Annotated in this window: 43 protein-coding genes and 1 pseudogene (1 of these 44 cut by a window edge); 9 read left to right on the forward strand and 35 right to left on the reverse strand. The window is 72.0% G+C overall.

Annotated features, from left to right (window positions below; translation table 11 throughout):
- Together DFH01_RS20510 and DFH01_RS20515 are read left to right on the forward strand one after the other, a co-directional pair.
- Nucleotides 1-224 carry the end of a dihydrolipoamide acetyltransferase family protein gene (locus DFH01_RS20510; protein WP_109872311.1) on the forward strand. Its footprint begins 883 nt before the window's first position, so the window shows 224 of its 1,107 coding nt (coding positions 884-1,107); its start codon lies beyond the left edge, outside the window; it ends in the stop codon at nucleotides 222-224.
- A gap of 25 nt (nucleotides 225-249) precedes the next feature.
- The gene (locus DFH01_RS20515) at nucleotides 250-1,356 is read left to right on the forward strand and encodes a Glu/Leu/Phe/Val family dehydrogenase (RefSeq protein WP_109872312.1); all 1,107 of its coding nucleotides are present in this window, start codon (nucleotides 250-252) and stop codon (nucleotides 1,354-1,356) included.
- A gap of 26 nt (nucleotides 1,357-1,382) precedes the next feature.
- On the opposite strand, the gene DFH01_RS20520 is transcribed toward DFH01_RS20515, so the two are convergent.
- Genes DFH01_RS20520 through DFH01_RS20540 form a run of 5 tightly spaced genes read right to left on the reverse strand, consistent with a single transcriptional unit; the run spans nucleotide 1,383 to nucleotide 7,946 of the window.
- Entirely contained in the window at nucleotides 1,383-2,225 is an 843-nt protein-coding gene (locus DFH01_RS20520; RefSeq protein ID WP_109872313.1) for a hypothetical protein, read from the reverse strand.
- On the reverse strand, nucleotides 2,222-4,687 hold the full coding sequence (locus DFH01_RS20525) for a Lon protease family protein (RefSeq protein ID WP_109872314.1): 2,466 nt from the start codon (nucleotides 4,685-4,687) through the stop codon (nucleotides 2,222-2,224). The genes DFH01_RS20520 and DFH01_RS20525 overlap by 4 nt, the downstream gene beginning before the upstream one ends.
- 2 nt (nucleotides 4,688-4,689) lie before the next feature.
- A complete protein-coding gene (locus DFH01_RS20530) occupies nucleotides 4,690-6,315 on the reverse strand; it encodes a bifunctional aspartate transaminase/aspartate 4-decarboxylase (RefSeq protein WP_109872315.1) in 1,626 nt (541 codons plus the stop codon).
- A gap of 12 nt (nucleotides 6,316-6,327) precedes the next feature.
- Nucleotides 6,328-7,047 (reverse strand): BON domain-containing protein, encoded by a 720-nt coding sequence (locus tag DFH01_RS20535; RefSeq protein WP_109872316.1) that lies wholly within the window; start codon nucleotides 7,045-7,047, stop codon nucleotides 6,328-6,330.
- Nucleotides 7,044-7,946, reverse strand: a complete 903-nt coding sequence (locus tag DFH01_RS20540; RefSeq protein WP_199231306.1) for a helix-hairpin-helix domain-containing protein — start codon at nucleotides 7,944-7,946, stop codon at nucleotides 7,044-7,046. The genes DFH01_RS20535 and DFH01_RS20540 overlap by 4 nt, the downstream gene beginning before the upstream one ends.
- Before the next feature lie 222 nt (nucleotides 7,947-8,168).
- On the opposite strand from DFH01_RS20540, the gene DFH01_RS20545 reads away from it, so the two are divergent.
- Nucleotides 8,169-9,272, forward strand: coding sequence for a CapA family protein (locus DFH01_RS20545; RefSeq protein ID WP_109872318.1), 1,104 nt, complete (start codon nucleotides 8,169-8,171; stop codon nucleotides 9,270-9,272).
- Nucleotides 9,273-9,310: 38 nt separating this feature from the next.
- Here the strand turns inward: DFH01_RS20545 and DFH01_RS20550 are convergent, their stop codons facing one another.
- The 16 genes from DFH01_RS20550 to DFH01_RS20625 all read right to left on the reverse strand — a co-directional run bounded on the left by DFH01_RS20550 (nucleotide 9,311) and on the right by DFH01_RS20625 (nucleotide 28,019).
- Nucleotides 9,311-9,574 carry a hypothetical protein gene (locus DFH01_RS20550; RefSeq protein WP_109872319.1) on the reverse strand — a complete coding sequence of 88 codons (264 nt, stop codon included), beginning with the start codon at nucleotides 9,572-9,574 and terminating at the stop codon, nucleotides 9,311-9,313.
- Between the two features lie 23 nt (nucleotides 9,575-9,597).
- A complete protein-coding gene (locus DFH01_RS20555) occupies nucleotides 9,598-10,158 on the reverse strand; it encodes an HPF/RaiA family ribosome-associated protein (protein ID WP_109872320.1) in 561 nt (186 codons plus the stop codon).
- Between the two features lie 146 nt (nucleotides 10,159-10,304).
- Nucleotides 10,305-12,188, reverse strand: a complete 1,884-nt coding sequence (ftsH, locus tag DFH01_RS20560; RefSeq protein WP_408609210.1) for an ATP-dependent zinc metalloprotease FtsH — start codon at nucleotides 12,186-12,188, stop codon at nucleotides 10,305-10,307.
- 27 nt (nucleotides 12,189-12,215) lie between these two features.
- Nucleotides 12,216-12,461, reverse strand: coding sequence for an acyl carrier protein (locus tag DFH01_RS20565; RefSeq protein ID WP_109872321.1), 246 nt, complete (start codon nucleotides 12,459-12,461; stop codon nucleotides 12,216-12,218).
- Nucleotides 12,458-13,612: a dihydrolipoamide acetyltransferase family protein gene (locus tag DFH01_RS20570; protein WP_109872322.1), complete on the reverse strand. Its 1,155-nt coding sequence runs from the start codon at nucleotides 13,610-13,612 to the stop codon at nucleotides 12,458-12,460. Before DFH01_RS20570 ends, DFH01_RS20565 begins: the two co-directional genes overlap by 4 nt.
- Nucleotides 13,609-14,604 carry an alpha-ketoacid dehydrogenase subunit beta gene (locus DFH01_RS20575; RefSeq protein ID WP_109872323.1) on the reverse strand — a complete coding sequence of 332 codons (996 nt, stop codon included), beginning with the start codon at nucleotides 14,602-14,604 and terminating at the stop codon, nucleotides 13,609-13,611. Before DFH01_RS20575 ends, DFH01_RS20570 begins: the two co-directional genes overlap by 4 nt.
- Nucleotides 14,601-15,587 carry a pyruvate dehydrogenase (acetyl-transferring) E1 component subunit alpha gene (pdhA, locus tag DFH01_RS20580; protein WP_109872324.1) on the reverse strand — a complete coding sequence of 329 codons (987 nt, stop codon included), beginning with the start codon at nucleotides 15,585-15,587 and terminating at the stop codon, nucleotides 14,601-14,603. Before pdhA ends, DFH01_RS20575 begins: the two co-directional genes overlap by 4 nt.
- Nucleotides 15,584-17,395, reverse strand: coding sequence for an acetate--CoA ligase (acsA, locus tag DFH01_RS20585; RefSeq protein WP_109872325.1), 1,812 nt, complete (start codon nucleotides 17,393-17,395; stop codon nucleotides 15,584-15,586). Before acsA ends, pdhA begins: the two co-directional genes overlap by 4 nt.
- 39 nt (nucleotides 17,396-17,434) lie before the next feature.
- Nucleotides 17,435-17,968 carry a flavin reductase family protein gene (locus DFH01_RS20590; RefSeq protein WP_109872424.1) on the reverse strand — a complete coding sequence of 178 codons (534 nt, stop codon included), beginning with the start codon at nucleotides 17,966-17,968 and terminating at the stop codon, nucleotides 17,435-17,437.
- 7 nt (nucleotides 17,969-17,975) lie between these two features.
- Nucleotides 17,976-19,316: a GTPase gene (locus tag DFH01_RS20595; protein ID WP_109872326.1), complete on the reverse strand. Its 1,341-nt coding sequence runs from the start codon at nucleotides 19,314-19,316 to the stop codon at nucleotides 17,976-17,978.
- Nucleotides 19,313-20,935, reverse strand: coding sequence for a chaperonin GroEL (gene groL / locus DFH01_RS20600; protein ID WP_109872425.1), 1,623 nt, complete (start codon nucleotides 20,933-20,935; stop codon nucleotides 19,313-19,315). The genes DFH01_RS20595 and groL overlap by 4 nt, the downstream gene beginning before the upstream one ends.
- Nucleotides 20,936-21,138: 203 nt before the next feature.
- Complete coding sequence (locus DFH01_RS20605) at nucleotides 21,139-23,511, reverse strand: recombinase (RefSeq protein ID WP_233256202.1); 2,373 nt, start codon at nucleotides 23,509-23,511, stop codon at nucleotides 21,139-21,141.
- Nucleotides 23,508-26,066 (reverse strand): magnesium-translocating P-type ATPase, encoded by a 2,559-nt coding sequence (gene mgtA, locus DFH01_RS20610; RefSeq protein WP_109872427.1) that lies wholly within the window; start codon nucleotides 26,064-26,066, stop codon nucleotides 23,508-23,510. Before mgtA ends, DFH01_RS20605 begins: the two co-directional genes overlap by 4 nt.
- A 25-nt stretch (nucleotides 26,067-26,091) precedes the next feature.
- The gene (locus DFH01_RS20615) at nucleotides 26,092-26,514 is read right to left on the reverse strand and encodes a CBS domain-containing protein (protein WP_109872327.1); all 423 of its coding nucleotides are present in this window, start codon (nucleotides 26,512-26,514) and stop codon (nucleotides 26,092-26,094) included.
- 166 nt (nucleotides 26,515-26,680) lie between these two features.
- Nucleotides 26,681-27,358, reverse strand: a complete 678-nt coding sequence (locus DFH01_RS20620) for a phosphoribosyltransferase (protein ID WP_109872328.1) — start codon at nucleotides 27,356-27,358, stop codon at nucleotides 26,681-26,683.
- On the reverse strand, nucleotides 27,345-28,019 hold the full coding sequence (locus DFH01_RS20625; protein ID WP_199231308.1) for a dienelactone hydrolase family protein: 675 nt from the start codon (nucleotides 28,017-28,019) through the stop codon (nucleotides 27,345-27,347). Before DFH01_RS20625 ends, DFH01_RS20620 begins: the two co-directional genes overlap by 14 nt.
- Before the next feature lie 142 nt (nucleotides 28,020-28,161).
- Between DFH01_RS20625 and DFH01_RS20630 the strand changes: the two genes are divergently transcribed.
- Nucleotides 28,162-29,211, forward strand: coding sequence for a hypothetical protein (locus tag DFH01_RS20630; protein WP_109872329.1), 1,050 nt, complete (start codon nucleotides 28,162-28,164; stop codon nucleotides 29,209-29,211).
- Here DFH01_RS20630 and DFH01_RS20635 read toward each other — a convergent pair.
- Nucleotides 29,186-30,154 (reverse strand): ribose-phosphate diphosphokinase, encoded by a 969-nt coding sequence (locus DFH01_RS20635; protein WP_109872330.1) that lies wholly within the window; start codon nucleotides 30,152-30,154, stop codon nucleotides 29,186-29,188. The genes DFH01_RS20630 and DFH01_RS20635 overlap by 26 nt on opposite strands.
- A 100-nt stretch (nucleotides 30,155-30,254) precedes the next feature.
- Between DFH01_RS20635 and DFH01_RS20640 the strand changes: the two genes are divergently transcribed.
- Nucleotides 30,255-31,619: a nicotinate phosphoribosyltransferase gene (locus tag DFH01_RS20640; RefSeq protein WP_109872331.1), complete on the forward strand. Its 1,365-nt coding sequence runs from the start codon at nucleotides 30,255-30,257 to the stop codon at nucleotides 31,617-31,619.
- Between the two features lie 7 nt (nucleotides 31,620-31,626).
- Here DFH01_RS20640 and DFH01_RS20645 read toward each other — a convergent pair whose 3' ends face one another.
- The 8 genes from DFH01_RS20645 to DFH01_RS20675 all read right to left on the reverse strand — a co-directional run bounded on the left by DFH01_RS20645 (nucleotide 31,627) and on the right by DFH01_RS20675 (nucleotide 37,549).
- Nucleotides 31,627-32,211, reverse strand: coding sequence for an isochorismatase family protein (locus tag DFH01_RS20645; RefSeq protein WP_109872332.1), 585 nt, complete (start codon nucleotides 32,209-32,211; stop codon nucleotides 31,627-31,629).
- A complete protein-coding gene (locus tag DFH01_RS20650) occupies nucleotides 32,208-32,915 on the reverse strand; it encodes a CBS domain-containing protein (RefSeq protein ID WP_158287841.1) in 708 nt (235 codons plus the stop codon). The genes DFH01_RS20645 and DFH01_RS20650 overlap by 4 nt, the downstream gene beginning before the upstream one ends.
- A gap of 99 nt (nucleotides 32,916-33,014) precedes the next feature.
- Nucleotides 33,015-34,340: a ferredoxin reductase family protein gene (locus DFH01_RS20655; RefSeq protein WP_109872334.1), complete on the reverse strand. Its 1,326-nt coding sequence runs from the start codon at nucleotides 34,338-34,340 to the stop codon at nucleotides 33,015-33,017.
- 8 nt (nucleotides 34,341-34,348) lie between these two features.
- Nucleotides 34,349-35,431 carry a sodium-dependent transporter gene (locus tag DFH01_RS20660; protein ID WP_109872335.1) on the reverse strand — a complete coding sequence of 361 codons (1,083 nt, stop codon included), beginning with the start codon at nucleotides 35,429-35,431 and terminating at the stop codon, nucleotides 34,349-34,351.
- Between the two features lie 197 nt (nucleotides 35,432-35,628).
- Complete coding sequence (locus DFH01_RS28300; protein ID WP_158287842.1) at nucleotides 35,629-35,769, reverse strand: hypothetical protein; 141 nt, start codon at nucleotides 35,767-35,769, stop codon at nucleotides 35,629-35,631.
- Nucleotides 35,770-35,968: 199 nt separating this feature from the next.
- Complete coding sequence (locus DFH01_RS20665) at nucleotides 35,969-36,496, reverse strand: hypothetical protein (protein ID WP_109872336.1); 528 nt, start codon at nucleotides 36,494-36,496, stop codon at nucleotides 35,969-35,971.
- Entirely contained in the window at nucleotides 36,478-36,789 is a 312-nt protein-coding gene (locus DFH01_RS20670) for a hypothetical protein (protein WP_199231309.1), read from the reverse strand. The genes DFH01_RS20665 and DFH01_RS20670 overlap by 19 nt, the downstream gene beginning before the upstream one ends.
- A 268-nt stretch (nucleotides 36,790-37,057) precedes the next feature.
- Nucleotides 37,058-37,549, reverse strand: coding sequence for a hypothetical protein (locus DFH01_RS20675; protein ID WP_109872337.1), 492 nt, complete (start codon nucleotides 37,547-37,549; stop codon nucleotides 37,058-37,060).
- Between the two features lie 533 nt (nucleotides 37,550-38,082).
- Here DFH01_RS20675 and maiA point away from each other — a divergent pair.
- Entirely contained in the window at nucleotides 38,083-38,715 is a 633-nt protein-coding gene (gene maiA / locus DFH01_RS20680; protein ID WP_109872338.1) for a maleylacetoacetate isomerase, read from the forward strand.
- A gap of 3 nt (nucleotides 38,716-38,718) precedes the next feature.
- On the opposite strand, the gene DFH01_RS20685 is transcribed toward maiA, so the two are convergent.
- Nucleotides 38,719-39,726, reverse strand: coding sequence for a Bug family tripartite tricarboxylate transporter substrate binding protein (locus tag DFH01_RS20685; RefSeq protein WP_109872339.1), 1,008 nt, complete (start codon nucleotides 39,724-39,726; stop codon nucleotides 38,719-38,721).
- 162 nt (nucleotides 39,727-39,888) lie between these two features.
- Between DFH01_RS20685 and DFH01_RS20690 the strand changes: the two genes are divergently transcribed.
- The 3 genes from DFH01_RS20690 to DFH01_RS20700 are packed head-to-tail and all read left to right on the forward strand — an operon-like array spanning nucleotide 39,889 to nucleotide 42,781.
- Entirely contained in the window at nucleotides 39,889-40,767 is an 879-nt protein-coding gene (locus tag DFH01_RS20690; RefSeq protein WP_233256203.1) for an HTD2 family dehydratase, read from the forward strand.
- On the forward strand, nucleotides 40,764-41,978 hold the full coding sequence (locus DFH01_RS20695; RefSeq protein WP_109872341.1) for a CaiB/BaiF CoA transferase family protein: 1,215 nt from the start codon (nucleotides 40,764-40,766) through the stop codon (nucleotides 41,976-41,978). Before DFH01_RS20690 ends, DFH01_RS20695 begins: the two co-directional genes overlap by 4 nt.
- Nucleotides 41,975-42,781: an IclR family transcriptional regulator gene (locus tag DFH01_RS20700; RefSeq protein WP_109872342.1), complete on the forward strand. Its 807-nt coding sequence runs from the start codon at nucleotides 41,975-41,977 to the stop codon at nucleotides 42,779-42,781. Before DFH01_RS20695 ends, DFH01_RS20700 begins: the two co-directional genes overlap by 4 nt.
- A gap of 45 nt (nucleotides 42,782-42,826) precedes the next feature.
- On the opposite strand, the gene DFH01_RS20705 is transcribed toward DFH01_RS20700, so the two are convergent.
- The 4 genes and pseudogenes from DFH01_RS20705 to DFH01_RS20715 form a co-directional block, all read right to left on the reverse strand.
- Nucleotides 42,827-43,378 carry a DUF6456 domain-containing protein gene (locus tag DFH01_RS20705; protein WP_109872343.1) on the reverse strand — a complete coding sequence of 184 codons (552 nt, stop codon included), beginning with the start codon at nucleotides 43,376-43,378 and terminating at the stop codon, nucleotides 42,827-42,829.
- Nucleotides 43,368-43,526 carry a hypothetical protein gene (locus DFH01_RS20710; RefSeq protein ID WP_233256204.1) on the reverse strand — a complete coding sequence of 53 codons (159 nt, stop codon included), beginning with the start codon at nucleotides 43,524-43,526 and terminating at the stop codon, nucleotides 43,368-43,370. Before DFH01_RS20710 ends, DFH01_RS20705 begins: the two co-directional genes overlap by 11 nt.
- An 87-nt stretch (nucleotides 43,527-43,613) precedes the next feature.
- On the reverse strand, nucleotides 43,614-44,090 hold the full coding sequence (locus tag DFH01_RS27890) for a hypothetical protein (RefSeq protein WP_146217107.1): 477 nt from the start codon (nucleotides 44,088-44,090) through the stop codon (nucleotides 43,614-43,616).
- A gap of 52 nt (nucleotides 44,091-44,142) precedes the next feature.
- Nucleotides 44,143-45,301, reverse strand: a pseudogene (locus DFH01_RS20715) (IS3 family transposase).
- Nucleotides 45,302-45,695: the final 394 nt, after the last annotated feature.

Consider the following 45,695-nt stretch of genomic DNA (forward strand, 5'->3'; position numbering starts at 1 on the left):
TCGGGTTGCTCGGCGGGCGCTATGCCGTGCTCAGCATCCTGCCGCCGCAGGTCGCGATCCTCGGCGCGGGGCGCATCGCGCCGCGGCCGGCCGTGCATGGGGGACAACTCGCGATCCGCCGCCTGCTGCCGCTGTCCCTCACCTTCGACCATCGCGCCGTCACGGGGGCGGAAGCGGCGCGCTTCCTAGAAGCCGTCATCGCGGACCTGGCGACGGCGAGTTGACACGACGCAGGAAGGGCGCGCCGGCATGACCGATCCGTTCAGCTTCGCCGACGATCTGGGGCCGGAGGCGGTGGTCCATGTCCACCACCCCGCGCTCGGCCTGCGCGCCGTGGTGGCGGTGGACAATACCGCCTGCGGTCCCGCGATCGGCGGGGTCCGCATGGCCGCCGATGCCGACGCGCAGGAGGCCTTCCGGCTCGCGCGCGCGATGACGCTGAAGAACGCCGCCGCCGGCCTGCCGCATGGCGGGGGCAAGGCGGTGATCATCGCCGATCCGTGGCAGCCAAGGGCGGCGAAGGAGGCGCTGGTGCGCGCCTTCGCGCGCGCGATCCGCTCGCTCGACGCCTACATCCCCGGTCCGGACATGGGCACCGACGAGACCTGCATGGCCTGGCTGCGCGACGAGATCGGCCGTGCCGTCGGGCTGCCGCGCGTGCTGGGCGGCATTCCGCTGGACGAGATCGGCGCGACCGGGCTTGGCCTCGCCACCGCCGTCGAGGTGGCGGCCGAGCGCATCGGGCTCACCTTGCGCGGCGCGCGGGTCGCCGTGCAGGGCTTCGGCGCGGTCGGGCGGAATGCCGCGCGCGAACTGGTCGCGCGCGGCGCCGTGCTCGTCGCGGCGAGCGACAGCACCGGCACCGTGGCCGATCCCGCGGGCCTCGACGTCGCCGCGCTGTGCCGCCTGAAGCTTGCCGGTGGCGCGCTGCGCGACCACGACCGGGGGCGGAAGGGGCCGCCCGACGATCTGCTGGCCGTGCCCTGCGACATCTGGATTCCCGCGGCGCGGCCCGATGTGGTGCGGGCGGACAATGTCGGCATGCTCGACGCGCGCCTGGTGGCGCAGGGCGCCAACATCCCCTTCACGCCGCAGGCCGAGGCGGCGCTGCAGGCGCGCGGCGTCCTCGTGCTGCCCGACTTCATCGCCAATGCCGGCGGCGTCATCTGTGCGGCGGTCGAATACGCCGGCGGCAGCGAGACGGAGGCGCTGGCCCGCATCGTCGAGCGGATCCGGCGCAACACGGCGGCGGTGCTGGACGAGGCGGCGTCGGGTCGGACCGCGCCGCGTGCCGCCGCCGTCGCGCTGGCCGAGCGGCGCATCCGCCAGGCCATGGCGCTGCGGCGCTTCCGGTAGCGTGCCCGGCCGCGTGACGGGCGGTCCTAATCGAACAGCAGCGGCACGCCGCGCGCCTCGGAGAGCTTCGCCGCACCCTGCCACGCCGCACCGCGTACGAAGCGGCGATCGAGCATCAGCAGCCGCTCGCCCACGTCGTCGAGCGCGCGCAGGAGTGCCTCGACGCTGGGCTCGCCGAGCCTCCGCACGGAAAGCCGCTGCTCCGCGCCGCCGGCGGAGCGGCCCGCCTCGCCCAGCGATCCGTCGGCCGCCTCCGCATCCTGCACCAGCGCGACGAGTGTCTCGCCGGTTGCCGCGGCAAGCGACGCCGCCGCGCGCGCCCGCTGCTCGGTGCCGGTGCCCAGCACCGCCGCGACCGGGCCGCGCCGCCGCGCCAGCCTCGAGGGCAGCAGCAGCGTGGTCGCCGGCGATTCGATCGCGGCGCGCCAGGCGGCGGCGAAGCTGCCGCAGGCCCGCGCCGAGGCCTCGCGCGGGACGGCGAGCACCACGACATCCGCGCCGCCGGAGATCCCTGCCACATAGCCTGCCGGGTCCGCGCGCACTGTGTGGAACTCGCTCGGCACCTCGAAGCGGGAGGCCTGCTGGCGGAGCAGCGCCCGCAGCCTGTCGGCAGCGCTGCGGAATTCCGCGTCGAGCTGCGCCGGGTCGAGCGCCGACCAGGCTTGCGACGGCAGCCGCAGCTCGCGCGCGAAGGGCAGCGCCGCCAGGCGCTGCACCGCCTCGTCCTCGACATAGATGCCGAGGAGGTCGCGGTGCAGCAGGTGCGCAAGCTCGGCCGCCGTCGCGATCGCCTCCTGGTCGTGGGCGATGTGGCAGAGATCGAGCAGCAGCCGCGCCCGCCCCGCCGTGCCCTCGGGTGCGGTGGTCATGGATATGCCTCGCGGCGCTCGCCGTCTCCGCCGAGCATGGCGCGGCGCTGCTCGGCGAAGGCGCCGAGGCGACGCTCGACCAGGGCGTTGATGCCGCCTTCGGGGAAGGCGCCATCCGGCCCGCGGACCCCGGCCTCCCGCCCGAGCAGCAGCGACGTGGCCTCGTCGATGCCGCGCACGGCGTGGACGGCGAAGCGCCCGGCTTCGCAGGCGGCCACCACTTCGCGATCGAGCATGAGGTGCTGGACGTTCGACTCCGGAACCAGCACGCCCTGCGTGCCGGTCAGGCCGCGCGCGGCGCAGAGCTCGAAGAAGCCCTCGATCTTGTCGTTGACGCCGCCGATGGCCTGGATGTCGCCATGCTGGTTGACCGATCCGGTGATCGCCAGGTCCTGCCGCACCGGCAGCTCCGCGAGCGCGGAGAGCAGCGCGACAAGCTCGGCGGCGGAGGCGCTGTCGCCCTCCACGCCGCCATAGGACTGCTCGAACACCAGGCTGGCATGCAGCGCGATGGGGGCCTGCAGCGCATAGCGGCCGGCGATGAAGCCCGCGAGGATCAGCACGCCCTTGGAGTGCATCGGGCCGCCGAGCTCGACCTCGCGCTCGATGTCGATGATGCGTCCGCTGCCCGGCCGCACGCGCGCGGTGATGCGGCTCGGGCGCCCGAATCCCTGGCTGCCGAGCGCAACCACGCTGAGGCCGTTCACCTGGCCGATGCGGCTGCCGGATGTGTCGATCAGGGCGATGCCGCGACGCATCGCTTCCTGGGAGAGTTCGCGCAGCCGGCTGCCGCGGTGCCGCTGGGCCGCGATGGCCTGCTCGATGTCGTCGCGCGAGACGAGATCGCGACCGGCGCGCTTCGCCAGATGCGCCCCTTCGACCACCAGGTCGCGCAGCGCCTCATGCAGCAGCGTGAGCCGGGCCGAATCCTCGGCCAGCCGCGAAGCCTGCTCGACGACGCGCAGGACGGCGCCCTGCGCCAGCGGCGGCACTTCCTCCCGGCGGGCCAGCGTGGCGACCAGCCGCGCGAGCAGCGCCTCGTTCTCTGGCGTGCGCTCGATCGCGTCGTCGAAATCGGCCAGCACCTTGAAGTGGCGCTCCAGTTCCGGATCGAAGGCGGCGAGCAGGTGATAGAGCAGCCGGTCGCCCACCAGCACCACCTTGCAGTCCAGCGGGATCGGCTCCGGCTCCAGCGAGACGGTGGTGGTGAGCCCCACGAAGCGGGCGACGTCCTCGATCACGATGCGCTCCTGCGCCAGCGCGCGCTTCAGCGCGGCCCAGCTGAACGGCTCGGTCAGCAGCGCGCGGGCGTCGATCACCAGCGTGCCGCCATTCGCGCGATGCAGCGAACCCGCCCGCACCATGCGGAAATTGGTGACCAGCGCGCCCTGCACGGGCAGGTGCTCGATGCGCCCCAGCAGGTTGCTGAGCGTCGGATGCAGCTCCTCGACGACGGGCGCGCGCTCCCCGCTTCCCTCCGGCTGGGTGACCAGTACGTTGACGTCGTAGCGATCGAAGGGCGAGCCCATCCTGAGGCCGGCCGGCAGCGGCTCGGCTTTGTCGTTCTCGCCATCGAGAAACAGCGCGAAATTCTCCAGCAGGTCGGCCCGCACCGCATCGAAATGCGCGACGACGCGCGGCAGGTCGGCGAAGGGCGCGGAGGCCTCGGAGACGGCTTGGTCGATCACCACCATCGCGGTCTCGCGCTGCAGGGCGCGGATCGCGTCGCGCCGCTCCTTCTCGATGCGCGGCACCGCGCGCAGCGTCGTCTCCAGCTCCTTCTCGATTTGCTCGACCACGCCCCGCACCGCCTGCTGGCGCTCGGCGGGCCAGGCGTTGAAATCCTCCGGCGGCACCACCTTGCCGTCCTTCAGCGGCGCCACTGCGAACCCCATGGGCGTGCGGATGATCGCGACGCCAAGCTCCGACGCCTTCTCGCCGAGGCTCTCGAAGGCGCGCTCCGCCTCCCCGTGGAACCTCGCTTCGACGGCGCTGCGGCGGCGCTGGAACTCCTCGCTCTCGAGCGTCGCGGGCAGCGCGGCGCGAAGGTCGTCGATCATCTCCGCCGCCGCGGCATCGAGCGCCGGCGCGCGGCCTGACGGAAGCGCGATCGCCATCGGCTGGTGCGGCGCGGCGAAGTTGTAGACATAGACCCAGTCGCTCGGCGGGGTCCGGTGGCTCGCGGCCTCGTCCAGCAGTGGCCGGATCGCCTCGGCGATGCGGGCGCCGGTCTGGCCGATGGCGAAGATGTTGAAGCCGCGCGCGGCGATTCCGGTGCCGAAGCGGATCGCGGCGTCGGCGCGCTCCTGTGCTTCCATCCCGCGCAGCGGCTCGAGGTCGGCGCTGGTCGCGAAGCTCAGCCGGGAAAGGTTGGCCTGCCGATAGAGCGCGCCGGCGGGCAGCCCTGGCGGCAACTGCGAGAGGGACGATCGCACCGCCCCGTCATCCGTTCCGGACGCCATGCCTATGCTCGCTCCCCGTTGCTTGCCGCGCCTTTTGCGGGGCCGGCCGCCGCGGCACGGGCATACTCCTCCGCTATGGCGCGGATGGCGCGGCCGATCTCGTCATAGGCGGCGTCCGGCAGGTTCGCGAAGGACACGCGCGCGGACCACCCCGGCGCGTGGAAGCCGCCGCCATTCAGCAGCACGATGCCGTGACGTTCCGCCAGGCGAAACACCAGATCGAGCGGATGCACGTTGCGCGCCACCCAGGCGGCGACCTCCTCGCCGAGATGCGTGCGCAGCCAATATCCGAGATCGATCAGACCATAGTAGTGGTCGAACAGCGGGTTCGGCTGCCCGTCGATGCCGAGTGCGTGCAGCAGCGCGTCGGAGCGCCGGCGCAGGATCGCCCGGCAGGCCTCGCGATAGTCGCCCGTCTCATCCATCAGCTCGGACAGGGCGAAGAGCGTCATCATCGCCTGCTGCGGCGGCGACAGGCCCGCCGTGTGGTTCAGCCCGACATCGCGGCTGTCCGCCGCCATGCGGTCGAGGAGGGCAAGCCGCCTGGGTTCGGGTGAGAGCGCCGCGTAGCGCGCATCCTGCGCCTCGGCCGCCGCATCCGGCCGCGCCGCGAGCATCGCGTCGAGGATGTTGTCCTCCTGCAGGGCCACCACGCCGAGGCGCCAGCCGGTGCAACCGAAATACTTGGAGAAGGAGTAGAGCCCGATGGTGTTGCGCGGGGCCTCCGCCAGCAGCGAGCGGAAGCCCTCGACGAAGGTGGCGTAGACGTCGTCCGTCACCACCAGCAGGTCGGGCCGAGGCCCGCGCAAAATCGCGACGATCCGCTCCAGCACGCGCGGCTCGAGCGCAACCGAGGTCGGATTGCCCGGATTGACCAGGAAGAACGCCTTGATGCGCGGATCCTCGAGCTTCGCGAGTTCCGCATCGGAGAACTGGAAGCGATCCTCCGCGCGCGCCTGCACATGCGTCACGCGAAGGCCGTACTCCGCCAGCCGCGTCAGCTCGATATAGGGCGTGAAGAGGGGGCAGCCGAGGGCGATGGCGTCGCCCGGCACCAGGATGCGGTTGGCGCGCAGCGACCGCAGCAGGTAGCAGATGCCCGCCGTCGCGCCCTCGGTCGCGAACAGCCGGAAGCGGCCCGGCAGCGTCGCCCCGCCGCAGACGACCTGCCGCAGATATGCCTCCACGATGGTCTCGGCATGGGGCAGCATGCGGACGGGCATCGGGTAGTGGCTGCCGGCGACCGCATCGGCGAGCTCGTGCACGAAGGCGTCGGCGCGGAAGCCGAACCGCGCGACGGCCAGCGCGATCGCGGCCTGCAGGAAGCCCGCGCCCGGCGCTTCCGCATGCTGCGCCAGCCATGCATCGCAGCGCGCGGCGATGCCGTCCGGCTGCGGCAGCCCGCCGAGGCCGGGCGGCTGGTCCATGCTGCGCCGGCTTTCCGCCATGGTGAACTGGCCGAGCAGGAAGAAGGCGTCGCGCGGCGCGGTGGCGAGCCAGTTCGGGTTGCCGCGCCCGGCATCGAGGAACAGCCGCGCGCCCTTCCGGTCGGTCGCGAGCCGGATCAACTCGTCCTTGATCTCGAACGGGCTCATCCGTTCATAGGCGGAGAGGGTCCTGGCCTGCATCGCCGGCCTCCCTCAGGGTTGCACGTCGAGCCGGTTCAGCACGGCATCCACGCCGAAGACATACCAGGCATCGGCCTCCGCCAGGTGGCGTTCCTGCTCGCTCGGCACCGAGCCGAGCAGCGTCACCTCGCCCGCCCGCGTGCCGACCTCGATGGCCGCGCTGGCGACCAGCGGATCCTTCTCCAGCACCTGGCGCACGGTGTCGGTGATGGCGCCGTCATCGTCCGTCTCGGGCGGGCTGACGCCGAGGCCGTTGACGACGTCGCGGCTGCCCGGCACCCACCAGGCGAGCACGCCGGCGAAGCGCTTGCGGCCGTGCCCCGCGACCTCGCCGTCCAGGGTCACCACGCCGTCCTGCACGCGGACCTCGATACGCCCGGTCGCGCCGTCCGTGTCACGGATCGTCTCCAGACGGTCGCCGTTCCACGCTGCGATCGCGCAATCCGCCAGCACCGGCTCGCCAAGCAGCGCATCGCACAGATGCGTGCGGATGGCGCCATCGCCCATCGGCACCGCCGGGCGCACATGCAGCCGGTCCACGATGTCGGCGCCCGAGGCGCGCGCGGCCGCGCGCAGGGCCAGCTTCTTGCCCGTGACGTGGTCCACCTCGCCCTCGACCAGCAGGTCGCGGCCGAGGAAGGCGAGATGGATCGGGCCGCCGGTCGGGCGGATGCGCGGCTCCGAGTCGATCGCGGCGCGGATGCGGGCCAGCCTGTCCGTGTCGCTGCTCATGATGCCTCCCTCCCTTGCCCGTAGGGCGCCATGGATTCGCATTCGGCCTCGCGTCCGCGCACGGTGCGCTGGCCGCGCAGCGCGCCATGTGTCTCCGTCACCACAGTGCGGCGACCCTCGGGCCGGCCCTCGCGGTGGAAGTAGATGACTATCCAGTCCTCCACCTTGCCGAGCCGATGCGCGAGGGCGGTGTTGGAGCGCAGCGCGGTGAGGTGCCAGTCGCCGCGGCGCGTGTGCAGCACCGGCAGCGAGGCCTCGCCGGACGGATTGAATCGCTTCGGCGCGATCTGCGGCAGTTCATCGCGTGCCGCGCGCTCGCGGTACTCGCGGTCGATGTCGAGCAGCAGGTCGACCGGCGGCTCCTGCGTCGTGTCCAGGACGACGGCCGGACGCAGCCGGCCGAGCATGCCGGCAAGCGCGCCGCGCACCATCGCCGCGCGACGCTCGCCGAAGCCGCGCAGCCCGGCAAGACGGCCGTCATGCGCCGCGGTTTCAAGCGCCTCCAGCGTCTCGATGTGCAGATCCTCATGGATGCGGTGCGCAAGCCGCGCGCCGATGCCGGGCACCAGGCGGAACAGATGCTCCGGGTCGGCGCTGCCGCGCAGGCGGTCGAGATAGGCCCAGCGGCCCGTGGTCAGCATCTCCGCGATCGCGGCGGCGATCGAGGGGCCGACGCCGGGAATGGCCTCCAGCGCCGGCCGGCCACCGGCCTCGGCGAGTGCGGGAAGATCCTCGCGCAGCGCCATCACCGCCTCCGCCGCGCGGCGATAGGCGTTGGCGCGGAAGGGACCGTCGCCCTGGGCGGCGAGGATGTCCGCCGCCTCGCGCAGGCGCTCGGCGACCTGGCGGTTCTGCATCGTCGCGGTGCGCCCCGTTCGAGCTTCCTTGCTGCCAGGCATGGAGACCGCACTGCCTCAGGAGATCCGATGCATGCTAGGCTGGCGGCGCGGCCGGGTTCTTGCGCTGGCGCAATTCGCGCGGCCCCACGGCGCAGCGCATGGACCCTTCATGCCATGCGGCGTGTCGCGGAAGCGCGCGTCACGCGATCGTGCTCGAAGGATGGCGAGGGAGGGGTGGCCGCCATCATGGACGATGCTGTGCCTGCGGGAGGAACGACGCGGATGCACAGCGTGGCGTTGACCGGCGACGTGATGCTCGGGCGCGGCATCGACCAGATCCTGCCGCATCCGGGCGACCCGGCGATCCATGAGTGCCACGCGCGCTCCGCGCTGACCTATCTCGCTTTGGCGGAGCGGCGGAACGGCCCGATCCGGCGCCCCGCCGGGTTCGCCTATGTCTGGGGCGACGCGCTGCCGGCCCTCCGCAGCGCCGCGATCCGCATCGTGAACCTCGAGACCAGCGTGACCACCAGCGACAGCCCCGAGGCGAAGGGCATCCACTACCGCATGCACCCCGACAACATCGGCTGCCTGCGGGCGGCCGGAATCGAGTGCTGCGTCCTGGCCAACAACCATGTGCTGGACTGGGGCCGCGGGGGGCTGCTGCAGACGCTGGGCACGCTGGCGCAGGCCGGCATCGCCACCGCCGGCGCCGGCCGGAACGCCGCGCAGGCGGAACAGCCGGCGGTGATGCCGCTCAGTGCTGGCGGGCGCCTCCTCGTCCTGGCCGCCGGGACGACGAGCAGTGGCATCCCCGCGGGCTGGGCCGCGACGGCGACGCAGCCGGGCGTGCATCTGCTGCAGGAGCCGCTCTCCGCCGCCGTCCCGCGCCTGGCGACGCTGCTGCGCGCGGCGAAGCGGTCCGGCGACATCGCGGTCGCCTCGATCCACTGGGGGCCGAATTGGGGCTACGACATTCCGCGCGAACTCCGTGACGCCGCGCATGCGCTGATCGACGAAGCCGGGTTCGACGTCGTGCATGGCCATTCCTCGCATCACCCGCTCGGGATCGAGGTGCACCGCAATCGGCTGATCCTCTACGGCGCCGGCGATTTCATCAACGACTACGAGGGGATCGAGGGCTACGAGGAATTCCGCGGCGATCTCACGCTGCTCTACCTGCCCCGGCTCTCCGCCGCGACGGGCGAGCTGCTCGGGCTGACGCTGGTGCCGTTCCGCATCGGCCGGTTCCGGCTGAACCGCGCCTCCGCCGCGGATGCGGGATGGCTGCGCGACACGCTCGACCGCGAGAGCCTCCGCTTCGGGACGCGGATCGGCATGGCCGCCGACGGCACGCTCGACGCCGCCTGGCGCGGCGCCGCGTGACGCGCCGTCTTCCCTCTCGTCGACGCTCTACGCGGCGTTCAGTCCCTCTCGGGTTTGAGCTCTGCCGCCTCCAGGATCGCCATCACCGCGGTGACCGTTGCCTCCGCGCCGCGCCGCGCCGCCCGGCCGACGGCGTCATCCTCCTGCAGGCGCGTGAAGGCCTCCAGCACGTCCGCCGCACTCGCCCCGGTTCGCTGGATGTCGATGAGCAGCACCTCGTCCAAAGGACCCAGGATGCCGATGATCTCGTCGCGGCTGGCAGGCCCGGCTCCGGCGTTGCCCTCGCGCCGTTGTTCGTCCATCGCGCTTCTCCCTCGCTGTCGCTTCAGGGGTTCCGGCCGGCCGGATGCACGACGCTGGCCTGCGGGCCCTTCTCGCCCTCGGTGACGGACAGGCGGACCGGGTCGCCGACATGCAGGCGGTCGAAAGCGTGGCCGGCGACGCTGTTGCGGTGGAAATAGACCTCCTGCCCATCCGCGGTCTCGATGAAGCCGAAATCCTCGCCGGCGACGAAGCGGGCCACGCGACCATGCGCCAGCACCGGCGGGTTCGGGCTCGTCCGGTGGTCCTGCCGGCGCACATGGTCTTCCAGCTGCCGCACCACCGCATCGAAGGCGTCGCGCACCGCCACATAGGGATCCTCATGGGCGTGGTCATGCGGGCTCTCGCGGGTGACGACGATGTCGCCGCGCGGCACGAAGACCTCCAAGCGGGCACGGAAGAGCCGCCCCTGGCGCTGGTGGCGGTGGGGCGCCTCGACCGTGACGTGGCAGCGCAGGATGTCGCGCTCGAAGCGATCGAGGCGCGCCGCCTTCTCGCGGATGCGGTCCTCCAGCGCCGGCGATGCCTCGATGCCCTTGAAGGTGATCTGCAGCGGAACGGCCATGTCTCGCTCCCTATGCCGCCGGCGCTGCGCCGCGCGACGCCCGGCGTGCCCGACACCGAGGAAAGCCTAGTCGCCCGGGCGCGGATTGCCTTGACCGACGTCAAGCCGGACGGCCGCTATCGTCGACAACCGGGCGCCCATGCACTTCAACGACGCGTGATCCCAGGCGGCGCGGTGTCGCCGCGCAGGGCGGGAAGATCCTCGGCCGTCACCGTCTCGCGCAGCAGAAGCTGGCCCACGCCTTCCTCCAGTTCCGCGCGCCGTGCGGCAACGATCGCCTCGGCACGGCGGGCCGCCTCATCCACCACGTCGCGCACCGCAAGGTCGATCTCGCGCGTGGTCTCCTCGCTGACCTCGGCGCGCATCGGCGGCAGCGCGACCTCGCCGAGGAAGGCGTGGCGCGGCGGCGCATAGGCGCGGCTGCCCAGCGCACCGCCCGCCATGCCGTGGCGCGTCACCATCTCCTGCGCGACCTCCGTCGCGCGCTGCAGGTCGTCCGCGGCGCCGGTGGAAACGTCGCCATCGAACACCAGCGCCTCCGCCGCACGCCCGCCCATCAGCACGGTGATCCGGTTCTCCAGGTCGCTGCGGGCCAGCAGGAAGCGGTCCCCGGTCGGCCGCTGCATGGTGTAGCCGAGCGCGCCGACGCCGCGCGGGATGATGGAGACCTTCAGCACCGGGTCCACGCCCGGCAGCGCGGCGGCCACCAGCGCGTGGCCCATCTCGTGCACCGCCACGCGGTGCCGCTCGGCCGGGCTCAGCACGCGGCTGCGCTGCTCGATCCCGGTGAGCACGCGCTCGACGGCCGCCAGCAGGTCCTGCTGCGCCACCGCCTCCGCCCCTCGGCGCGTGGCGGCCAGCGCGGCCTCGTTGAGCATGTTGGCGAGATCGGCGCCGGTCGCGCCGGGGGTGACGCTCGCGACCATGTCGAGATCGGCCCCCGGTACCAGGCGGATGCGCCGCGCATGCACCTCGAGGATCTGCAGGCGCCCCCGCCGGTCCGGGCGGTCCACCAGCATCTGGCGGTCGAAGCGGCCGGCCCGCAGCAGGGCGGGGTCCAGGATCTCCGGCCGGTTCGTCGCCGCCAGCAGGATCACGCCGGCGCTCGGGTCGAAGCCGTCGAGCTCGGCGAGAAGCTGGTTCAGGGTCTGCTCCTTCTCGTCGTAGCCGCCGCCCATCAGGCCGCCAGCGGCGCGGCTGCGCCCAAGCGCGTCCAGCTCGTCGATGAAGATGATGCAGGGCGCGGCCTTCCGGGCTTCCGCAAACAGGTCGCGCACCCGCGCGGCGCCGACGCCCACGAACATCTCCACGAATTCCGAGCCGGAGATGGAGAAGAAGGGCACGCTCGCCTCACCGGCGACGGCGCGCGCCAGCAGCGTCTTGCCCGTGCCCGGTGGGCCGACCAGCAGCACGCCTTTCGGTGCGCGGCCGCCGAGCCTGCCATATCCCTTCGGATCCTTTAGGAACGAGACGATCTCCTGCAGCTCGGCCTTCGCCTCGTCCACGCCGGCCACGTCGGCGAAGGTGACCTTCGTGTCGGATTCCACATAGGCCCTGGCGCGCGAGCGCCCGACGGACATGAGGCCGCCGAGGCCGTGCCGGTCGACGATGGACCGGCTCATGAGCATCCAGAAGACGTAGAGCAGCAGGAACGGCCAGACCCAGGAGAGCAGGGCGGCCAGTGGCCCCGCCGGCGGCTCCCCGCGGACGACCGTGACGCCGCGGCTGCGCAGCTGGTCGGCTAGCGCGGGGTCCACGCGCACCGTCGCCACTGCCCGCCTGCCGTCTGGCAGCGGCTCGGTAAGCCTCGCGCGCAACAGGTCATTCGCTACGGTGACCTCCGCGACCCTTCCCTCTGCGAGCAGGCGCTCGAACTCCGACCACGGCATCGGCGCGCCTTGCTGGCTGCCCGCCCAGAAGGCCTGGAGCACCACCGCCGCGACGACCGCGCCGATCAGGTACCACATCGCGGTCGGCGGCTTGCGGGCCTCCCGTGCCGGTTCGCGGCGGTTGCGCTGCGGCGTGTTCACCTGGGCAGTCCCTTCGCGTGCTCCGCTTCAGTGCGCCTCAGCCTGGAAATAGGTCGCCAGGCCGTCCAGCGTCAGCAGCTTCGGATAGTCCGCCTCCGGGATCGGATGGCCGGTCCGCTCATGCAGCGCGGCGACGAAGTTGAGGATGTCCATCGAATCGAGGTCGAGCGCCTCGCGCAGGTCGGCATCGCCCGGCACCGTCGAGAGATCGGCTTCCGGCGCGATGCCGCCGAGAATGTCGGCGACCAGTGCCAGTGTCTCGTCCCGCGTCACGGCTCCTCCGGCTTCTGCAGCAGCGCCTCGATCCGCGCCAGCAGCAGCCCGCCGCGATGGCCGTCCGAGGCGCGGTGGTCGCCAGCAAGCGTCAGCGTCGCGACGCGGCGCGGCACGACGGCGCCGGCGACCACCCAGGGCCGCTCCACGATGCGGCCGAAGCCGAGGATCGTGACCTGCGGCGGATGGATGATCGGCAGCACGCTCTCCGCCCCACGGTCGCCGAGGCTGGTCACGGTGATCGTCGCATCGGTCAACTCGGAGCCGCGCAGCCCGCCGCCGCGCGCCCGCGCAACCAGGTCGCGCATCGCCACCATTAGCGCGTCGAGTGAGAGGCGGTCCGCATCCCGGATCGCCGGCGCGACGAGCCCGCCGCCGCGCAGCGCCACCGCCCAGCCGACATGCACGCCCTCGGCGGCGCGAAAGGCGTCATTCTCCCAGAAGCCGTTCAGCTCGGGCGTCTCTGCCACGGCACGGGCAGCCGCGTGCAGCATCATCGCCGCGGGCAGCAGGCGCTCGGGCGGTGCGCGCCCGGCATTCAGCCGCGCCAGCCGTTCCAGCCCGGGCGTGAGGTCCACGGTCTGGCTGAGATAGTAGTGCGGGATCTCGCGCTTGGATCGGCCCATCGCCGCAGCGATCGCCTTGCGCATCCCGACCGGGTCGAAGCCGCTACTACGGCGCGGTGGCGCCTGCGGCAGATCGGCGAGGCAGATCGCGCCCTCCACGCCGGTGCCGCGCAGCCCTTCGAGCGGCAGGCCGAGCGCGGCGGCGCGGCGGCGCGCGGCGGGCGTCACGCGATGCCGCGAGGCAGGTGGCATGGCTATGGGAGGCGGCGGTGGCGGGACCGGCGCGGGCGCGGCGGCCCTGGGCGGCGCGGCCGGTGCGGCCGCGCTGAGCGCCGGGGGTGGCCCGCCCGCCGCGACATCCAGCCTCGCGAGCAACGCGCCGACCGGCACGCGGCTGCCCGGCGCGACGACGAGGTCGCGCAGCACGCCATCCTCGAAGATCTCGATCTCGATCGCGCCCTTCTGCGTCTCCACCACCGCGACGATATCGCCGCGATGCACGCGCTCGCCCGGCGCGACCTTCCACTCGACCAGCGTGCCGGCCTCCATGTCCGCGCCGAGGGACGGCATGCGGAACTCGCTCACGGGGCAGGCCTCGCCAGGCCGCGCGCCGCCTCCGCGATGCTCCCGGGCTGCGGCAGCGCGGCCTGTTCGAGATGCGCGGCATAGGGGATTGGCACCTCGCGCGAGCAGACGCGGCGGATCGGCGCGTCCAGCTCGAAGAACGCCTCCTCCATGATGCGCATCGCCACCTCGGCCGAGAGCGAGCCGGAACGCCAGCCCTCGTCCACGATCACCACGCGGCGGGTGCGCGCCACACTCTGCATGATCGTCGCGGTGTCCAGCGGGCGGAGCACGCGCAGGTCGATCACCTCCGACTCGATGCCCTCGCGCGCGAGCGCCTCGGCGGCGTCCAGCGTCTTGAACAGGCTGCCGCCATAGGTGACCAGCGTGACGTCGTGGCCCGGCCGCCGGATGCGCGCGCTTGCGATATCCACGCCCTGCACGGCGGGATCGAGCTCGCCTTCCATGTTGTAGAGCATGATGTGCTCGAAGATCAGCACCGGGTTGGGATCGGCCAACGCCGCGGCCAGCATGTGGCGCGCATCCTCGATGGTGGCCGGCGCCAGGATGCGCAGGCCCGGGATGTGCGCGAACCATCCCTCCAGGCTGTGCGAGTGCTGCGCGGCGAGCTGGCGCCCTGCGCCGGTCGCCATGCGGATCACCAGCGGCACGGCGAACTGCCCGCCCGACATGTGCGGGATGGTTGCGGCGTTGTTGAGAATCTGGTCCAGCGCGAGCAGGCTGAAGTTGCAGGTCATCACCTCGACGATCGGGCGCAGCCCCGCGATCGCCGCGCCGATGCCGGCGCCCACGAAGGCGCTTTCCGACAGCGGCGTGTCGCGGATGCGCGCCTCGCCGAGCTCCTCCAGCAATCCCTTGGTTACCGCGTAGCAGCCGCCATAGCGGCCGACATCCTCGCCCATCAGGAAGACGCGCGGATCGGCCAGGATCGCCGCGCGGATCGCCTCGCGGCAGGCCTCGCGATAGGTGATGCGGGCGGGCGCGGTGCTCATTGCGGCACCTCGTCCATCGTCACGAAGCGTTCGAGTTCCTCCACCGGCTCCAGCGTGCCAGCCTCGGCGAAGGCGACGGCCTCGGCGACCTCCTGCTCCACCTCCGCCTCCAGTCTCTCCATGTCGCCGGCATGCAGGTGGCCGGCGCGTTCCATCCAGTCGCGCAGGCGCGGGATGGGGTCCTTGGCGCGCCAGGCCTCGATCTCCTCCTTCGTGCGGTAAAGCTGCGCATCGAACATCGAATGCGCGCGGAAACGGTAGGTGCGGCATTCCAGGAAATGGGGCGTCCCGTCCGCGCGGATGCGCTCGACCGCGCGGCGCGCGGCGACCTCGACGGCCACGGGGTCCATGCCGTCCACCGCCTCGCCGCCCATTCGGTAGCCCGCCGCCTTGTGCCAGATGGAGGTCTCCGCCTCGGCGATGCCGAGCGGCGTGCCCATCGAATAGAGGTTGTTCTCGCAGACGAAGAGCACCGGCAGGCGCCAGAGCGCGGCGAGGTTCATGCTCTCGTGGAACTCGCCCTCATCGGCGGCACCTTCGCCGAAGAAGCAGGCGGTCACTGCCTGGCGCCCCTGCATCCGGTCGGCCAGCGCGAAGCCGAGCGCGAGCGGCAGCCCGGCGCCGACGATCGCGTTGCCGCCGCAGAACCGGCGCCCGTGGTCGAAGATGTGCATCGAGCCTCCGCGGCCGCGGCAGACGCCTTCCTGCATTCCGAACATCTCCGCCATGAGTGGGCCCATCGGGATGCCGCGGGCGAGCGCCTGGCCGTGCTCGCGATAGGTGCCGACGACCGCGTCCTCGGGCCCGAGCGCCTGCATGACGCCGACCGCGACCGCTTCCTGCCCGTCGTAGAGATGCAGGAAGCCGCGGATCTTCTGCGCCTGGTAGAGTTCCGCGCACTTCCCCTCGAAACGGCGGATGCGCAGCATCTCGCGCAGCAGGCGCAGGCCATGCGCGCGGTCGAGATGGACCTTCGTGCTCATCGCTCGTCGCTCTCCAGGGTGGAGATGTCGCCTTCGGGCAGGCCGAGTTCGCGCGCCTTCAGCAGCCGGCGCATGATCTTGCCGCTGCGCGTCTTCGGCAGGTTGGCGCGGAAGTCGATCTCCTTCGGCGCGACCGCGGAACCGAGGCGCTTGCGTGCATGGCCGAGCAGCTCGCGCCGCATCGCCTCGTTCGCCTCATGGCCCGGCTTGAGCGCGACAAAGGCCTTGACGATCTCGCCCGCCATCGGGTCGGGCTTACCGATCACGCCGGCCTCGGCCACCGCGGGGTGTTCCATCAGCGCGCTCTCGACCTCAAAGGGGCCGATCAGGTGGCCGGAGGATTTGATGACGTCATCGGCGCGCCCGACGAACCAGAAGTAGCCATCCTCGTCCCGCATCGCGAGGTCGCCGGTCATGTACCAATTGCCGACGAAGCATTTGCGGTAGCGCGCCTCCTCGTTGAGGTAGCCGCGCATCATCGAGGGCCAGCCCGCCTTCAACGCCAGCTCGCCCTCCTGCATCGGCGCGGTCACCTCGCTGACGCCGCCGTCCTCATCGCGCTTCAGGATGGCGGCGGTCACGCCGGGCAGCGGCCTGCCCATCGATCCGGGCTTCACATCCATCGCCGCGTAGTTCGCGATCATGATGCCGCCTGTCTCGGTCTGCCACCAATTGTCGTGGAAGGGCATGCCGAAGGCCTCGACGCCCCACAGCACTGCCTCGGGGTTCAGCGGCTCGCCGACGCTTGCCATGAAGCGCAGCGCCGAGAGGTCACGGCCGGCCAGCGCGGCCGTGCCGAGCTTCATCATCATCCGGATCGCGGTCGGCGCTGTGTACCAGACGCTGACCCGCTCGCGTTCCAGCACGTCGTACCAGCTCTGGGCGTCGAACTCCGCCTCGACCACCAGGTTGGTCACGCCGTTGGCGAGCGGGGCGATGATGCCGTAGCTGGTGCCGGTGACCCAGCCAGGATCGGCGGTGCACCAGAAGACATCGTCGGGATGCAGATCGAGCGCGTAGCGGCCGGTCATCGCATGCATCACCACCGCCTCGTGGACATGCACCGCGCCCTTCGGCCGCCCGGTGGTGCCGCTGGTGAAATGCAGCAGCGCCAGGTCCTCGGGGTCGGTGGGCGGGATGACGAAGTCCGTGCCCGCCGCCGCCATCATCGCCGTCCAGTCGCGCGTCCCAGGCACCGCGGTCGCGGCGCCGCCCTCGCCGATAAGGACCACATGCCGCAGCTGCGGCAGGCGCGGGCGCAGAGCCTCCACCTTGCGGCGATAAAGCGCCTCCGTAGTGACCAGCACCTCGGCCTCGCCGATCTCAAGCCGCATGGCGATCGGCTCCGGGCCGAAGGCGGAGAACAGCGGGCAGACCACGCAGCGCGCCTTCAGCGCGCCGAGCACGGCGAGGTAGAGCTCCGGGATGCGTCCGGCCATCACGAAGACCCGCGCGCCGGGCCGGAGGCCGAGCGATTGCAGCGCATCGGCGACGCGGTTCGACTCCGCGCGCAGGTCGCGCCAAGTGAAGTCGCGCTCGCGCCCGCGGCCGATCCAGCGCAGCGCCGTGCGGTCGGCGCGCGGGCCGGCGGCATGGCGATCCACGGCCTCATGCGCGATGTTGAGGCCGGCGCCGTTGGGCAGGCCGTCGAGCAGCGCGCGCGCCTTGTCCCAGCCGAAATCGCGGTAGGTCGCCGCGTAATCCGCGAGATTCGGCCGCATCCGCGCAGCCGCGGCCGCCTTCACGATGCGGGCATGACCGCCGAGCGGCGCTGCGGCACCGGGGGACGACGCTGCGGGTGGTTTCATAGCGCCTGCTCCCTCCCTTCGATCGCCGGCGCGCCGCGGTCAGCGTGCGCGCGAGGCCAGTCGGATGCGCTCGGCGGCGATCGCGAAGCGTCCGTAGCCCTCGTGATGCAGCGTCCGCGGTGCCCGCACGCCCGGCTCGCGCCAGGCCTGCACCACCTCGAGGACGAACATGTTGTAGCGGTCCACCCAGCGCGTGTCGGCGACGCGGCATTCCAGGTTGGCGAAGCACTCCGCCACCAGCGGTGCCGAGACATGCCTCGCCGGGCGCGGCGTGAGGCCGAAGGCCCCGAACTTGTCCTTGCCGCGGCCGGAGCAGTTGCCGATGCCGACGACCTGCCGGCCGAGATGCGCCTCCGGGATCGCGAGCACGCAGTCGCGCGCGCGGCGCAGGTTCTCGAAGCTGAGATGGCCGCCGCCGATGATGCAGCCGACCAGGGGCGGCTCGAACTCCATCATCATGTGCCAGGACATCGCCATCACATCGTGCTGGCCACGATGCGAGGTCGTCAGCAGCACGACCGGGCCCGGTTCGAGAAGCTGGTAGACACGGGAGAGGGGGAAGCTGCGCGGCATGGCGGCGTCACCTGCGTTCCGGCGCGGCGTGCCGGGCGAGGAAGGCGTCCACATGCGCTGCAAGTCCCGGTGATTCCAGCTCCTCGTAGTCGTAGCGGGCGCGGATGATGGGCAGGCCCGGCGCGATCAGGCGCGCGAGGTCGGCCGGCGTCGCGCTGACGACGACGTCGGCGCCGGAGCGCCCGATGGTCTCGCCCAGGTCGCGCAACTGCGCCGTATCGTAGCCCATCGCGGGCAGCACCGGGCCGAGATGCGGGAAGGCCGCATACACGGCGGCGATCGAAGGCGCCGCCTTGGCACGCGGATCCACGAGTTCTGCCGCGCCGGCCGCCAGCGCGGCGGCATGGCCCGCGCCCCACGGCATGCCGCCATGCGTCAGCGTCGGCCCGTCCTCCACCACCAGCACGCGCCGCCCGCGCACCGCGGCGGCGTCCTTTAGCGTGACGCGGGAGCCGGCGCGCAGCAGCGTCGCGCCAGGATTGAGCCGGCGCGCCGCCTCCAGCACCCGGCCCACATCCTCGGCCGGCGCCGCATTGGCCTTCGCGACGATGACGATGTCGGCCATGCGCAGCACCGCCTCGCCGGGGTGCCAGCCCTCGACATGGCCGGGCCGCAGCGCATCGGCCAGCACGATCAGCAGGTCCGGTCGGATGAAGGGAAAGTCGTTGTTGCCACCGTCCCAGAGGATGATGTCGGACTCCGCCTCCACCTGCGCGAGCACGCGCGCGGTGTCGACGCCGACATGCACCACGCCGCCGGCGGCGATGTGCGGCTCGTATTCCTCGCGCTCCTCCACGGTGCAGCCGGCGGCGTCCATGTCGGCAAGGCTCGCGAATCGCTGCACCACCTGGCGCGCGAGATCGCCATAGGGCATCGGATGCCGCACCACGCCGACGCGCAGGCCGCGTGCGCACAGATGTGCGGCGAGGTGGCGCGTGGTCTGCGACTTGCCGCATCCGGTGCGCACCGCACAGATCGCGACGACCGGCAGGCGGGATGGCAGCATGGTGCTTCGCGGACCGGGCAGCAGGAAATCCGCCTCGCCCGCCAGCGCGATCGCGCCCAGCCGCATCACATGCGCCTGCGGCACATCGCTGTAGGCGAAGGCGACGGCATCCACGCCCTGGCGCAGCAGCGCGGGCAGCTCCGCCTCGTCGCGGATCGGGATGCCTGCCGGGTAGAGCGGCCCGGCGAGTTCGGGCGGGTAGCGGCGCGCGGCGATGCCGGGGATCTGCGCGGCGGTGAAGGCCACGACCTCCTGCGCCGGATCGTCGCGATAGAGCAGGTTGAAGTCGTGGAAGTCCCGCCCCGCAGCCCCCAGGATGACGACGCGGCGGCGCGGCGTCACAACGGCATCTCCGCCGGTTCCGCGCGCGGCCGGGGCGGCTCGGGCAGCTCCGTCATCGTCGCCTCGGTCAGCAGCAGCACGCTGGCGACCGAGACGGCGTTCTCCAGCGCGACGCGCACCACCTTCGTCGGATCGATGATGCCCGCCTCGACCAGGTCCACATACTCCTTCCGCGCCGCGTCGAAGCCGCGGTTGCCCGTGCCCTCCATCATCCGCGACACCACCACGCCGCCATCGGCGGCCGAGTTCTCCGCGATCTGCCGCGCCGGCGCCTCCAGCGCGCGCTTCAGCAGCTGCACGCCAGTCCGCTCATCGGCCTCGCAGGCCTGTTCCTCGGCCGCCACGGCCTCCACGCAGCGCAGCAGGGCGAGGCCGCCGCCGGGAACGATACCCTCGGCCACCGCCGCCTTGGTGGCGCTGATCGCATCGTCCAGCGCCTCTTTCCGCGCCTTCATTTCGGCCTCGGCCGGCGCGCCGACCCGGATCACCGCGACGCCGCCGGCGAGCTTCGCCAGCCGCTCCTGCAGCTTCTCCTTGTCGTAGTCGCTGGTGGCCTTCTCGATCTCGTGGCGGATCTCCTTCGTGCGCGCTTCGATCGCGGCGTGCTCGCCGCCGCCGCCAATGATGGTCGTGTTCTCCTTGTCCACCACCACGCGCTTCGCGCGGCCGAGCTGCGGCAGGCGCGCTGATTCCAGCTTCAGTCCGATCTCCTCGGCGATCACCATGCCGCCGGTCAGCACCGCCATGTCCTGCAGCATCGCCTTCCGGCGGTCGCCGAAGCCCGGCGCCTTCACCGCGCAGCTCTTCAGCCCGCCGCGAAGCTGGTTGACGATCAGCGTCGCCAGCGCCTCGGCCTCCACATCCTCGGCCACCACCAGCAGCGGCCGGCCGGCCTTCACCACCTGGTCGAGCAGCGGCAACAGGTCGTTCAGGCTGCGGATCTTCTGGTCGGCGAGCAGGATGAAGGCGTCCTCCAGCTCCGCCTCCATGCGCTCCGGGTTCGTGACGAAATAGGGCGAGAGGTAGCCGCGGTCGAACTGCATGCCCTCCACGACATCGAGCGTCGTCTCGGTGGTCTTCGACTCTTCCACCGTGATCACGCCCTCGTTGCCGACCCGCTCCATGGCATCGGCGACCAGCTCGCCGATCGCCGGGTCGTTGTGGGCGGAGATGGTGGCGACCTGCGCCTTCTCGCGGCGGGATTCCACGGGGCGGGACAGGCGTTGCAGCGCCGCCACCGCCGCGCGCGTCCCGCGATCGAGGCCGCGCTTGAGGTCCACGGCGCTGGCGCCGGCGACGACGTTGCGGATGCCGTCGGCCAGGATCGCATGGGCGAGCACGGTCGCGGTGCTGGTGCCGTCGCCCACCGCGTCGCCGGTCCGCTCGGCCGCCTGGCGCAGCATCTGCGCGCCGAGATTCTCCTCCGCATCTTTCAGCTCGAATTCCTTGGCGATGGTGACGCCGTCATTGCAGACGATGGGCGTGCCCCAGCGCTTCTGGATCAGCACGGACTTCGAGCGCGGCCCGAGCGTGACCCGGACCGCATCGGCGAGCGCACCGGCGCCACGCAGGATCTTCTCCCGTGCGGCGGAGCGGAACAGCACCTGCTTGGCCGGCAATTGGGCCTCCGTTCGGCTTGCCTGGCCGGCGGCCATGCCAGGCATTCCAGACGCTATGCGAACGCCCTTCTCCGCCGCGAAGGGCCTGTGGAGCGGAGGCAGTAGAGGACAGGCCGGCGCGAAGTGGCTTGACCCAGGTCAAGCTGCGGGTCGGCCGCCATCACGGAACCGCGAGGCGACGCGGCCGCGGCATCTCGCCCCGATCAGCGCGGGCCCGGCCGCCGTTCGCAGGCGAACCCCGCCGGCTCTACGGCCTCGCTGAGACCGGGGTCGCGGATGCCGGCAAGGATCGCGCGGAAGCGGGCCTCGTCCACCTCCTCTTCCGGCAGGTATTCGTGCCCCGCCGGCCCACCGGGCACGACCGGCAGCACGGCGCAGCCGCGCACCTTCGGCTGCTCCGCGAGCAGCAGGGACCGGAACGCGTCCAGGTCGTGCAGGTCGGTGCGCAGCTTCAGCGTGTAGCTGACCTGGTTGCCGCGCTCGGCGCCGATCCAGTGCCGCTCCAGCAGGCGCAGCCAGGCGAAGTGCTCCGCCGGTGTCGCCTCCGGCGCGGTGACCAGGCGGTCGCCGATGCCGAGGCGCAGGAACAGCGGCAGCGTCGGGAAGCCCACGATGCTCATGCCGGCGAAGGTCGAGAGGCTGCGCACCGGGTATCCGCGCGCCTCGTACTCCGCCAGCAGCGGGTCGCTGTCGCCGCGCCAGCCGCCGCCGGCCTCGCGCTCGCCGCGGAACTGCACCCAGCGGAGATACTGCCGCCGTGCCGGCAGGTGCGCCCCCTCGGTCAGGCCGAAGATCTTCGCCGTGGTGCCCGCGGGCTTCACGGTCGTGACCGTCAGCGGCGCCGTGAGGCCGAGTTCCGCCGCATAGGCCGTCGCCTCCGCCTTCGCGAGGCCGGAGAGGCGCGCCACCATGCTCCAGAAGGGCGCCGCGCCCCCGCCCGCGTCGAGCAGGTCGCGGAAGCCGAGCCCGAAGCGCAGCCAGGCCCATTCGTGCAGGCCGGTGGGGCCGATGCCGATGCGGTTGGTGCGGCGGACCTCGCGCGCATAGAGCGCATCCATCATGTTCACGCGGATGAGGAAGCGTACGCCGAGGCGCACGGCATCCTCCACGCGCGCGTCCCACGCCGCCGCCGTCGCCTCGTCCGGCGCGCCGGGCGTCACCGCCGCCAGGGGCTGCGGGCAGGCAAGCAGGGGCGCGAAATCCGCGACCACGCAATAGCCGCCGGTCACATGCAGCACGACCTCGCCGCAGGGATTGGTGGTCGCCGGGAAGCGGGCGCGGGCGGCGCAGCGCGAGAGTTCGCCGAGCAGCCCGGCCGACTGCTTCGCCTGGTAGCGACGGCTGCGCAGGTCGCTGCCGTCGTCGCAGACCGGCTTGCGCCAGGCGGAGCCGGAGCGGTGGTCCTCCAGCAGGTCGCCGTTGAGGAAGCCGGGCTCGCCGGTGGCATGGGCCGAGCGCGTCGCCGCCTCGAACACGGCCAGGGCATGACGGGTCCAGGGATCGTCCAGCGTCTCGCCGGCGCGGCCGCGGCCGACGCGATGCCAGAACTCCCGGTCCACCATGAGCGAGTGGTTCGCCGTCCAGAGCCCGCCTTCCGCCGCCAGCCGCACGAAGCGCAGCGCGCCGGGGTCGCGCCAGCTCTTGGTCGCCATGCGGGCCGCGCGCCGCGCGCCGCCGCCCTGCACCTCGACCGAGAGCAGGTGGTCGGCCAGCAGCGCCTGCTCCCAGGGCTGCATGGCCTCTCCTGCCGGATCGCGCCGGCGCGCCGCCCCGATCACCTGGCGTCGCAGCCGCGCAAGGCCCCGCAGCAGCGAGAGCGGGCCCGGCGCTGGCCGGCCCTGCATGCCACGGATCGGCGTGCCGCGCGGCCGGATCGCGGACAGGTCGAGCAGCAGCGTGCGCTGGCGCTCTCGGCGGAAGGCCATCGCCTCCAGGATCTCGACCGCCTTGGCCCAACCCTCGCGGCTGTCCTCGACCGCATGGCGGATCGCATCCGGCGGGGCGAGCGCCGGATCGCGCAGCATCTCGGCATCGAGCGCGGCGCGGATCGCCTGCTCCTCGGCGGCGGCGATGCCGAAGTCGCGCGCGAACTGCCCGAGGCCGGCCGCATCGCGCGGGTAGTCCGGGTGGGACGGGGAAAGATGCAGCAGCAGCGCGGGCGCCTCCGCCCAGTCCACCGCCACCAACTCGTCGTCGTAGCTACGGCCGACGCCGCTGCCGTTCAGCAGCAGGTAGAATTTCGCGAAGGCGGTGATCGCGGTGGCGCAGTTGGTGAACACTTCCATGTTGCGCCCGGCTTGGCACGCATCGCCGTGTTGCAGATGCCGCCCCGAGGTGAGCAGCGCCCCGGTGGCGATGGCGTTGCGCAGCCGGGCGCATTCCGTCGCCGTACCGGCGCGCTCGCCGAGAAGCGAGACGTTGCCCGCCGCGACCCGGTCCGCGACGCGGCCCCAATCCTCAAGGTCCTCCGCCCGGAACACGGTGCGGCGCGCGACAGCGAGCCCCATGCCCCCCGCCGGCTCGCGAGGCGGCACGGGCGCCTCGCCGAAGCGCGCGCCGGGTTCCGGCCCGCTCACGCCCCGCCTCCTGCGGCGCGGAGCCGATGCGCCCAGAAGCGCCGCTTCGTCCACTCCGTCGCGGAGAGATAGGCGGCCACGATCGCCAGCAGGACCAGCAACTCCGGCGGCGAGGACGGCACGAAGCCGAAGGCCGCCGAGAGGCCGTCCAGATATGGCAGGAACAGCGCTGCCGAGCCGACCGCGATCGTGCTCATCAGCAGGAGCCGGCCCGGACGGCTGCTAGAGGCCGGGCGCCGCGTGCGGAGCACGAGCACGACGGCCACCTCGCTCAGCAGCGAGACCAGGAACCAGCCCGTCTGGAACGCGCCGGCGCTCGCCCCGAACAACCAGAGCAGCAGGCCGAAGGTGAGCACGTCGAAGGCCGAGCTCAGCACGCCGAACACCAGCATGAAGCGCTGCACTTCCGCCATGTCCCAGCGCTGCGGGCGCTCGCCATGCTCCGGGTCCACGTCATCCGCGGCCACGGTCATCATCGGGAGGTCGGAGAGGAAGTTGTTCAGCAGGATCTGCTTCGGCAGCAGCGGCAGGAAGGGCAGCAGCGGCGCCGCGATCGCCATGCTGAGCATGTTGCCGAAATTCGCGCTCGTCGTGATGTAGATGTATTTCAGGGTGTTGGCGAAGGTGCGCCGCCCGTCCTCCACGCCTTGCCGCAGCACGTCCAGGTCCGGGGCCAGCAGGACCACGTCGGCGCTCTCCCGCGCCACCTCCACGGCCCCGTCGACGGAGATGCCGACATCGGCCGCATGCAGCGCGGGCGCGTCGTTGATGCCGTCGCCGAGATAGCCGACCGCATGGCCCGCATGCTGCAACGCGCTCACGATGCGCTGCTTCTGCTGCGGGTCGATCTCCACGAAGAGGCTCGTGCGCGGCGCGACATGCCACAGCGCCTCGTCGCGCATCGCCGCGAGCTCCGCGCCGGTGAGCATCGCGGCGGGGTCGAGGCCGACCGCCCGCGCCAGATGGCCGGCGACATGCCGGTTGTCGCCGGTCACGACCTTCACGGCGATGCCGCGTGCGGCCAGGTCGCGGACGGCGCGCGCAGTGTCGCGCTTCGGCGGATCGAGGAAGAGCAGGAAGCCCCGGAAGACGAGGTCCGTCTCGTCGTCCCGCCCATAGCGTTCCCGCGGCGGCCCGCGGCGGTCGGCCACGGCCAGCACGCGATGGCCGGCTTCGCCCTGGGTCCTGAACAGCTCCGCCAGGGTCGCCCGCCCCGCCGAGCCCAGCGGTTCGACGCCCGCCGCGGTCGCGATCCGCGTGCAGGCGGCAAGCACCTCGGCGAAGGCTCCCTTGACGATCACCAGGTGTTCGCCGGGCCGCTCCTCCACGACGATGGTCAGGCGCCGCCGCTCGAAGTCGTAGGGGATCTCCTCGATCTTCCTCGCGGCGCCGGTTTCCACCTTCGCCGCCTCGCCCGCCGCGACCAAGGCGGCGTCGAGCGGGTTCTCGATCCCGGTCTCCAGCGCGGCGTTCAGCACGGCGAGGCGCAGCACCTCCGGCGAGGGCTCGCCATCCGGCCCCAGCGCGGCCTGCAGCACGATCCGGCCCTCGGTCAGGGTGCCGGTCTTGTCCGTGCACAGGACATCCATGCTGCCCAGGTCCTCGATCGCCTCCAGCCTCCGCACCAGGACGCCGCGCGCGGCCAGCCTGCGCGCCCCGGCCGAGAGCGTGACGCTCACGATGGCCGGCAGCAGTTCCGGCGAGAGGCCGACCGCCAGCGCCACGGCGAACAGCAGGGAGTCCGGCAGCGGCCGCCCCAGCGCCTGGTTCACCGCCACGACGAACAGCACGATCCCGACCATGACGCGCAGCAGCAGCCCGCCGAAGTGACGAACGCCGCGGGCGAACTCGGTCTCCGGCGGGCTCTCGCGCAGACTGGCGGCGATCCCGCCGAAGGCGGTCCGCCGCCCGGTCGCGGCCACCAGCATCCGCGCCGCGCCGCTGCGCACCGAGCTCCCCATGAAGACGGCATTGCTGCGCGCCGTGGGCGGCGCACCGGCCGCCACGGTCCCCGGACGCTTCTCGACCGGGAAGGATTCGCCGGTCAGGCCCGCCTCGCTGACCATGAAGTCGTGCGCCTCGAGCAGCAGGCCATCCGCCGGCACGAGATTGCCGGCGGAAAGCGCGACGACATCGCCCGGCACGAGCGCTTCGACGGGCACTTGCGCCAGCCTGCCGTCGCGGAAGACCCGCGCCTGGAGCGCCAGGCGCTGGCGCAGCGCCGCCATCGCCCGCGCGGCGCGATACTCCTGCAGGAAGCCCATGCAGGCGCTGCCCGTGACGATCGTCAGGATGATGGCGGCGTCCACCCACTCGTGCAGCACAAGCGACACCATGGCGCCGAAGACGAGCATCAGCACCAGAGGGCTCTCGACCTGGCGCAGCAGGAGACGCAGCGACGTCTCCCGCGCCTCCTCGATCCGGTTGGGGCCGTGCCGGTCCAGCCGGCTGCGCGCTTCGGCGGAAGCGAGGCCGTCGGGCGACGCCGCGAGGGCGGAGAGCAGCAGATCGGGCGATTGCGCCCAGAAGGCTTCCGGCGCCCGCGTCTCGGTCATGTCGGGCCGCGTCGCGGCCACGCACTCATCGCAGGACCTCGAAGAAGCCGCTCTCCTCGTCGAGCCGCGCATGCTCCATGGCGCGGAAGTCGTAGCGCGAGACGATGCCGACCACGTTCCCGTCGCGGCAGACCGGCAGGTGGCGGAAGCCGCAATTGTCCAGCAGGCGCAGCGCCTCCATCGCCGATTGCCCTGGCGAGAGGGTCACCGGGTCCGCCGTCATCACCTCCCGCACCTTGGTGTGGCGCGCGTCCAATCCCTCCGCGAGGCAGCGCACCGCGTCGCGGCCCGTGAAGATGCCGAGAAGGCGCCCACCCGGCTCGGTGACCAGCACGGCGCCCACCCGGCGCGCATGCATCGCGGCGCAGGCCTCCGCGACGGTCGCAGCCGGGCCCATGGAGAGGGGACGCTGATCCCGGATGACCTCGGCCATGGTCCGTTCACGCATGGCACTCCTCCTCCTGACGTTGCTGCGGCACCCTGCGGACAGCGAGGCCCGCCGCCCGCCCCCCTTAGCGGCGCAGGCGCTCCGCCGCGCTGCTCTGGATCAAGCTTGCGCCCGGTTCGTCATCGGCCTGGTCGTCCCTCGCACGCTTGTTGACTCGCCCGAGCCCTCAGGCGTTGCTCCCCATGCGTTCCCGATACGCGGCGATCGAGGCGATCACCTCCTCATCCGTCAGCTGGTGGAAGTCGCGGTAGAAGGCGCCGATGCCGAAGAATACCTCCGCCTCGACAGCGCACACCGTGTCGTCGGCCTCCCCGCGCATCGCCTTGAGCGTCTCGGGCGGCGCCACCGGCGTGGCCAGCACGAGCCGCGCCGCGCCACGCCGCCGCAGCGCGCGCAGCGCCGCCCGCGCGGAGGCGCCCGTCGCCAGGCCATCATCCACGACGACCGCCGTCCGGCCCCTGGGATCGACCGGCGCGAGACCGGTCAGGTAGCGCGCCCGCCGCCTCTCGATCTCCGCGAGTTCGCGCAGCCGCGCGGCGGCGATGAAGGCCTCGGAGGCGCCGGTGGCCGCGACGATGTCCGCGTTCAGCACGACCTCCGGCGCGTCGCCGTCGACGACGGCGCCGAGCGCCAGCTCGGGCTGGCCCGGCGCGCCGATCTTGCGGACGAGCACGAGATCCAGTGGGGCGCCCAGCGCTGCCGCCACCTCGGCGGCAACCGGCACGCCGCCGCGCGGCAGCGCGTAGACGACCGGATCACGCGGCCCGAGGGCCTTCACCCGCTCCGCCAGCAGGCGGCCTGCCTCGGCGCGGTCGGCAAAGCGGGTGAGGTCAGACCGGAACATCCTTCGCCTCCGGCGCAAGCCAGCGTTGGAACCAGGCGGAGGTCAGGTGCGAGACCCGTTCCAGCGCGCCCGGCTCCTCGAACAGATGGGTCGCGCCGGGCACCACCGCCAACTCGCTCGGGCAGGTCATCCTGCTCCGGGCCTCGGCATTGAGCGCCAGCACCTCGCGGTCCGCGCCACCGACGATCAGCAGGGTCGGCGCCACGACCCGGCCGAGGCTCGCCTCCCCGGCCAGGTCGGGCCGCCCGCCGCGCGAGACGACGGCGCCGACCGCCTCCGGCCTTGCGGCGGCCGCGACCAGCGCCGCCGCGGCGCCGGTGCTGGCGCCGAACAGGCCGAGCGGCAGGCCCGCGGTCCCCGGATGGCGGGCGGTGAACGCCATCGCCGTCCCGAGCCGCTCCGCGAGCAGCCCGATGTCGAACACCTTGCGCCGGTCCGCCGCTTCCTCCTCGGTCAGCAGGTCGAAGAGCAGCGTGGCCAGGCCGCAATCGTTGAGGGCGGCCGCGACCTGCCGGTTGCGCGGACTGAGCCGGCCGGAGCCGCTGCCATGGGCGAACAGGACGATGCCCCGGGCCCGGGGCGGGAGCTCGAAGCTGGCCTCCAGCCCAGGGGGGATGACGACGTGTTCGGTGCCTCTGCCCTTGCGATCGGTGCGGCTCATCGCGCCCTGCCTCCGCCGGCCTGCCCAGGACTGCATTCCATACTCATGCTAGGGGATAGGCGGCCTTGGCGCGTCATCGCGATCATCACGCGATGCGGAGCGACGGCCGGGCATTTCCGGATGGCAAGGCAGCCCCGCGCTCGTGAACAGCCCGCAGCCCCCAGACCCCGCCGCCGGCCTTGCGGAGAAGGTCGCCTTCCTCCGCTCCCCTGCCGCCTACCCGCACGCCTGCGCTGCGGTCGAGGCGCGGGAGACGCACATGTCCTGGGTGTTCCTGGCCGACGGTTTCGCCTGGAAGCTGAAGAAGCCGGTGCGCCATCCCTTCCTGGACTACCGCGCGCCTGAGGCGCGCCGCCATTTCTGCGGCGAGGAGGTGCGGCTGAACCGCCGTCTCGCGCCCGGCATCTATCTCGGTGTCGAGCCCTTGCTGCGGCGCGCGGACGGCACGCTCGGCATCGGCGGCGCGGGCGAGCCGGTGGACTGGCTGGTCAGGATGCGGCGCCTGCCGGTGGCGCTGCTGCTCGACGCCGCGCTGGAACAGCGAACGGCGACGCGCGCGGCCGTCACGCGAGCGGCCTTGCATGTCGCGGCCTTCTACGCCGCCGCCGCGCCCGAGCCGGTGCCGGAAGCGACGTTTCTCGGGCGGTTTCGCCGCGAACTCGCGCTGAACCGCGACATCCTGCACGACGGCGCCTACGGTCTGCCGGAGGATGCGCTCGCCGCGGTGCTCCGCACGCTGGACGCGTTCCTCACCGAGGAGGCGGAGCTGCTGCTCGGGCCGCTGCGCTCGGGCGGCGTCGTGGAGGGCCATGGCGACCTGCGTCCGGAGCATGTCTTCCTGGGCGACCCGCCCGCGGTGATCGACTGCCTGGAATTCGACCGCGCGTTGCGCTTGCTCGACCCCTTCGAGGAGATCGCCTTCCTGGCGATGGAATGCCGCCTGCTGGGCGGTGCCTGGGCCGGCGGCATAGTCCTGCGCAGCGTCGCGGCCGCACTCGGCCGGCGGCCGCCGGCGCGGCTCCTTGCCTTCTACACCGCCTTCCGCGCCTGCCTGCGTGCACGGCTCTCGCTCGCGCATCTGCAGGAACCGCGGCCGCGCGAGCCGGCGAAGTGGCAGCCGCGCGCCCGGCGCTACCTGGCTGCCGCCGCGACAGCCTGCGCCAGGCTCAGCCGCCTTCCACGAGATCCGTGACCGAGCCCCCCTCGTGCAGCCGCCGGATCGCCTCGGCGAGCAGTGGGGCGATGCCGACGACCTCCACCCGTTTCCCGAGCAGCGCCGGCGGCAGCCGGAAGGGCGGCACGCTGTCCGAGACCAGCACGCGGTCCAGGGCAGGGGAGCCGATCGCCTCCGCCGCGCGGCCGGTGAACAGCCCGTGCGCCGCGACGGCGATCACGCCCCGCGCGCCCTGCGCCAGGCACGCCTCCGCGGCACGGACCATGGTGCCGCCGCTGGCGATCAGGTCGTCGACCACGATGACGGTGGCGCCGGCGACCTCGCCGACCAGCAGGTCGCCGCTGACCACGCCGGCGCTCCGCCGCTTCTCCATGAAGGCGCTGCCGACCCCGCGGCCGATCCGCCGCTCCAGATCCTCGCGGAAGAGCTGCGCACGCTTCACGCCGCCCGGATCGGGCGATGCGACGACCAGCTTCCCATCGAGGGAAGCGAAGCGCGGGGCGAACAGGGCGCGGCCGTCCAGATGGACGGTCCGGCAGCGGAAGGCGTTCTCGAAGGCGACGATGTTGTGCACCTCGAGCGTCACGACGGCATCGGTGCCGACCGCTTCCAGCAGCTGTGCGACGTAGCGCGTCGTGATGGGATCGCGGGGCTTGGTGCGCCGGTCCTTGCGCGCATAGGCCAGGTAGGGAATCACCGCCGTCACGCGTGCGGCGCCGGCATCGCGCAGCGCGCCGAGGAAGAACAGCAGCCGGCAGAGCTTGTCGTTCGGGCTCTGCTCCGGCCCGCCATGCAGCGAATGCAGCACATAGGCATCGCCCCCGCCGACCTCGGCGAGCGGCCGCGCCTTGTGCTCCCCATCCTCGAATTCCCGCTCCTCATGTGGCGTCAGCGCGGTCCCGAGCGCGGCGGCGACGCGCTTCCCGAGATCCTGGCTGTCGCCGAGCGCGAACAGGTGCATGACGGCCTCCTCGCTGAAGGGCGCCGGGCACTCTAGCATGGCTTCTGGGCGGCGGGCCGGACCGCGTCCGGCACGGCCGCCTCCCAGGGGAGCGTACGCCATGCCGCCCGGCCCGTCCGTCGCAGCGCCGCCGCAGATCGCGCTCTTCGCCGACCTCTACGAATTGCGCATGGCCCACGCCTATCACGCGCTCGGGATGCGGGACGAGGCGGTCTTCAGCCTCTTCGTCCGGCGGCTGCCGCCAACGCGCAACTACCTGCTCGCCTGCGGCGTGGAGGATCTGCTCGACACGCTGGAGGCGCTGCGCTTCGGGCCGGACAGCCTGGACTATGTCCGCTCGCTCGGCGAGTTCCCGGAGGCGTTCCTCGACTGGCTCGCCGGGTTCCGCTTCTCCGGCACCGTCCACGCCGTGCCCGAGGGCACGCCGGTCTTCGCCGAGGAGCCGCTGCTCGAGGTCGTGGCGCCGATCGCCGAGGCACAGATGATCGAGACGCTCGCGATGAACATGGTCGGGCTGCAGACGCTGCTCGCCTCCAAGGCGTCGCGCGTCGTCGCGGCGGCGGCGGGCCGGCCGGTGGTGGATTTCGGATCGCGCCGCGCCCAGGGCATCGACGCCGCGGTCGCCGGCGCGCGGGCCTTCCACGTCGCGGGCGTCGCGGCCACGTCGAACACGCTTGCCGGGGCCCGCTACGGCATCCCGGTCGCCGGCACCATGGCCCACAGCTTCGTCCAGGCCTTCGACAGCGAGGCCGACGCCTTCCGTGCCTTCGCGCGCCTGCATCCGCAGACTATCCTGCTGGTCGACACCTACGACACGGCCGAGGGCGTCCGCCGCGTGGTGGCGCTGGCGCGGGAGCTGGGCGAAGCCTTCCGCATCCGCGGCGTGCGGCTCGATTCCGGCGACCTGCTGGCGCTGTCGCGGGAGGCACGGGCGATCCTGGATGCAGCGGGGCTGCGGCAGGTGCAGGTCTTCGCGAGCGGTGGCCTCGACGAGGAGAGGATCGCGGCGCTGCTGGAGGCCGGTGCGCCGATCGACGCCTTCGGCGTGGGCACGGAGATGAGCGTCTCGGGCGACGCGCCGGCGCTCGACCTGGCCTACAAGCTGACAAGCTACGCCGGCATCGGGCGCACGAAGCTCTCGGCCGGCAAGCGCATCCTGCCGGGCCGCAAGCAGGTGTTCCGCCGGATGGAGGACGGCCTGGCGGTGGGCGACATCATCGCGCGCGACGAGGAACACCTCGCCAGCAGGCCGCTGCTGCGACCGGCGATGCAGCAGGGACGGCGCCTCTACGCACGGCCGTCGCTCGGCGAGGCACGCGCCTGCGCCGCCGCGGAACTCGCCGCCCTGCCGGCGCGGCTGCGCGCACTGCACCCTGCCGACCCGCCCTACCCGGTGACGATCAGCACTGCCCTCGCCGCGGAGGAGCGCGCGGTGCGCGCGCGCGTCACCGCCGCCGGCCAATGAAGGCGGATCACACGATCCGCGCGCCGGCGGCTTGCATCTCGGCCAGCGCGCGGGCGCCGGCAGCCGCTTCGACCGGGCGCGTCCCGTCGCGGATCAGCCGCACCTCGAACCCCTCGCGCAGCGCTTCGAGCACCGTGGCCCGCACGCAGACATCGAGCGCGAGGCCCCCGATCCAGACGCGCCGGACGCCGCGCGCACGCAGCGCCGTGGCGAGGCCCGTCTCGTCGAAGGCCGAATACTGGTCCCGGTCGAGCCGCGTTCCCTTGGCGACATGGATCGTCCCGGCGGGCAGCCTCAGCGCATGGTGGAAGGCAGCACCCGGCGTGTCCTGCACGCAGTGCGCGGGCCAGGGACCGCCACCCTCGGCGAAGCTCGGATGCGCGCCCGGATGGTGGTCGCGCGAGGCGATGATCGGCACTCCCGCACGACTTGCCGCCTCGATCCAGGCGTTCAGGACGGGCACCACGGCATCGCCGGCCTCGATCGGCAAGGCGCCGCCGGGGCAGAAATCCGCCTGTACATCCACCAGTAGCAGCGCGTCGCCCTGGCCGAGTTCCGGCGTCGCCCCGGCCGGCAGCGGCTTGACGCTCATAGCGCGGCGCCGACGCCGTAGAGGTAGGTGGGCCGCCACGGCCGGCTGCCGTCCTCCACGGAGCGCACGCCCTCGACGCCCTCGATCAGCACCCGTACGGCGCGCTGCGCCTCGGGCGAGCTGTGGAAGCCATGCAGCCGCACGACCCCGTTCTCGACCTCTACCGTCAGGTAGTGCACGTCGGCCCAGGGCTGTCGGCGTAGTTCCTCCATGATGGATCGCCGCAGCCTTTCGTCATCGACGGCGGCGGCGCCCTGCCGCCCGGGCGTCAGCAGCGCGAGCAGCAGATCGGCGCGGGATACGATACCGCGCAGTGTCCCGTCCTCGGCAAGTACGGGCACGCTGCGCACGCCCCGTTCCTCCATGATGCGGGCGACGTGGTCCGCCGTCGCCTGCTCGGTGACGGTCGCCACATCCCGCGTCATCACGTCGCGCGCCTTCAAGCCGTGCGTCCGCGCGTAGCGGTCCGCGGCGGCGCGCTCGTCGGCGAAGAGGGAGGCGAGCCAGCCGGGCGGGGCCATGTCCCGCTCGGCGAGGCGGCGGATCAGGTCCAACTCGGCCACCATGCCGACCAGCCGGTGCGTCTCGTCCGTGACTGGCACGGCGGAGATGCCAGCCTCCGCGAGCACCCGCGCAACGGTCGCCACGGCCATGTCCGGCGGCACCGCCACCACGTCGCGCGTCATCAGGTCCTTCGCGATCATCGTCGCTCGTCCCTCTTCCATTGGAGCGGCTCGGCGGCACCGATCTGGCGCCGCCAGAATGATGTCGGAAGCTCCTCAGGCTAGCGCGCTGCGCATCCATCATCCATAGGTGAATCGTTCTTCCAGGATCCGCGTGCGCGGCACGCCGAGCGCCCGCAGCCCCCGACGCGCCTCGCGCAGCATCGGCGGCGGGCCGCACAGCACGAAGAGCCAGCCTGCCCTGGCCGCCGCTTCGCAGTGCCGCGCAATCACCGCCGCGTCCAGTAGACCCGTCTCGCCGGTCCAGCCCGGCGAGGGCTCGCCGAGGACGTGCACGACCTGGAGCCGACTGGCAGCAGAAAGGCCGTCCAGTTCTTCTCGCGCGAGGATCTGGGTGGCGACCCGGTTGCCATAAAGCAGCAGCATCGGGCGCGGCGTTGATCGCCCCGCCTCCTCGCGCAAGATCGCCAGCGCGGGCGCGACACCGACGCCTCCGCAGAGGAAGGCGAGCCCCGGCTCAGGGCGATCCTTGACCACGAGATGGCCGTGCGGACCGTCGACGAAGGCCCGAGCGCCGTGCGGCAGTGCGCCAACGCTGCGGGTGAAGTCGCCAGCTTCCTTGATGAGGAAGCGTAGCCGCCCGGCCTCGGACGGCGCCGAGGCGATGGAGAAGGGATGCTCCCGTCGCGCGAAGGGGCCGCGGTCGAGCTTCAGCCAAGCAAATTGCCCGGCTTGGAACCGAAGGCCGCCATGGCCCACCGGCTCCAGCACCACCTCCCAGGTGTGCAACGCCGCGGAACTGATGCTCGCGATGCGCCAGGGCCGGTGCGAGAGCGACAGCGGGCGGATGATATAGACCCAGACAAGGGTCAGCAGAGCGAGGCCCGCCAGCGACCAGAGAGCGCTCGCGACCGCCGGGTGCGCGGCATAGCGCCCCGCCGCCAGCGCGTGATGCAGGCCAAGCCCAACGATGAGCAGCGCGGTCAGCCCATGCATCCCGCGCCAGGTTTCATAGCAATAAGGCAGGTCGTCGCGGCGGATCGCCGTGATGATCAGCAAGGCGAGCAGGAACCAGGCCAGCATCCCGGTCACGATGGCCGCACCGCCGAGGCCGAGCCATGCCGCATGTGTCGGATCATCCGGGCGGTGGAAGGCCGGGCCATCCGGCAGTGAGTAGAAGAAGGGATGCAGCAGCAGCAGCGCAGCCAGGATCCGGCCAGCCAGTTGGTGCCAGCGCATCGTCCGGTCGATACCCGCGCTGCCGGAGACGGCGCGGAACCGGCCTGACAGCACGAAATCCAGCAACAGCGCTGCGAAGCCGATCAGCGCCAGCGCGCCGGCGAACTCGTCGCGCCAAGGCCGCGCCGGCCAGACCAGCGTCCAGCCGAGCGCCAACGGCGTCAGGGTACCGAGTGCGAGCAGGACGAGCAGAAGCGGTGCGGGCATGGCGCTCCCTACACTGGCAGGTGGCCGAGCGCCGCCACCGCCAGGATCAGCCCCGGCACACCCCACCCGAGCAGCGCCCGCAACGCGGCCACGCGCCGCGCGGGCCAGCCGAGTTCCGCAGCCACCGCCGGCGTGCCCAGCAGGCGCGCCGCGAAAATTGCTAGCAGAAAGCCGGCCATGGGGAGTGCCAAGTTGGAGGTGGCGCGGTCCAGCGCTTCCAGGATGCCGGCCTCGGCGAATCCTGGCAGGAAGCCGAGCGGCCGCACCTCGCTCCACAGGCTGAAGGCGAGCACGCTCAGCGTCGCCAGGGCTACCGTGCCGAGCGGCGTGCCCGGCCGCGCATGCGCGGCATAGGTGAGGAGCACGCCGAGCCCCACGCCGATCGAGAAGAAGCCGAGGCCGAGCGCCTCCAGCGCCGCGCGCGGCGTCACCGCCTCCAGCCGGGGAGCCAGCAGGAACTCCGCGGTGCTGGCGAACCCGCCGCTCGCCGCTCCATGCAACGCCAGCAGCAGCATGATGGCGGCCAGCACGGGCATCAGCAGGCGGCAGGCGGCCTCGATCCCGCGCTCGATGCCGCGTGCGACGATTGCGATGGTGAGGGCCATGAAGAGCGCATGCCATCCGGCCAGCGCCAGCGCGTCGCCGCTGCGCGCGGCAAACAAACGGGCCGCTCCGGCGGCGTCGAGTCCATCGAACCCGTCGCCAAACGCCTGCGCGCCATAGGCCAGCGTCAGCCCCCCGATCACCGCGTAGAAGCTTAGGATCACGAAGCCGGCGGCAAGCATCAGCGCGCCCAGCCAACGCCCGCCCTGAGCCTCACCCGCCACCGCGGCCAGCCGCTGGATGCTCGCTATCGCATCGCCGCCGCCGCGCCGCCCTATCGCGAATTCCGCCAGCATCAGCGGCAGCACGACGACCAGCAGTCCAATGCCGTAGATCAGCACGAGGGTGCCGCCGCCGTTCTCGCCGACCTCGTAGGGAAACTTCCAGATCGAGCCGAGGCCGACAGCTGAGCCGATGGTGGCGAGGATCAGCCCGGCACGACCCGACCATTGGCCGTTGCCGCGCAACTTGGGCTCTGGATCAGGCACGACGCAGCTCGGCCAGACACCCGATGACCGACGGCATGCTCGCCCGCGCGATGTCCCTGTCTAGGCTCCCGCGCAGACGCTGGCGCCGCCTGCCCGCTTGCGGCGACAGACAGTGAACGGAGCAAGCGAGTTGCGCTATTCGCATGCTAGGCCGCCTGGCTTGGCCGAGGGCATGTCACGACGCGCCTTCTCGCGGTTCAAGCAGTCGACCGCCGCGACCGCGAGCGCGGCGCCTGCACCAGGCGCTGACGGGCCTCGTCGACGGCGCCTTCCCGTGCCTTGACCCGCGCCGATCCGGCATAGTCGGCGATCAGTTGCGCGAAGGCATCCATCGTCATGTCGTCGTCGTGCTCCGCGCTACCCCAGCGGCCGTCCTGGCGTCGCGCTCGGCGGCGGCCTCGTGGAGAATTTCCTTGCTCACAATGGCGTTCTCCGGCTCCGGCACCTGCTTTTGGAAAGCAGGCTCGCAGGTGTGTCGCCGGGCCACCTTGCTCTGGATCAAGGCGAAGGCGCGAAAGCTGCGACCTGCTCTTCCGGTCAACACTGGAGGAGCGCGATGACCGGTGCGCGTCGCGCCACCATCGCCGCGGCCCGCGGCGGCTTGCCGGCGAGGGCGGCGCGCAGGGCCTGCATCGAGCCATCGAGGGCGGCGATGATGTCTGTCTCGCGGTTGGCCTCGTCGTCCCAGGCGGCGAGCAATGCCGCGGCAGCGTCGCGCAGGCTGGCGCGTGGGGCGGGCGTGGGGGCGCTCTGGGCGGCCGCCGGCGCCCGGGCGTCCTCACCCTCCGGCGCGGCCACGTCCGCGTCCGTGGGCGCCGTAGGCGGCGCGTCTGCCACCGGCGAGGCAGCGCGGCGCGCGGCGTTGCGGCGCGCGATGGCGGCCGCGCTCTGCTCGTCCTCCTCCGGCCCGTCGCCCGCGTTCGGGTCGATGCCGATGGCGCGCAGCCCGTCATCGGTGACCTTCAGCAGCATCTCGTTGCCGTCCACCGTCCACTTCGCGGTCGCATCGTCGGCGGGGCGGTGCACGCCGATCACCAGGTCCTGCTTCAGCAGCGGCTGCGCCACCTTCTGCCGCGCGCCGGCGCGCGCCGGTCGGGGCGGTGCGGGAGCGTCCCGCGTCCGGCGGCGTGTTCACCGCGGCGGAAATGCTGATCCGCGATGTCCTTCAGCTTCGCGGTGGCGTCGGCGAGACAGGCGGCCTCGCCCCAGAGGCCCCCCTCCGGGTCAGCCCCGAAGTGGTCCTCGCTGGCCTGCTGCAACTCGGCGAGCAGGGCGTCGAATTCCGCCTTCTTCGCTAGGAACGCTTTGAGGCTCCGCTGCTGCACCGCTTCGCGCTTCGTCATCGCGGTCTTCGTCATCCGCATCGCGTGACGGACCATTCGCGCTGTGCCGGGCGCGAGCCAAGCGTGATCGTCACAGCGCGGTTTGCGTTCTTCGAGAGATCCCAATCACATCATGATCTCTGCCGGGCAGGGGCTTTCCGCCGATCGGCAATCGAAGCCGCGCGCCATGCTTCCGCTCCGCGCGCGCTTCGTCTCCGCGGCATCAGCGTTGGAATGCTCGGCGATGACGGGGCAGGTCGCCGACGGCGTGGTGCGCCCGGAGCCGACGACTGGCTCGCCATCTTCAGAGAGTCACCGCCTGCCGCTCGAACCGGTCCGCCATGTCGTTCGATAGCACCGCGACATGCTCCTGCAGCAGCGTCTGCACGAGGTGCGGCTCGGCGCCGATCTGAGCGGCGATCTGGCCCGACACTCGCGCAGGCCAGTTCAGCAGCGCATCGCGCATTGCGCACGCGATCTCGTCGATGCGGGCGTCAGCCGCCGCGATGTCGATCAATCGCCCCTTGCTCCGATCGAGCGCGAGGCGCTGCGATTCCACCGGCAGCGCCAGCCGGGCGATGATCAGCCGCCCGAGGACGGTCGCCTCCATTGGCGGCGCCAGCGGTGAGCGGCCTGGCCGTGCCGTCTCGGCCATGTCGCGGCGCACCCGATCGAAGTCCCAGCTGCCATCGGGCTCGCGAGTGATGCGCCCGACCCGCTCGGCCTTCTGGACGGCGGTGTGCGAGACGCCGAGCCGGCGCGCGACCTTGCGCGCGGAGGTGGTGCGCTCCGGCATGATCCTCTCCATCGCGGCGGGACTGGCAATCGGGGCGGGCGCGATGCCAGCCCGGGGGGCGGCAACTGGCCGGGGCTGGCACCGCCGCACGCAGAACGAAAATGCAATGTATGCAATTGGTTGCGAGGCGTTCTTGACGGACTGGCATCCTGGAACCCTGAAGAGAAATCCTGACGCTAGCGCGGTCGCGCGCTTCCACCCCCGCATACAGCAGGGCCGGGAAGGACCCTGCGGCTCGCGAGCCACTCATTCGATTGTCTGGCTCAGTGGCTCGTTCGCCACCGCCGCGTCGCATCTGCTCGACGTAGTGTGGTCATACCCCCGCTGATTCGCTGGCCACTACGGGGTGAATTGGAACAGCGTGGCCGGCTGAGCTCCGCTTCGGTTGGTGCGCTTGTCGTGGTGTCGCAGTACGGGTGCGCTGCTCGACCGATGCGATCCAGGCGGCCAAAGCGCTTCGTTGCCTTCGGAGACAACACGTTCTGAACTCTCGCCGCTTGTCTGCCGCACGCAGGCATCTCACCCTCACCGGCATGGACATCGCACTCCACGATCATCCCACCTCCTCCGCAGCGTGGCGCGTTCGTATCGCGCTGGCCTTCAAGGACGTCCCCTATCGGCGCGTGGCGGTGGATCTCCGCCAGCACGCGCAGCACACCCCCGCATACCGGGCGGTGAACCCGCAGGGGCGCGTGCCGACGCTGGAGGTGGACGGCGTGGCGCTGATGCAAAGCCTTGTCATCATCGACTGGCTGGATCGGCGCTTCCCGCAGCCGCGCCTGATCCCCGAGGCCGATCTGCCACGCGCCCGCGCGCTGGCGATGGCCAATATCGTCGCCTGCGACATGCATCCGCTTTGCAAGCAGACGGTGATGGCGCAACTGACCGGCCGCTTCGGCGCCGAACCGGCGGGCCTTGCCGCCTGGCAGCATCACTGGCTCGGCGAGGGGCTTTCCGCGCTCGAGGCGCTCGCTGATCCGGAGGGACCTTTCCTGGTCGGCGATGGCCCGGGCGTCGCCGAGATCTGCGTGGTGCCGCAGTTATTCAATGCGCGGCTTTGGGGCGCGCCGCTGCACGGCTACCCGCGGCTGCTGCGCGCCGAAGCAGCCTGTGCGGCGCTGCCGGCATTCCGTGCCGCGCACCCCGATACAGTGCGCGGCGCCTGACGCTCAATCCAGTTTCAGCCCGGCCTGGCGGATGATCTCGCCCCACGCGGCCTTGGTCGCTGCGGTGGTTGCCTGGAAGGCGTCCGGGCCAGCCGGGGGCTGGCGGGCGCCGCCATTGGCCATGATGCGCGCGCGCACCTCGGGCATCTCGTAGATGCGGACCATGTCGGCATGGATGCGGGTGACGATCTCGCGCGGCGTGCCCTTCGGCGCATAGATCCCGGACCAGGTGGTGAAGCGAAACCCGGGCAGGCCCGCCTCGGCGCCGGTCGGCACCTCGGGCAGGCCGTGATGCCGCTGGTCGTCGGTCACTGCCAGCGCCAGGACATCGCCCCGGTCGATCAGGACCTTCCCGGCCTGTGCATCCAACGTCATGAAGGAGATGCGGCCCTGCAGCAGGTCGGGAAAGCCCGCCTGGTTGCCGCGATAGGCGATGGAGACCGCGTCCACGCCGGCAAGCTGCTGGTAGAGCGCCGCGACCATCCGGCCTGGCACGGTGCCGGTGCCGAAATTGTGCCGCCCGGGCTCGGCCTTCAGTCGCTCCGTCAACGCGGCAAGCGTCGGCGTGCCGAGCGCCTTGTTGGCGATCACAACGAAGGGCGAGGCGCTGAACATCGCCACCGCGTCGAAATCGGCGATGGGATCGTAGGGCAGCCGCGGGACCAGCCACGGATTCGCCGCATGCGTCATCGCGGAGGTGCCGAGCAGCGTCAGGCCGTCAGGCTTTGCGCGCGCCACCGCCTGCGCCGCCAGCACGCCATTCGCCCCGCCGCGATTGTCCACTACGACCGGCTGGCCCCAGACGCGTGCCAGCTGGTCGGCGTAGATGCGCGTCGTGATGTCCGTCGTCGCGCCCGCCGGAAGCGAGACGACGATGGTCACGCGGTCGCCCGGCCATTCCCCCTGCGCCCGCACCGAAGGCGCCGCGAGCACGGCCAGCGCGCCGCCCAGAATCGTCCGGCGCCCGACGGCCCCTTGCAGCCGCGACGTGCGGTTCGCCCTCTCCTGCATACGGACTTCCTCCCTGCGCGTTCTGATCGTGCCGACCAGATCACAGCCCGCGCATCCCCGTCACCGCCGACATCGCGCGCGATGTCGAATATCACCGGGGTGATGGGCTGTCGGACGCAGCGCCGCGCTAGGCTTGGCGCGATGCCAGGGGAGGACCGCGTCTTGGAGGATGCTGCCGCCGCGCTCGATGCGGCGATGCCCGCGCTGCAGGGCTGGATCGGCCGCGCGCGTGTGGCGGAGGAGGAGGTCGCGCTCGGCGCCGTCCGCCGCATCGCCGCGACCTTCGACCTGGATCCGGCCGCGTTCGCCGCAGGCATCGCCCTGCCAACGCACTGGTTCAACCTCTTCTTCGCGGACATCGCGCGCCAGTCGGCGCTCGGTCCGGACGGCCATCCGCGCAAGGGCGAGTTCCTGCCGCCGATCCCGCTGCCGCGGCGCATGGGCGCGGGACGGCGGGTGCGGCTGCATGGCGCGCTGCGCGTGGGCGACGCGGCAACGAAGCGCACGGAGGTCGCTGCCATCCTGCCGAAGGCGGCCCGCACCGGCCCGATCTGCATCCTGACCATGCGCAGCAGCATCGCCGCGCGCGGCGCCGTGCTGGCGGTGGAGGAGTTCGACGCGATCTACCGCGCGGCCGTCGCACCCGGTGCGGCCACCGCCGCCACCGCGCCCATCGCACCTCCCACGGAGGCCTCCTGGCAGGAGGCGCGGCTGCTCGATCCGACGCAGGTGTTCCGCTACGGCGCCATCACCTGGAACGCCCACCGCATCCACTACGACGCCGACTATGCGCGCGGGGAGGAGGGCTACCCTGCGGCGGTGATGAATGGCGGGCTCACCATGCACCTGCTGCTCGACGCCGCGCTGCGCAACGCGCGCGGGCGGCTGGTCGGCTACGAGACACGGCTGATGCGCCCGCTCTTCGTGGGCGACACTGCGCGGTTCTGCGGCAGCACCATCGCGGCGGGCCGCATGCAAGCCTGGGTGATGGACACGCATGGCGCGCAGGCCGCCGAGATGACGCTGGAGTTCGCGGCATGACGGGCGGACCGTTGGAGGGCGTGCGGGTGGTGGATCTCAGCTCCGTCGTGGTCGGGCCGATCTGCACGCGGGTCCTCGCCGACCAGGGGGCCGACGTGATCAAGGTGGAGCCGCCGGAAGGCGACCTGCTGCGCAACCTCGCGATTGGCGCGCGCAGCCCCGGCATGCCCGGCAAATTCATGCAGTTCAACCGCAACAAGCGCTCGATCTGCCTCGACCTGAAGCAGCCCGCGGCGATGGCTGCGATGCACCGCCTGCTCGACGGCGCCGACATCTTCGTCAGCAACATCCGCCCCGCCGCGCTGGCACGGCTGGGGCTCGACGCGGCGAGCCTGGCGGCGCGCAACCCGCGGCTGATCCATTGCGCCATCCTCGCCTTCGGCACCGGCGGCCGCTACGCGAACCGGCCGGCCTACGACCCGATCATCCAGAGCCTCTCGGGCATCGCCGGCACCTTCGAGCGCGCGACGGGGGAACCGCGCTTCGTGCCGATGGTGATGACCGACCACACCACCGGCCTGATCGCCGCGCAATGCATCGGCTTCGCGCTCTATCGCCGCGAACGCACCGGCCGTGGCGAGGCGATCGAGGTGCCGATGTTCGAGAACATGGCGAGCTTCGTCATGACGGAACATCTCGGCGCCGCCAGCTTCGACCCGCCGGCGGGGCCGAGCGGCGACCTGCGCCAGCTCAGCCCCTTCTACCGGCCATTGCCCACGAAGGACGGTTGGATCACCGTCTCGCCCAACACCGATGCGCAGGCCTTCGCCTTCTTCGACGCGATCGGCCGGCCGGAACTGCGCGACGATCCGCGCTTCAGCAGTGCGCAGGCCCGCACGGCGAATGCCGCCGCCTATTTCGAGGTGCGCGCGCAAGGCTTGGCGCAGCGCGGCACCATGGAATGGCTGGCGATCCTGGAAGCCGCCGACGTGCCGGTGGCGGCCTATAACCGCATCGACGACCTGGCGCAGGACCCGCACCTGCGCGATGTCGGCTTCATCGTGCCGGAGGACCACCCGACGGAAGGTCGCCTGCATCGTACCGCCAACCCGAACCGCTTCGGCGGCGGCGAGCGCGCGGATGCGCTGCCCGCCCCGCGCCTTGGCGCCCAGACGCGCGAGGTGCTGCACGAGGCCGGCTACGACGACGCCGCGATCGCCGCGCTGCTCGACGCCGGCGCGGCGCGCGAGGCATCCTTGCCGCCGGCGTGACGACGGAGGCGGCGCCGCGGGAGGGGGCAGCAGTGCCGGTGGCGGAGGCGGCGGAGCGGCGGATCAAGTCGGCGAAGCGCACGCTGGAAGTCCTGGAGTTCTTCGCCGTCACCCACCGCCCCGCGACGGTGATGGAGGTGGCCCGCGCGCTCGGCTATCCGCAATCCAGCACCTCCGTCCTGCTCGGCGGGCTCACGCGGCTCGGCTATCTCGAATTCGACGCGGCGGCACGCAGCTACCGGCCGACGCTGCGCGTGCTGCTGCTCGGCGCCTGGCAGCAGGAGGCGCTGTTCGGCGACACCCACCTGCTGCGCCTGCTGGAGGAGCTGCGGCGGCGCAGCGGCTTCGCCGTGCTGCTGGGCATGCGGCAGCAGGCGCATGTGCAGTACATCCTCACGCTCCGCTCGCCGCGCGGCATGGTGCCGCAGGAACAGCGCGCGGGCCTGCTGAAGCCGCTCTGCCGCGCGGCGGTCGGCCTGGCGCTGCTGCTCGGCCTGCCGGATGCCGACGTGGCGCGCCTGGCGCGCCGCGCGAATGCCGAGGAGCGCGACCCGTCGCTGCGTGTCTCCATCCCGGCACTGCTGGATGAACTCGCGGAGGGCCGCGCTCGCGGCTGGGTGGAGAGCAGCGGACGCGTGGTGCCCGGCGCGAGCGTGATCGCCATGCCGCTGCCGGCGTTGCGTGGCCATCCGCCACTCGCGGTCGGGCTCGGCGGCAGGCAGGAGGTGGTGCGGCGCGCCCGCGCCGAGATGATCGCCGCCCTGCGCGCCACCTGCGAGGCTCTGGCGCGCGCGCAAAAATGACGCGCGACCGGGCACACCGCGCCAGACGCAACTGGTGTGGACCGCTTACGCCGCCCTCTGCCGAGGCGTGAGCCCGAAGTGCATCGCCAGCGTGCCGAGCGCGCCGACGAGGATGCCCTGCGCCACCGGCCCGTGCACTGGCCAGCCCGACCATCCCTGACGCTGCGCCCATTCGCGCACTGAGAATTCGAGCCCGACGACGAACCACACGCAGGAGCCGGCGGGGCTGTCGTGCCCGCCGAGCGCGTCGATCGCGCTTGCGACGCGACGCCGCGCGTCGATCTGCCGGTTCGGCATGTCGTCGTTTGTCGCGCCTGCCAGCCGGGTGAGTTGCGACGTCGCGATGCCGTCCAGCGCGGCGGAGCGGAACAGCGTCCGGAAGATCTGCCCTGCCTCGTGCATTTGCGGCGTGATGGTGCCGTTGGCGAGCATCATCGCCAGCGTGTCCACGGCGCGGCGGTGCTCGACAGGGCTACCGGTGTCGGGATCGGCCTCGCGGACCGGCGCGGAGAAGCCGCCATGCTGCAGCCGCCACTTCGAGGGCTTCGACAGATCGTCCTGCGTCGTCGCGCGCTTCGCCTTCCGCTTACCGGCCATGGCGCTGTCCTCCATTGCGCGGCCCCCAGCGCCGCCTGGCTTCGTTGATGACGGCCTGGCGCAGCCAGGGATCGGCGATGTCCTCCACGGCCAGGGCGGCGACACCGTGCCGGTGCCAGGCAGCGGCGCGCATGGCCTCGAGGTCCATTGCGGTGGGCGCCGTCGGGCTCTGCGCGCGATCGAGGTAGCTGCGGGGCGGCCGAGGCCCGCCCGGCAGTGTGGCCGTTCGCCGTGTTCATCGCGCCTCGCTGTCAGCAGAAGCGTGAGCCGACTGACGCCGTGAGTGGGCAGCGCCCAGCCAAGGCGGCAAGCCGTCTGCGGTGACTGATGTGCTCGCCACAGATGACGCGCGACGCTCAGTGCGCTTGAGGTGATTTACCATGGCCAGAGATGCGTGGGCCTGCAGGAACGGCATGGCGTGCCGCGTGTGGAACGGCAGCCAGTCGGTTTTCAGGGGAATCCACACACGAGATGCGATGTCCCATTCGGTCCAGAATTCGGCATAGTAGCCGCCATTTTCCGGGACGGCCGAATAGGCGAAGGCGGCAGCGTGCGCGCTCGGATCTTCAATGCCTTCGACGCGGCAGCAGCACCGCAGGACCTTCGAAAGCGCGCCGTACAGGTCGCCATCTGCGAGCATGGCGACCTCGCGTGCACGTTGGAACCAGGGCGGCTGTAGCACTTCGAGGAACACGTCCTCGCGGTAGGTCATGATGGTGTCGATTGGAGTTGACCCGCTTCCGTGGACGGTTAGCGGGTAGCGATCAGTCGTTCTCGGCCATGGCTCTGGCTTCGTATTCGATGGGCGAGAGGTGGCCCAGTGCCGAGTGGCGCCTGGTCGGATTGTAGAAGCCCTCGATGAGGGCGAACACCGCGATCCGTGCTTCGGCCTGTGAGCGGAAGCTGCGACGGTCCAGCAGCTCGCACTCGAGGGTGGCGAAGAACGCTTCGGCCATTGCGTTGTCATACGCATCGCCGACCGAGCCGGTAGAGAGACGGACGCCCGCCTCTTTGCATCTGAAACCGAAGGCAACCGACGTGTACTGGCTGCCCTGGTCCGAGTGGTGCACGACATCGGCGGGCTTCCTCGTCGTCACCGCCATGTCGAGCGCGTCCAGCACCAGCCGGGTGCGCAGATCCGTCGCATGGCCCAGCCGACGATCCGGCGCGACCAGACATCGAGGACGACGGCGAGGAACAGGAAGCCCGCCGCGGTCGGCACGTAGGTGATGTCCGCCACCCAGAGCCGGTTCGGCCCCACCGCGCGGAAGTCGCGGCCGACGAGGTCAGTGGCAGGGCGGTGGCTCGGCTCCCGCTGCGTGGTCGTCGGGAAGCGACGTCGGGAGACACCGCGCAGCCCGGCCCCGCGCATCAGCCGCGCCACCCGCTTGCGGGCCACGGCCGTACCCTCGGCCTGCAGCTCGGCATGCACGCGTGGCGCGCCGTAGGTGCCATGGGAGGCGACATGGATGGTGCGGATCCGACGCAGCAGCGCCACGTCGCTCATGGCATGGGCCGAAGCTGGGCGGCTACGCCACGCGTAGTAGCCAGACGCCGAGACGCCCAGCACGCGGGCCATGGTGGCGATCGGGAATTCGGCCTGGTACGCGCTCATGAATTCGAAGACCCGCTGGGGGTCCTCTCCCGTGCGAACCAGGCCGCCGCCTTTGCCAAGGTGTCGCGCTCCTGGCGCAAGCGATGGTTCTCACGCCGGAGCTTCGCGAGCTCCTCCCGCTCAGGGCTGGTCCCGCCTCCGTCCTTGCGAGCCCCGCCGTCGCGCTCGGCTTGCCGGACCCAGTTCCAGATCGACTGCGCCGTCGGCTCTAATTCGCGCGAAAGCTCCTCGGGTGTTCGTCCTGATCGGACCAACTCCACCATCTGCCGCCGGAACTCCGGCGGGTAGGGCACCCTGAATTCCGGCATCTCGGACACCTCCGTCTCAAGCCTCGGGGTGTCCACGAAACCGGGTCAACTCCAACTCCACGGCTGCGAGCCACGGTGTTTTTCGATCACCCCGCCTGTCTTGCCGGACATGAGCGCCTGTATGCGGGGTTGCGGCTGATCGGCCCCGCGAAGTCTGACGGCGTCGGCCAGAACGAACCTGCTTGCCGTCCAATCGCAGGCGTGATCCGTATCGGGTGCGTCATCACAGGCGTGGCCGGTGGCCTGGCGCTTGGGCCCGGCTTTCGACTAGGTCCTGAACCCAAAGTCCTTGCTGCGACGCGACGCGATCTGATTCACCGTCGGAGTTGACGGGGGATAGGGGCATGTCGCGGTTCGATTTGAGCGAGGCGGAGTGGCGGATCATCGAGCCGTT

Source organism: Falsiroseomonas bella, assembly GCF_003173615.1.
Taxonomy (GTDB): Bacteria; Pseudomonadota; Alphaproteobacteria; order Acetobacterales; family Acetobacteraceae; genus Falsiroseomonas; species Falsiroseomonas bella.

Bases quoted from the DNA above. Each gene is read 5' to 3' on its own strand.
- pdhA (WP_109872324.1), bottom strand. From the start codon at position 15,587: ATGAGCACGAAGGTCCATCTCGACCGCGCGCATGGCCTGCGCCTGCTG.
- DFH01_RS20710 (WP_233256204.1), bottom strand. From the start codon at position 43,526: ATGGACCTCGAGGCCATGCGCGCCGCTGCCTGGCACCGGCACGGTGTC.
- DFH01_RS20555 (WP_109872320.1), bottom strand. From the start codon at position 10,158: ATGGCCGTTCCGCTGCAGATCACCTTCAAGGGCATCGAGGCATCGCCG.
- DFH01_RS20655 (WP_109872334.1), bottom strand. From the start codon at position 34,340: ATGCCCGCACCGCTTCTGCTCGTCCTGCTCGCACTCGGTACCCTGACG.
- DFH01_RS20625 (WP_199231308.1), bottom strand. From the start codon at position 28,019: ATGAGCCGCACCGATCGCAAGGGCAGAGGCACCGAACACGTCGTCATC.
- DFH01_RS28300 (WP_158287842.1), bottom strand. From the start codon at position 35,769: ATGACGATGGATGCCTTCGCGCAACTGATCGCCGACTATGCCGGATCG.
- DFH01_RS20525 (WP_109872314.1), bottom strand. From the start codon at position 4,687: ATGGCGTCCGGAACGGATGACGGGGCGGTGCGATCGTCCCTCTCGCAG.
- DFH01_RS20645 (WP_109872332.1), bottom strand. From the start codon at position 32,211: ATGAGCGTCAAGCCGCTGCCGGCCGGGGCGACGCCGGAACTCGGCCAG.
- maiA (WP_109872338.1), top strand. From the start codon at position 38,083: ATGGACATCGCACTCCACGATCATCCCACCTCCTCCGCAGCGTGGCGC.
- DFH01_RS27890 (WP_146217107.1), bottom strand. From the start codon at position 44,090: ATGACCTACCGCGAGGACGTGTTCCTCGAAGTGCTACAGCCGCCCTGG.
- DFH01_RS20695 (WP_109872341.1), top strand. From the start codon at position 40,764: ATGACGGGCGGACCGTTGGAGGGCGTGCGGGTGGTGGATCTCAGCTCC.
- DFH01_RS20650 (WP_158287841.1), bottom strand. From the start codon at position 32,915: ATGATCGCGAAGGACCTGATGACGCGCGACGTGGTGGCGGTGCCGCCG.
- DFH01_RS20530 (WP_109872315.1), bottom strand. From the start codon at position 6,315: ATGCAGGCCAGGACCCTCTCCGCCTATGAACGGATGAGCCCGTTCGAG.
- DFH01_RS20520 (WP_109872313.1), bottom strand. From the start codon at position 2,225: ATGACCACCGCACCCGAGGGCACGGCGGGGCGGGCGCGGCTGCTGCTC.
- DFH01_RS20615 (WP_109872327.1), bottom strand. From the start codon at position 26,514: ATGCGTGAACGGACCATGGCCGAGGTCATCCGGGATCAGCGTCCCCTC.
- DFH01_RS20620 (WP_109872328.1), bottom strand. From the start codon at position 27,358: ATGTTCCGGTCTGACCTCACCCGCTTTGCCGACCGCGCCGAGGCAGGC.
- DFH01_RS20675 (WP_109872337.1), bottom strand. From the start codon at position 37,549: ATGCCGGAGCGCACCACCTCCGCGCGCAAGGTCGCGCGCCGGCTCGGC.
- DFH01_RS20540 (WP_199231306.1), bottom strand. From the start codon at position 7,946: ATGCCTGGCAGCAAGGAAGCTCGAACGGGGCGCACCGCGACGATGCAG.
- DFH01_RS20545 (WP_109872318.1), top strand. From the start codon at position 8,169: ATGCACAGCGTGGCGTTGACCGGCGACGTGATGCTCGGGCGCGGCATC.
- DFH01_RS20685 (WP_109872339.1), bottom strand. From the start codon at position 39,726: ATGCAGGAGAGGGCGAACCGCACGTCGCGGCTGCAAGGGGCCGTCGGG.
- mgtA (WP_109872427.1), bottom strand. From the start codon at position 26,066: ATGACCGAGACGCGGGCGCCGGAAGCCTTCTGGGCGCAATCGCCCGAT.
- DFH01_RS20590 (WP_109872424.1), bottom strand. From the start codon at position 17,968: ATGCCGCGCAGCTTCCCCCTCTCCCGTGTCTACCAGCTTCTCGAACCG.
- DFH01_RS20635 (WP_109872330.1), bottom strand. From the start codon at position 30,154: ATGCACCTGTTCGCGCTCGGCGACAGCCAGGATCTCGGGAAGCGCGTC.
- DFH01_RS20550 (WP_109872319.1), bottom strand. From the start codon at position 9,574: ATGGACGAACAACGGCGCGAGGGCAACGCCGGAGCCGGGCCTGCCAGC.
- DFH01_RS20670 (WP_199231309.1), bottom strand. From the start codon at position 36,789: ATGACGAAGACCGCGATGACGAAGCGCGAAGCGGTGCAGCAGCGGAGC.
- DFH01_RS20705 (WP_109872343.1), bottom strand. From the start codon at position 43,378: ATGGCCGGTAAGCGGAAGGCGAAGCGCGCGACGACGCAGGACGATCTG.
- DFH01_RS20575 (WP_109872323.1), bottom strand. From the start codon at position 14,604: ATGAGCACCGCGCCCGCCCGCATCACCTATCGCGAGGCCTGCCGCGAG.
- DFH01_RS20515 (WP_109872312.1), top strand. From the start codon at position 250: ATGACCGATCCGTTCAGCTTCGCCGACGATCTGGGGCCGGAGGCGGTG.
- DFH01_RS20640 (WP_109872331.1), top strand. From the start codon at position 30,255: ATGCCGCCCGGCCCGTCCGTCGCAGCGCCGCCGCAGATCGCGCTCTTC.
- acsA (WP_109872325.1), bottom strand. From the start codon at position 17,395: ATGAAACCACCCGCAGCGTCGTCCCCCGGTGCCGCAGCGCCGCTCGGC.
- DFH01_RS20535 (WP_109872316.1), bottom strand. From the start codon at position 7,047: ATGAGCAGCGACACGGACAGGCTGGCCCGCATCCGCGCCGCGATCGAC.